Here is a 57671-nt window from a genome sequence, read left to right on the forward strand (position 1 = left end):
GACTCGTTTTATCTGCTCTAATTGGTAGAAGTTCAGATCCCACGTTCCTTTGAGTTTTAACTTGCCAATCCCTTTCTTATCGGTAAAGGTGATTTGTTTCCTAGTTTCAGAAAGTGACCATCCCGAAGTTTTGTACTCAACTGAACGACAGTTTTTCTTAAACCTTGGATAGCCCTTTTTCCCTGGAACAGACTTGCGGCAATTCTCGTAAAATCGAGCAATTGCTGAATAAGCCCATTCCACTGCAACTTGGCAAGCATGAGAGTTTAAAGCTTTAACAAAAGGGAATTCTGCTCTCAATGCTGTATTGTGACGATACAATTCTTTCTGCCCTATTCCCCGATTGTCCATCCAGTATCGGAGGCATTTATTGCGGACAAATTGGGCAGTCCTAATTGCTTCATCAATGGCTTTATATTGATTTGTTTTCCCTTGGGCTTTAAACTCTAAAACAATCATCTGACGTGGAAAACTTATACGGCAATTAGCTTAACACAACTAAAGCCGTCCTGCAAGGACGGGGCTTGCACCCATTTTTCTGGTCAAAGAATGCAGTTGCTCAATCTCTACTTCTGGCAAACTTGTCAGTTGCTCACCTCTGAGATCGATCAATTTCCAAGAATGCAGTTGCCCAATCTCTGCTGGCAAACTTCTCAGTTGATTGTTGTTCAGTTCGAGAGATTGCAAGGAATGCAGTTGCCCAATCTCTGCTGGTAGATTGGTCAATTCGTTATAGGACAAACAGAGCGTTTTTAAGGAATGCAGTTTTCCAATTTCTACTGGCAGGCTTCTCAGTTGGTTGCCGCTCAGATCGAGCCATTCCAAAGAATCGAGTTGTCCAATTTCTGCTGGCAAACTTGTTAGTTCGTAATCGCTCAGATCGAGTACTTTTGCATCTAGGGAATTGAGAATTAGCTCTCGCACTTTTTCAATATCTGACATAGTTTCTTCCTTTGCCTGAGCAGATAGGAAAGGAGACAAAGAGACAAGAGGAAATTGATGTAGGGGCGGGTGAGAGCAGATAACCTTTGTCGCTTACAAACAATCTCTGGACAAAACCCGCCCTTACCTCTGCAAGAATTAGTTTTGTTATTAATTCTACTACTGTAATTACAGAATTATCTGCGCTCGCCAATTCCCACAAACTCTGGAAGGGCGGGTTTTGTGGTTAATTCTTCTGCTGTGATTTCCGAATTATCTGCTCTCACCCGCCCCTACAAATTCAACCAGGATTTATTGATTTACTTGATGTTCATGATTAATCAAGAAATCTGGTAAATCTGTAAATCCTGGTTAAAATTCCCCAGTCTCCAGTCCCCAGTCCCCAGTCCCCTACTTATGCCGAATATGATCGTAAATCCCTACATATTGAGCGCCGGGATGATTCCATGAGTAGTCACATTCCATGCCTTGAATCATCAATTGGCGGAACAATTTTGGAGATTTATACCATAAGTCAATGGCTCGATCGATCGCCGATTCGATCGCCCCATTATCTGTCTGATAAAACACAAAACCGTTGCGTTCTTCTTGGGGTTTATTTTCATCATAATCCCAATCAAAAACTGTGTTTACCAAACCGCCAACGCCGCGAACAATTGGCACAGTGCCATATTTTAACCCAATCATTTGTGTTAATCCGCAGGGTTCGTAATTGCTAGGCACGACAATCATATCCGCACCAGCATAAATTAAATGAGATAATTCCTCGTTAAAACCCAATTCAATGTGACAATCGGGATTAGTATTGAGGTGATTTTTTTCATGCCAAAACCAAGAATTAATTCCCGGTTCGGTAGCTGCTCCCAATAACACGAATTGCGCTTTTTTATGTAAAGCATAATAAATTGCATGATGGACTAAATGCACACCTTTTTGGTCGTCTAATCTGCCGATGTAACAAATAATTGGTTTGTCACTATGATTGAGCCAAAGTCGTTCGCGAAGAGCTTTTTTATTGAGGGTTTTACTTTTCAAATCATCGCTGCTGTAGTGATAGGGAATGTAGCGATCGACCACCGGATTCCACACCTCATAATCAATCCCATTGAGCACCCCACCAAACTTATGTTGATGATCGTACAAAGTTTTACCTAAACCGCAACCAACCTCAGTAAATCTTGCTTCCCAAGCATGATGAGGTGAAACTGTATTCACAAAATTTGAGTAAACAATTCCCCCTTTCATAAAATTGATCGCCGTTGGATGGGTATTATCCATTAAGCGATCTTCAGTAAAATAATAAGGTTCATTATTTAATCCGGTTGCCCAAAGAACATTAGCACCTGCTACTCCTTGATGTTTAAAATTGTGAATTGTGTAGGATACTCGTTGATTTTCCATCCCATGATATTTGTAAATTTCAAATAGCATGACTGGAACTAAACCTGTTTGCCAATCGTGGCAATGAATCACATCGGGACGCTTATTAGTCACTAAGAGAAATTCTAAAGCCGCCTTACTGAAAAAGGCAAAGCGCAAATGATCGTCTAAACAACCGTAATAGCAACCCCGATTAAAGAAATTATCCTCAGAGAGGGGTTCGATAAAGAAGCATAGCCGCCCATGTACCCAACCACAATCGACATTGCAGCGAATAGCGCCATCAAACCAAGGCACCATTAAATCGCGGTAGGCTTCATGGAGTCCCCAAATATGGTCATACCGCATACAATCGTACTTTGGCAGAATTAATTCTACCCCATGCCCCCGAATCTCTAGCTCTCGACTGAGCCCATATACTACATCGCCCAAGCCCCCTGCTTTAATCACAGGAGCGCATTCAGAGGCAATTTGTACAATGTACATCGTTAATCCTCACAGACTACAATCCCCTTCCTTAGAAAAGGATAATCTGTTTTGAGTACAGTTATATTCCGTAGGGTGCGTCAGAACCTTAAAATTATCGTGACTCGCTTAAAATTGTAGTGTCTGACGCACCCTACAAACTACAAACTGCTTATTCGCTAGTGCTGGCATGATTTTCCACTAATAAAAGTTGAGTACGATCGCGTTTTACCTGACAATCTAATTCTTCATTTTCATATTCATTCCCCGAAGGTTTCATTATTTTTTTTTGAGTTATTTCAGTTTCAGGAATGCAACTGTTCAGGGGTAGATCGATCGTAAAAGTTGCGCCTTTCCCTTCGCCTTCGCTTTGTGCTCTAATAGTTCCGCCATGTAATTCTACTAGGTGACGAGCGATCGCTAATCCTAAACCTAATCCGCCGTAAGGTCTACTAATGCTGCTATTTCCTTGCCGGAAGCTATCAAAAACATGAGGTAAAAATTCTGGAGTTATACCAATACCTTGGTCAATTACTTGTAACTGAGCGTATTGATTACCTATTGATGTTTCTGTAGTCTCTCGTAATTTCAACCAGATTTCTATTACTCCTGATTCGGGAGTAAATTTAATGGCATTAGAAAGCAAATTAGTCAAAATTTGTTTTAATCGTTCTGCATCTCCAGTAACTCTAAGTGCATCTGGGTATAAATATGTTTTAATCTCGATTGATTTTTCTTCAGCTTGGGGGCGTGCTGTTTCTACAGTTACTTCAATTAAATTCTGTAAATTAACTGGTTGAATAGATAACCGTAAGTTGCCTTGAATAATTTGCGAAACATCGAGAATATCATTAACTAATCTAGCTTGCGATCGCGCATTGCGTTCAATTGTTTCTAAAGCTTTTGTCCTAGTTTTTTCATCAAATTTTTTCGTAACTAACAACCGCGACCAACCTAAAATTGAGTTTAATGGTGTGCGAAGTTCATGAGAAAGAATTGCTAAAAATTCGTCTTTCATCCGGTTAGCTTCTTCCGCTTGCTGTCTAGCAGCGTGTTCGCGGATAAATTGTTCGCGTACTGCTTCCGCTTGTTTGCGTTCTGTAATGTCTTCAATTGTGCCTACATGACCTAACAATGTGCCATTATCGGAAAGCATGGGGGCAGTGCGAATATGTACCCAACGCAGGGATTTATCGTGTTGATAAATGCGAAATTCCCCAGAATATGGTTGTCCTTGGTGAATAGAATTAGGCCATTCAATTAATAACATATCCCGGTCTTCTGGTAACGTTAGATTCGCAAATTCTCCGTACCAACTTTCGGCAGTAATAAAACCACAAATTGCTTGAAATCGAGGGTTGCTATAAGTACATCTCCCGAAGGTATCAGTGAGAAATATGCCTACTGGAGAACAAGCACTCAAAGTACGAAATCTTTCTTCGCTTTGTTTAAGTTCGGCATTCATTGCAGCTAATTGTGCTGCTTGGTGTTGGACTTCTAGATTTTTTTTGAATAGGTCAACAAATACGGATACTTTAGAATTTAATATAACTGGATCGAGCGGTTTTAATAAATAATCTACTGCCCCTAAAGAATAACCTTTAAACATTAAGTTATCGCTGGTACTAAAAGCTGTCAGAAAAATGATTGGTGTGTTGCGTGACCTTTGCCTTTGGCGAATCAAAGTTGCAGTTTCAAACCCATCCATTCCGGGCATTTGTACATCTAACAAAATTACTGCAAAATCTTGATTCAGTAAACATCGTAAAGCTTCTGCGCCTGAACCTGCTTTGACTAAATTTTGTCCAAGTCCATCTAATATTGCTTCTAAAGCAATTAGATTTTCGGGGTGATCATCTACTAACAGGACGTTTACTTTGGGTTCAGATTGCATATACTTATTTCAACGTGGTACAGTTGGCATATATTTTTCACGGGAAAAGATGAAATTTGAGCGATCGGTGCTTGATTTCCGATTCAAATTAAAACCTGTGATTTTATTTGGGAATTCAGAAAAGGAACTATTTCAGCCAAAGGTAAAATCTGCGGTTCTTTTACTGCTTTAATTGCTGCTTCTGGCATAACTGGACATTCGGCTGTGTCTGGTTTTTGGACAATTGCTGTTCCTCCATAAGCTTGAATTTTGGCTAATCCTTTAGCACCATCATTGCTAGCTCCTGTTAAAATTATACCGATAACTTGCTCCTCATAAGCATCAGCAGCCGACTCAAATAAAACATCTATTGATGGTCTTGCATAAGTGACGGGGGCATCTTTAGAAAGAGCAAAATACCCTGGTTCTATTAATAAATGATAATCAGCTGGTGCCAAGAAAACTATTCCGGGAGTAATTGGTTGTTTGTCTTCTGCTTCTCTGACTGGTAATACAGTGGTTTCTTGTAAGTAGGTAATTAATTCTCCATTAGAATATCGATGACGATGTTGAGCGATCGCCACTGCCACAGGTAAATCTTTCGGTAATTGTGCTAAAATTACCTGCAAAGCATTAAATCCGCCCAAAGATGCACCTATAACTACTATTTTAAAATCCATTAAGCGATCCTCCGATAGATTTTTTCTTGGCTATCCAACTCTTCATAATAATTCTCGTAAGCGGTCGTTTTCAGTGTTTCGTGTTTCCCCAGTCCTAAAATGCCAAACATTCGTAAGCTTTCATATAGTAACTTATGTACTCGTTCTTGGAGCGTGCGATCGAAGTAAATTAAAACATTCCGACAGAGAATCACATTAAATTCATTAAAAGAAGCATCTGTCACTAAATTATGGGGGGAAAAGATAATGTTTTCTCTCAGGAAAGAGCGAATAATTGCGCCATTATAAGCTGCGGTATAATACTCGGAAAACTCACTTTTACCACCTGCCTGAAGATAGAGTTGAGTGTATTCTTTCATTAAATTCAGCGGCATAATACCCGCTTTAGCTTGACGAAGTACAGATTCATTCATGTCTGTAGCGTAAAAGCGACAACGGTGATATAAACCTTCTTCAAACATCAGTATTGCTAGAGAATAAACCTCCTCACCTGTAGAACAACCAGCGTGCCAAATCCGAATAAAAGGATAAGTTCGTAGTAAAGGAATGGCTTGATTTCTAAAAGCAACATAAAAACTCGGATCGCGGAACATTGAGGTTACATTTACCGACAAACCTAATAGAAACCGTTCCATACAAGCAGGATCGTGTAACACCTTTTCTTGTAATCCTGAGACGGTGTTAAGGTTTTCAGCCTGAATTATGTTCCAGATTCGACGTTTTAAGGATGCCATAGCGTAGTTACGAAAATCAAAACCATAGTAGAGATAAATGCCTTCGAGTAGTAATTTAATTTCGATTTCTTCCAATTCATTTCGGTGTCTAGGGGACATAAAACTGGGGCAAGCGATAAAGTATGAAATTTTCTATCTACTTTTCATACTTTATCTTCATTTTTCCCGGTTTCTATCGATACAACCACACCCGCAATAATGAGATTAATTGATCGTTATCGACAGGTTTAGTAATGTAATCTGAAGCGCCTGCTTCGATACATTTTTCGCGATCGCCTTTCATTGCTTTAGCAGTTAAAGCAATCATTGGCAGATTTTGAAATTGTGGATTTTGCCTGATTGCTTGCATGGTTTCATAACCATCCATTTCTGGCATCATGATATCCATTAGCACTAAATCAATGTCTGGATGATTTTGTAAAACGGAAATGCCATCTCTACCATTTTCAGCATAAAGTACCTGCATTTGATGACTTTCCAACATACTGGTGAGGGCGAAAATATTCCGCACATCATCATCAACAATTAAAACTTTTTTCCCTGATAAAATTGGTTCGTTTTGTTGCAATTGTTCCAACATTAAACGTTTGGGTGCAGGTAAATTAGCTTGAACTCGATGCAGGAATAAAGCGGTTTCATCTAACAACCGTTCTGGCGATCGCACTCCCTTCACAATAATTGTGTCAGAAATGCGGCGTAATTCGGTTTCTTCTTGGGTTGAAAGTTCTTTTCCGGTATAAACAATGATTGGTAAATAACCTAAATTTGGTTCTTGTTTGATTTGTTCAATTAGTTGTAAACCAGTCATATCTGGTAATCCCAAATCTAGCACCACACAATCAAATCGTCCCGATTTAAGTGTAGCTAAAGCAGCTGCACCCGTAGCGACACCAGTGCTAACGACATCACTATTACCGATTAATTCGATAATGCTTTGGCGTTGAACTTCGTCATCTTCTACGATTAGTAAGTTCTTAACCGGACGTTCTACAAATTCCTTAATTTTGGCAAAAGCATTACCCAATGCTTCGCTACTAATTGGTTTTTGTAAATAAGCGATCGCACCTTGTTGTAAACTCCTCTGTTTCCCTTCTTCCACTGACATAATGTGAACGGGAATATGGCGAGTATTTGGGTCATGTTTTAAGCGATCGAGCACCGTCCAACCATCCATAATTGGCAGACGAATATCGAGGATAACCGCAGTTGGTTTAAATTCCCTCGCCATCGCTAAACCTTGATCGCCTCTGGTTGCTACTAATGCTTTAAAACCTTGTTCTTTGACCATATCTCGTAAAATTCGGGCAAATTTTTGGTCATCTTCAACAATTAGCAGAGTGCGATCGCCTGGTAGGATTTCGTCGCGATCGTCCTCAATTTCTCGTGACTGTATACTTACAACTGGAGGTCCAGAAGCACTCACTTTTTCCCCTGTTCCATTATTTTTGGGACTGACAGTAAGTAAGGGAGTAGTTTCTTCCTTATTCTTTCGATCTTCGCCATCTCGTCGATTTTTTACTCCGTCTTGAGATAGGTATGTTTGCGGCAGATAAAGTGTGAAAGTACTACCCTTGCCAACTTCACTGATCAGCTTGATTTCGCCACCCAATAACCGGGCAATTTCTCGACTAATTGATAATCCTAAACCCGTTCCGCCATACTTCCGACTGGTAGTGCCATCTGCTTGTTGAAATGCTTCAAAAATGATTTGTTGTTTTTCTGGGGGAATGCCAATTCCGGTGTCTTTCACGGCGAAAGCAATTACCATGTTGGCATGGTTAAGATTTGACTGTTCGGGACTCCAACCTTGAGTTGCTACTCTTACATTTACGGTAACTTGACCTCTTTCGGTAAACTTAAAGGCGTTAGCTAAGAGGTTTTTCAATATTTGTTGGAGTCGCTTAGAATCGGTGTAAATTGCTCTCGGTAATCCTGAGTCAAATTGCAGGTTAAAGTCGAGTTTTTTATCTACAGCTACTTGGCGGAAATTCCTTTCAACGTGACTTTGTAAATCGACAAATAAAGTTTGGTCTACTTCAACGGACATTGTGCCAGACTCAATTTTGGCTAAGTCGAGAATGTCGTTAATTAATCCCAACAAGTCGTTACCTGCTGAATAAATTGTCCGGGCATATTCAACTTGTTTATCCGAAAGATTCCGTTCGGTGTTGTCTGTTAACAGTCGGGCTAAAATTAACAAACTGTTCAACGGTGTCCGTAATTCGTGAGACATATTTGCTAAGAATTCGGACTTGTAGCGAGAAGTTAAAGCTAATTGTTCGGCTTTTTCTTCTAAGGATATTCTCGCTTGTTCGATTTCGCGGTTCTTCCGTTCCACTTCCCGTTTTTGGACTGCTAACAATTCGGCTTTTTCTTCTAATTCTTCATTAGTTTGTTGCAGTTGTTCTTGCTGGCGTTTGAGTAATTCTTCGGAAGCTTGGAGAGTTTTCGCTTGTTGTTCGAGACGTTGGTTAGTTTCGGTGAGTTCTTTCTGCTGACTGCGTAGTTCTTCCGCCAAAGATTGCGATTGTTTCAGCAATTCTTCTGTCCGCATACTGGCGGCGATCGTATTCAACACTATAGCAATACTTTCCGTCAGTTGGTCGAAGAAAGTTAAGTGAATTTCGCTAAAGCGGCGGAAAGATGCCAGTTCTATTACTGCGGTAACTTGTCCCTCAAACAACACTGGTAAAACTACGGCATTTAACGGAGGTGATTCACCCAAACCGGAACTTATCTTAATATAATCTCCGGGAACTTCCGTGATTAAAATCCGTTCTTTTTCCAGCGCACATTGTCCAACTAAACCTTCGCCTAAATGGAAACGGTTAGCTAAATGTTTGCGTTCCCGATAAGCGTAAGTGCTGAGTAATTTTAAGAATGTGTTGTGGTTGTCGTTATTTTCCATCAAGTAGAATACGCCATGTTGGGCGGAAACTAACGGCGCGAGTTCCGATAAAATCAGTTTGGAAACTGTTTCCAAATCTCGTTGACCTTGCAACATTCTGGTAAATTTGGCGAGATTTGTTTTCAACCAGTCTTGTTCGGTATTCTTTTGGGTAGTTTCGCGCAAGTTGGCGATCATTTGGTTGATGTTATCTTTCAAGGCGGCGACTTCACCTTGCGCTTCCACTGCAATAGAACGAGTCAAGTCACCTTTTGTTACAGCAGTGGCAACTTCTGCGATCGCTCTCACCTGCGTAGTAAGATTAGCTGCAAGTTCGTTCACGTTGTCCGTTAACGCCCGCCACGTTCCCGAAGCGCCAGGTACTTTCGCCTGCCCTCCCAGTTTTCCTTCTATTCCCACTTCTCGCGCAACTGTTGTTACCTGATCTGCAAAAGTCGCCAACGTATCGATCATTTCGTTGATCGTATCCGCCAGAGTTTCAATTTCTCCCTTCGCCTCCAGCATTAACTTGCGTTTCAAGTCGCCATTCGCCACCGCCGTCACGACTTTGGCAATACCCCGAACTTGGGCGGTTAAATTTCCCGCCATCGAGTTGACGCTATCCGTTAAGTCTTTCCAAGTTCCCGCAACTCCTTTAACATCCGCTTGTCCGCCCAAAATTCCGTCCGTTCCCACTTCCCTCGCTACCCGCGTTACCTCCGACGCGAACGAGTTAAGTTGATCTACCATCACGTTGATCGTGTTTTTCAGATCGAGAATTTCCCCTTTCACATCAACGGTAATTTTCTTGGATAAGTCGCCATTCGCCACCGCCTTTGTCACTTCCGCGATGTTCCTCACTTGCGCGGTTAAATTTCCCGCCATCGAGTTTACATTGTCCGTGAGGTCTTTCCAAATTCCCGCCACCCCTCGCACATAAGCTTGAACTCCCAGTTTTCCTTCGCTTCCCACCTCTCTGGCGACTCTTGTTACTTCCGACGCAAAGGCAGAAAGTTGATCCACCATCGTATTAATAGTGTTTTTCAACTCTAAAATTTCGCCTTTCACATCAACGGTAATTTTCTTCGACAAGTCGCCATTCGCCACCGCCGTCGTCACTTCTGCGATGTTCCGAACTTGGGCAGTTAAACTACTTGCCATGAAGTTCACGCTATCCGTCAAGTCTTTCCAAGTTCCCGCAACTCCCCGAACTTCTGCTTGAACTCCCAGTTTTCCTTCCGTTCCCACTTCCCTCGCAACTCTCGTTACTTCCGATGCAAAGGAGTTGAGTTGATCCACCATTGTATTAACGGTGTTTTTCAACTCTAAAATTTCCCCTTTCACATCAACGGTAATTTTCTTGGATAAGTCGCCGTTCGCTACCGCCGTCGTCACCGCTGCGATGTTCCGAACTTGGGCGGTTAAACTTCCCGCCATAAAGTTTACGCTATCGGTTAAGTCTTTCCAAGATCCTGCAACGCCGCGAACATCTGCTTGTACTCCCAGTTTTCCTTCGCTTCCCACTTCCCTGGCAACTTTGGTGACTTCGGAAACAAATCCCGAAAGTTGATCGACCATTGTATTAACGGTGTTTTTCAACTCCAGAATTTCGCCTTTAACTGCTACAGTAATTTTCTTAGAAAGGTCGCCTTTTGCGATCGCAGTCGCCACCTCAGCAATGTTCCTCACTTGCGCGGTTAAATTTCCCGCCATCGAGTTGACGTTATCCGTTAAGTCTTTCCAAGTTCCCGCAACTCCCTTAACTTCCGCTTGAACTCCCAGTTTTCCTTCCGTTCCGACTTCCCTCGCAACTCTCGTTACTTCCGATGCAAAGGAACTTAACTGATCCACCATTGTATTTATGGTGTTCTTCAGTTCCAGAATTTCACCTTTAACATCTACAGTAATTTTCTTAGATAAGTCGCCACCTGCGATCGCAGTCGCCACCTCAGCAATGTTCCTCACTTGCGCGGTTAAATTATCCGCCATCGAGTTCACGTTATCCGTTAAGTCTTTCCAAGTTCCCGCAACTCCCTTAACTTCCGCTTGAACTCCCAGTTTTCCTTCCGTTCCTACTTCCCTAGCAACTCTCGTTACTTCCGATGCAAAGGAGTTAAGTTGATCCACCATCACGTTGATCGTGTTTTTCAACTCCAAAATTTCGCCTTTCACATCTACAGTAATTTTCTTCGACAAGTCGCCATTCGCTACCGCCGTTGTCACTTCCGCAATATTCCGAACTTGGGCGGTTAAACTTCCCGCCATAAAATTCACGCTATCCGTTAAATCTTTCCAAGTTCCCGCAACTCCCGGAACTTGCGCTTGTCCTCCGAGTTTCCCTTCTGCGCCAACTTCCCTCGCTACCCGCGTTACTTCCGAAGCAAAGGAGTTAAGCTGATCCACCATTATATTAATAGTGCTCTTTAACTCGAAAATTTCCCCTTTAACATCAACTGTAATTTTCTTAGAAAGGTCGCCGTTTGCTACCGCCGTTGTCACTTCTGCAATGTTCCGAACTTGGGCGGTTAAATTTCCCGCCATCGAGTTTACCGAGTCTGTTAAGTCTTTCCAAGTTCCCGCAACTCCCTTAACTTCCGCTTGAACTCCCAGTTTTCCTTCCGTTCCCACTTCCCTGGCAACTCTGGTAACTTCACTCGCAAAGGAGTTAAGTTGATCCACCATTACGTTAATCGTGTTTTTTAGTTCTAAAATCTCGCCCTTAACATTTACTGTAATTTTCTTAGAAAGGTCGCCGTTTGCTACTGCGGTGGTAACTTCGGCAATGTTGCGAACTTGGGCGGTTAAATTTCCCGCCATTGAGTTTACCGAGTCCGTCAAATCTTTCCAAGTTCCCGCAACTCCTTTAACTTCCGCTTGAACGCCCAGTTTTCCTTCCGTTCCGACTTCCCTGGCAACTCTGGTAACTTCACCCGCAAAGGAGTTAAGCTGGTCTACCATTGTGTTAACGATTTGGGCAGTTTGGAGAAACTCCCCCCGCAAAGGTCGATTTTCGATTTCTGTAGGAATTGTTTGAGATAAGTCGCCGTTGGCAACTGCCCGAATTACTCTAGCAGTTTCAGCTGTCGGTTGTACTAAATCAGTAATTAAAGTATTGAGAGATTCGATCGAACTTTTCCAAGCACCTTTAACACTCCCGCCCAAAGAGGCGCGTTCGTAAATTTTCCCATCTTTGCCGACGACATTGCTAATGCGATCGAGTTCCGCCGCCATGCGTTCGTTCATATCAATAATATCATTGAGGGTGTCGGCAATTTTCCCCGCCATGCCTGTTTGGTCGATCGGCATTCGCGCCCCGAAGTTGCCCTTTTTGACTTCGGTTAAAGTTCTTAACAGTTGTTTGAGGTCAAGTTCATCGCTATCTATAGTTGCTTGTGCTGTTGCCATAGTCTTTTCTTTAATCTGCGCTTTTATTTATGGTTATTCCTTGAGACTTCCGCCTTCTTGCAGTAGCGAAAGCGCCAAAGTTACATCTGGCACAATTATCCAGCGCAATCCGGGATCAATGCTCTCTATCGCAGGGTAGATGTAGGATAAATTATTGAATTTTTGTTACTAAAGGTGGCAATTATAACTCAAAACGTAACCAGCATACGGTAAGTGAAACCTCAGTTTTTTCCTGTGATTGATACTTTCTGGATGAGTGTCTTTGCTGTTTCTAAAACTTGTGTAACTGTTGTACCTTCTAAACAGAGATAACCTACGGAACAGGTGCTGCGATCGCAAGGATGGCATGGTACTTTGTGTAATAAAGTTTTGTGAATATCCGTATTTAAAGAACCCCAAACTTGCGGATCAGTCCCGCCAAATATAGTAATTGTCGGCGTAGAAAGGGCATAAGCAATATGTGCAGGTCCCGAATCATTAGTAATTAATAGTGCCAGTCGTGCCAAAATAGCACCTAATTCCGGCAGCGAAGTTTTCCCTGCTAAATTCAAGGTTTCTTGACTAATATTTGCAGCAATTAACTCAGCAATTTGTCTTTCTTCTTCGCCACCTAATAATACGATCGTGCCGCCGAATTCCTGTTGTAATGCCTTTCCCACCGCAATAAACTTTTCTGCTGACCATCGTTTAGTAGCTTCCCTCGTGCCTGGATGCAGTCCAATTAAAGGTTTTGTAGCTGTGGTAATTAACATTTCTGCTGCTTTTAAATCCTCTACCCAAAGAGGGAATTCAGTTGTTTCGCCCTGTGGTTCAATACCTAAAAATCTAACCAAAGATAGAATTTTTTGTACCTCGTTTTGTGTTGCAGAGATCGGCAAAGCAGCATCTAATTTTCCTGCCGGATCTCCAGGTCGAACAAACCCGGCAGTTGCCTTAGCTCCTAACATTAAAGTAAATGGATTAGAATAAACTCCAGAACCGTGCATTTGAATTGCCAAATCAAATTGTTCTGCTTGCATTTCTTGGAAAAAATCCACCACTTTTCCAGGGTCAAAAAACTGTTCTGCCATCCCTAAAAAGCCTGGGAAAGGAATGAAGCGATCGATCTGTGGCGATCGATTAACTAACTCTGCCACAAAAGGCATAGCAATTAAACTAATTTCCGCCAAAGGAAAAGCATTTTTAATAGCCCGAAAAGCCGGAGTAGCACAAACAAAATCACCAATTCGAGAAGCCCGAACTAAAGCAATTTTGCGCGGAGTTTCCGGTAAACGAAATAGTAGCCCAGGTAAAAAAGGATCAAACATTGCGATTTTAAATGTTAGGTTGATCTAGATCCCTCTTCAGATCCCCGACTTCTTGAAGAAGTCGGGGATCTGAAGATAATTTTCCCCCTCTTTGGGTTGATGAAAAATGTAACTACAATCACAAAAATGGGAAGAGAAATTAACCAAAAGATTTAAGTTAAAGCAGGGGAAAAAAATGGCTATTAGCGCAAAAACTCGTGCTTTCGGAGTATTTTCTAACCGAGAAGCAGCAGAAATAGGACTTACTGAATTAAAAAAATCCGGCTTTCCAATGGAGAAAGTTTCTATAATTGCTAAGGATTTGGAAAAAGGCGATCGCGTAGGTGGTGCAAAAACCACCCATAGCGTAGGCGAACAAAACGTAAATTCTCCTACAGCCGTTGTTTCCGACCTTGCCACAGGTAGTACATGGGGAACATTATTAGTAGGACTTAGCGGTTTAGCATTGCCTGGTATTGGCCCCGTTTTAGCAGCAGGAAGCTTAGGTGTAGCCTTGCTGACTACCTTGGGAGGCGTGGCAATGGGAACAGTCGCCAGTAATAATTTAGTAACATCTCTAATTGATTTAGGCATACCAGAAGAAGACGCTAGAGTGTATAGCGATCGACTGCTTGCAGGTAATTATTTCGTAATAGTTGATGGTTCGGAAGAAGAGATCGATCGCGCTGAAGGCATCTTGAGTAAGCAGGATATTGAATATTGGGGAATTTATCCTCCCTCTAATGGTTGATCGTTGGTAAATCATTAGATATCCTAAAGAAAATAGCAACCTAAGCAGGAGGAAGAACAAGTCTTTTTCTCCTGTTTTCGTAATCAAAAGTACAGAATTATAGCTAGAACTGAGCCAACCAAAATTTATTTAAGCTAAAATTAAGCCGAAAAAGTTTAAATCTATGGTTAAACTATTTGAGGAGTTAGAAAAAATATTATGGTCGATCAAGGTTTACAAAGAGTAGTTAATCGCCTCGGTGCGAATTTATCTCGTGACTCATTAGTACAGAAAACCACAAATGAATTAAGAGAGTTTCTTCAGGTCGATCGAGTAGTTTTATATTACTTCGTCCGCGAATGGGAAGGGAGAGTCACCTTTGAATCTTTAAGTTCCAGCGATTTTTCCATCTTTGGTAATACTGGACCCGATGAATGTTTTAATGGTGAATATGCTGGATTATATGAAGCCGGAAGAATCCGAGCAATTCCTGACATTGAAACAGAAGAAATTAGTGAATGTCACCGAAATTTCCTTCGTCATCTCAAAGTACGTGCTAATTTAGCCGTACCAGTTTTAAACAATGGAAAGTTATGGGGATTATTAATTGCCCATCATTGTCGAAACACCCGTTTTTGGACAGAATCAGATATTGAAAAAGTGCAAAAAGCAGCCCAAAATTTAGCAATGTCTCCAGCAATTAGAGAAAGTTAAAATCAACAGGGTCAACTAGATAACTGCGCTTGAAATTCCACAATCAGGATTGCTGTTACTTTCGCAACTATACACTTAAAAGAGGTAAATTGAGAGCTTGAAGATTAACAGCATCCACATTTTTAGAACAGTTATCTATTGTGATGGCGACAACTTTACCTTCTTTGTCATAATCTAAGATTAAATCTTCACTGATTGCGTCAGTAGAAACTACGGGTTTGCTGGTTAGCTCGATCGCTAATGTATCAGTATCAGAAAAATATTGAATCTTCATTGTGGTTCTTCTCCTCGTTGTTGTCGTTTGTAAAAGTTGCGATCGAAGAAAGCATTGTGAACAGTTAAATTTAGTGTAGGGTGCGTTAGCGACAGCGTAACGCACCGCTTGTACAAATTACCAAACTAATAATGAAGTGCGTATAAGCTGTGACATTTAAGAAAAGCGATCGCAAACACACAACTTTCTATGGAGATGGTGCGTTACGCTGCGCTAACGCACCCTACGGAATTATAAAGATATTATTCATATCCAACATCATTGGGAATATCTGGTATTATATCTACTCCCCAATCTTCTGAATAAATACCATCAGCAACAAAGCGATGAAAACTGGAATAAGGCCATTCTTTTGCTGCTTTGCATAACCCATGTTTAACAGGATTGTAATGTATATAATCGCAATGGTTAGCAAAATCTAGATCATCTCGGATCAAATGTTCCCAAAACCTACGTTGCCAAAGGTTTCCTTCTTGCCGTTTTTGCCGAGAGGTACTGACTTGGCTATCAATTTCTAGTTCTTTGGCACAATGTTTAGTAACAAAGGTTTTAATCAGTCGCCAACGAGTTGCATAATCACTGTCGCCAGATGGTAGTGTCCAAATACAGTGAATGTGATTGGGTAATAAAACTAAAGCATCTATAATAAAAGGATATTTTTGCCGTACATTATTGATAGCTGTTCGTAATGTTTGACGTGCAATTTCACTACATAACCAGTTACGCCGCTGATAAGTTACTTGGGTGAAAAAGTAAGTACCATTTGCGATCGTAAGTCTTTTATAATTAGGCATTTGGTTGGGTGATTTAGCGATCGATCAATAATATAAAGTAATTTTGGAAATCAGACGTTACCAATTTACTAAATTGACACATTAAATTTGGCATAGTAGTCCTAGCGTAGGGTGCGTTAGCGGTAGCGTAACGCACCGCTTCCGATGGCGATAGTGCAATGGTATATGCGATCAGTAGCGTATGATGCGTATAGCCTGTGACATTTCCGAAAAGCGATCGTTTCACGCTGCGCTTCCTATAGAGATGGTGCGTTACGCTGCGCTTCCTATAGAGATGGTGCGTTACGCTGCGCTTCCTATAGAGATGGTGCGTTACGCTGCGCTTCCTATAGAGATGGTGCGTTACGCTGCGCTTCCTATAGAGATGGTGCGTTACGCTGCGCTAACGCACCCTACGCATAATCTAGCTATCTTTGGTTGCTGCTACTTCACTTATTAATGTTCCAGTTTGCTTGATAACTTGTTTAGCTCCCGGTTGTTGCTCCGGTTTTTTCGTGTACCACCAAGCCCAGGCAATCAAAACAGCTTGGAAGGGAAGTCTAGCCCAATAAAATGCTTGATTATGGGGAATGCCATCGATCGCAATATTATTCAAAGTCATATTGATATTAGCAGGAAACACGGCAATAAACAGCGCAATTAATCCCCAAGCTGCGGCTACACTAACGATCGGAATCAATAACCCAATCCCACCTAAAATTTCAAAAAAACCACTGATATAAACCAATTCAAACGGATAAGGCAATTGAGGAGGTACTATGCGAGCATATTGTTCGGGTCTAACAAAGTGGGTAATGCCTGCCACTATCATCGATATGGCTAGGAAAACGCGCAGGAATTCTTTCTGCCAAGGGGATTTTTTACTAGATTGATTCATCAGTTTTGGGAAATCGTTTACCCAAAACATAGCAATAAAAACTGGGGAGTTTGTTCTACCTGCGGCTAGTTTCTAGTAGAGTAGGGTGCGTTAGCGATAGCGTAACGCACCGCTTCCTACCGAGATGGTGCGTTACGCTGCGCTTTTCTTATATGCCGCAGGCTATACGCACCCTACGTTTCATACAAGAATAGTTTCTGGGGCATATTTTTCAATCATTTCTGGTAAAAGATCTAAGGCGTGTCCGTCAACTGTTCCCTGATGATTAAGTACTGTTGATGGTACTTCTGCGTGATAGGTTCCAGAAGGAATAATCGCACATCCGCCCCATTTTCGCATTAAAATGTTTTGGACTAAAACTTCTTCCCCAGAATGATATCTTGGCAACTTTGTCCAAAAGGAAAAACCGCCAATTTCTAAAAGGTTTTCTCTGTCATAAAGAATGCAAGAAGCAATCCAAGCAACTTTATAAAGCAGAGTTTCTCCTGGTGGTAATCTCTGACTAACATGATATAAATTTGCTGCCCGATGTAAATGCCATCTTTCCCATTGTGGAGAACCGGGATTAACAATTTCTGGATGTACGGAACCTTCCCAAAATTCAATAATTTGTTGTTGAGGACGCACATCTTCACGATAAGATAAACCAGTGGGAAAAGCTCCAACAAAACCGCATTTTTGAGCTTGCAAAGTTTGCCAAAGTCGATCGACTACCCAAGGTTCCATAAATACGTCATCATCGAGATATAAAACACTGTCAGCAGTGGCGCGATCGAGCAAAAAATCGCGTTGTTCGGTAATTCCTTGGGAAGGAAAGCGATAATGATATTCTACAGAACCACCTCTAGTTTCTATTAGGCGCAATAATGTTTTAACTAATGGTGAATTTTCAACAGTTTGGAAACTTTGATCGGCAATAATTACATGAATATCTGTTAATGTTTGGGATGCAATACCGGAGAGGGTAAAAATTAGGGATTCTAAGCGGTTACAAGTTGGAAGCAGAATATCGACAGTTGCCATGATTCAGAGATTGGGAAATTTAAAGGTTAACTCAGATCTTCGATCGGGGGAGGTGGAACCTCCCGGATCTCGTTCCCAGGTTGAACCTGGGAACGAGGAACAGAGGCTCTGCCTCTTGATGCAAGATCTGGCTTTCGGCGATCGTATTTTTGTTGCCGTAAAACTGCTATTTCCGCTGCCCGCCATAAGCCTAATGATGGCCCTTGTAATTGTAGTAATTTGCGGAAACTAGCGGTGTCTAAGTGGAGGGGAGGAGAAGTCATATTAAAATATGTCTAGATGTAATTGAGTAAAAAGCTATGACTGCGAAAGACTTGATTATTCAGGAAGTTGAGAATATGCCGGACTTTCTTTTAGATGAAGTTTTGGATTTTCTGCAATTTATTAAAGCCAAATATGAACAAGAAAAATTAGAAACAACCATTTTAAGTGAATCTTCTCTCCAAAAAGATTGGTTAACACCTGAAGAGGATGCAGCATGGCAAGATTTGTAAAAGAAAAATTTTTATCAAAACGTACCTGAATAAATGGAACAAGAACGACAAATTTCTGGTGGTTCATCTGAGGCTAATTTATCTCGAAATGACTGATAATCTTTGCTGTTCCAAGTGTTATCAACTCCTTGTTCTATTATGTTGCCAAAATTTATGCGATCGGGCGTAGAAACCATACAACAAGGCATCGCATAACCCTGATAACTAATATAAGCACCTCTCCAAGGCCAATCACATCTTTTTTGTCCAGGTGTACCAGGTGAATGCAGGCGTGGTTTTGTCCGAGGTAAACGCAAATTCACTCCCAAATTTTGCGCTAAACTTCGGGCTTCATTAAAATAAAATTCTACTCTTTGGCTATCTTCTTCCAGCAGCGTTTGTGACTGAACAAAATCTCGCATTGGTTGATAATTTGCGGGTAAACTTGACTCGCCAAAATCATGACATAAGTGCTGCACAAAAAATTGTTCTACTGACCATTTATTTGCTAATTTCACTAAATCTGGTAATTCATGTAAGTTCTGTTGCATGATTACCATTACTAGGTGAATATGGGGAGTTTTACTAGCAAGTTTTTGTCGTTTTTCTAAGACTAATTCTAAGTTCTTAACTACCAGTTCAAAATTGGAGCCTACACGAATTTTGTTATAGGTTTCTGGAGTTGCGCCATCAATGGAAACATGGAGGCGATCGAGATTACTAGTAACACATTGTTCAGCACGTTTTTGATTTAAAAGTGTCAAATTAGAGTTAGTTGTAACTCTAATTTCTTTGTTAGCAGCATAAGTTATCATATCGAAAAATTGCGGGTGCATCATCGGTTCTCCTAAACCCTGAAGATGCAATTCTTGTAAGGTAGGAAATTGGTCAATGATGCGAGTAAAAACTTCAAATTTCATGAAAGCTGGAGGCTTATCTTTACGAAATTGAATGGCACACATTTGACAGCGTAAATTACATTGTCCAACGGGTTCAATTTGTAAATAAGTGGGTAGTTGCATGGTTTTCACCTAATTAAACATCTATTGATTTATTGAGGGGTTGACTCTCTTCTGTACCAGATTGACGACGTTGTTCTACTTGCTGAATTTCTTGCTCTAAAAAGTAGTTAAGTAAAGTTCGCAAAAAAACAATTGTAGCTAAGTTTAAAATATCTGGTCTAGTGGGAGCGACAACTGTACGTAAAATGTCAGCAGCTACAGTAAATTCTAGTCCTAAAACTAGGGTACGACCTAACCGCAATCTAATCGATTCTGTGCTGTCAAATTGTTTTTTTGAACGATAAAATAAAGAACTAACATAAGAAAAAACACTGCGAAAAACCCCAAATCCAATAATTGCTGCGGCAGCGATTTCTGCACCAGCAGCTAAGTAACTCACAATCGGATTGACCCAAATTTCAACAGGATTTACTGCTACAGGTTCTTTTGTTGGTTGTTCTATGTCGAGATTGAGTAATAGAACTAAACCTAGAATTAAGGCTAATGGCACTAAAATGTTGAACCATGAATTAGAGGAAGAGTTTCGTTGCATTTTTTTAGAAATGATAGTTTTGCATTAGCAAGTATAAACTATCAAATACCCATTAGTGAAGTTAAAGAAAAAACACGCGAAATTTAAAAGCACCGAAAATGCGCCAAAATATTGAGAGAAATGGTATTAGTAAAGATGTGAAAATCATTTCAGCAATATGTTTTGGATTATGAGATGTTCGCTTTAGTCTTTGCATACAAAAACCTCCAGTCATTATTGACCATATCATCAAAGCTACAACAGCAAAATACAAATGTTCAGTGAAAATTGCTAGCAGAAATACAATAAAAGAGTTAATTATTAAGTAGTAATGCCAAGGGGTGACGGGTGGTAGCTTTTCTTTATATAAATTTGGATGTTTTTTATAGAGTAAAGCGTTAAACATACTTTTATGTTGCTGATTTAAACTAATGCCCCAAGATGCCGATCGCACTGGATGAGTTACGATCGCATCTGGTGCATAAACAAATTCGCCACCTTGTTTTAAAAGGGTAAAAAATAAGTCGCTATCTTCACGCCAAGCTGTAGTAAAACGTTCGTCAAAACCGTTTATGGATGCGATCGCTTCTCGGCGATAAAAACAATTAGCGGTGACAAATTCCGCTTTTTCTAAACCAGCAGTACTTAATTCATAATCAGTTGGTGGGTTTGGTAAAGGCACAATTATTCTTCCTCTAACTCCGACAATTTCATCTTTAAAAGCACTAATTCCGGCTTTTAACCAATTAGAATCGGGTATACAATCATCATCAGTAAAAGCAATAATTTCGCCACTAGCTGCACGCCAACCGACGTTTCGCGCCGCCGCAGGGCCATGTTTTTCTGTTACTGGAATGTAGCGCAATAAAGGTGTATTTTTCGTCTTTCCAGGGACGTAACCAATGCGTTCTAACCAGTATTCAACTAATCTTTTTGTTTCCTCGGTTGCGGCATCGTCAGCGATAATTATTTCGTAGGCAGTGCGATCGAAGTTTTGCTGAGTAAGTGCAGCTAAACAACGATTTAAAAGTTCAGGGCGTTTAAAAGTTGGTACTACTATAGAAACAAGGATCATTTGGTTAAAGACTATGGAAAAAATTGCAATTATTTCTGATATTCACGGAAACTTTTCTGGGCTACAAACAGTTATGACAGACATTGAAAACTCTGGATGTAACCGCATAGTATGTTTAGGTGATTTGGTGGATGGCGGAGATTACAATGATGAAGTTGTCAGATTTTTGCGAGACAATCAAATTGCTTGTGTCCGAGGTAATCACGATGAATTTAATAATTTGGAATTGGCTAAAGATGTACAAGATTTTATCGACTCCCTTCCTGATGAAATAGTAGAATTAGATAAAATTTATACTCATATATCTCCTAGAATCAAGAAAAATACAATTAGCAGCCCTGTTGAAGCATGGAATGTATTTTGTGAAATATCTTATAGAATCGTTTTTGTTGGTCACGTTCATGTTCCTTTGATTTTTGGGGAAAAATGTGAAGAATTTGGTTCATCAACGGTTTATGAATTTAACTATGGGGAACCATTTCACTTAGATCTTAAAGACAGATATGTAATTTCAGTTGGTGCAGTTGGTTATGGGCGAGATCAAATTAAGAAACTACGCTATGTAATTTATAATCAAACAGAAAATTCTGTTGAATTTAGGGCGGTTGATGGAGAATTACTCCCTTTGGGATTTTGGGCATTTTTCTAACAGAAATGAACCGATTATTAAAGCATCTAGGGGTGATGTCCAAAAACATTCGATCGCATCTCGTGGCGAACAAACAATTGGTTCACCTCTAGTATTAAAAGAAGTATTAACTAAAACAGGAACTCCAGTTCGCAATTGAAACGCTTTGATTAAGTCATAATAAAGGGAATTTTGTTGACGGTTAATAGTTTGAATTCTGGCAGTACCATCTACGTGACGAACTGCGGGAATTTTATCAGCTTTTTCTGGCAAAACATCGTAAATAAACAACATAAATGGAGAGGTTTTTGCATTATCAAACCAATTAGCTGCTTCTTCTTCTAAAACCACAGGCGCAACAGGTCGAAAGTCTTCTCTGTCTTTAATCTCATTCAATTTTGCTTGCATTTCTGCATCAATTGGTGAGGCTAAAATCGATCGTCCTCCTAATGCCCTGGGGCCAAATTCCATGCGACCTTGGAACCAACCAATAATTTTATTTTGCGCTAAAATTTCGGCTGTTTCTTCACTAATGTTTGTTAATTTACGATAGGGAAGTTTCGCCCATTGCAGGAATTTTTCGATTTCATCATCGCTGTAACTTGGGCCAAGGAAAACGTGATTCATCTGGTAAGAACGGTGATTATTTTCACCTTTTTTAACATCAATCCAAAGGGCTGCACCTAAAGCAGTTCCCGCATCTCCCGCAGCAGGTTGTACCCAAATGTTTTTGAAGGGACTGCGATCGCGTATTCGCGCATTCATCACACAATTAAGCGCGACACCTCCAGCCATACAAAGATTATCTAATTGAGTGGTTTCATGCAACCAATTAGCAATTTGTAAAACCGTTTCTTCTAATACTAATTGTAAGGAATGAGCGAGATCATAATGATATTGTTCTAAAAGTTCTCCTTTTTGGCGTGGTATTCCAAAGTTTTCTTTTAATTGGGAAGATTTAATAGTATATTGACCATCGGTTTTTAAAGTGATAATTTCTCGAAAATAATCTACATATTCAGGTTTACCAAAAGATGCTAATGCCATTACTTTGTACTCATCGGAAGAGTGGAGAAAACCCAAATATTCGGTAACTTGTTCGTAAAGAATGCCTAGAGAATGAGGCATATTTACTTGCCCTAAAAGTTCCAGTTGATTACCCTTACCAACAGCATAGTTTGTAGTTGCTTTTTCTCCTCTTCCATCGAGAGTTAAAACAGCAGCTTCTTCATAAGGTGAAGGGTAAAAAGCACTAGCTACATGGGCTAAATGATGAGGGACAAAATTCCAGGATAAATTATTTAATGAAATGTCTTTAAACCGAGCTTTTAAATGATGGGGAACACCGCCGATTAAATGCCTGGGTGCATTGACAATATAGGACAAAAATAGTGGTTCCCAAACTGATTCCCATTCGGCGGGTATGGGGTGAGCGCTTGGTTCTAAAGGTAAAGTAATTGTTGCTTCATTACTGTACTTTCCTAACGAAATAAATGGGTCGTAAGAGTAGGCAATATGGTCAACTTCTGTGAGAACTATTCCCGCTTCTTGTAAGCAGTAATTAATTGCATGAAACGGCAATTCATAAGTTGAAAAAGGTATGGGGCGTTTAGCGTGTTTGATATGAGTAAAACGTTCTTCTTCTGCTGCGGCAATTACTTGTCCATCTTTTACTAAACAAGCAGCAGAGTCATGATAAACTGCGTTAATTCCTAATGTGTACATGATTCAATTTTGTTTAAATGAATGGGAGTTTTTAATAAATCTAAAGCTGAAGTAATTACCTGTTCAGTTGGTACTTCATCAACGAAAGAAACTCGATGTTTACAAGCAGTTTCGGTGGTGCAATCTACGCCACAAATCGGGCAATTTAAACGCCAAGAAATCGCCGGACGATGACGAGTGCGAGTAATTTGACCAGCAGTAATTAAATTGCCACACCAATAAATTCCAACTGTTGCTGTACCTACTGCTGCTGCAACGTGCAAAGGGCCAGAATCATTGGAAATTAACAGGTTACATCGAGATAGTAAACCTGTTAAACCATTAAGGGATAAATTACCACAAATATTTTCTGCTTTAGCTTTCATATTGTTAATTACTCCCTCGACAATATCTCGTTCTGATTCTATTCCGGTAACAACAATATCTGCGCCAAAATTGGCTAAAGTATCTCCTACAATTGCAAAATTTTCTATTGACCAACGACGACGACGATCGCCTGCACCTGGATGTAAAGCGACGAGAGGTTTATGAGTTTTGGGAACAATTTTTTCAGCTTCTAATAAATCGGATTTGGTGACAATTAAAGATGGTTCTAATTCAGAAGTTTTGGCACCAACTAAGGCGACAACTTCTAAGTAACGTAAGATTTCTGGCTGATAGTAAATGTATGGTATCCAGCGATCTAAAACAGGTGCGTCTGGGGTACGCAAACCTATGGTCATTTTCGCACCTAATTGCAAAGTAAAGGGGTTAGAATTGCGTCCGCCACCATGTAATTGAATCGCTAAATCGAAGCGTTCTTTTTGCATCGCCTGGAAGAACATTTTTAACTCAGTTGGGTCTTGTTTGATTTCTGATTCATTTCCAATACCTCCTTCGGGAATTACAATTACACGGTCGATCGCACCCGGTCTATTTGCTAAAAATTCTTTGTGCCAACTTCTAGCTAACAGGACAATTTCTGCTTGGGGATAGGTCGATCGCAAAGCATTTAAAGCAGGTAAAGCAAAGATGAAATCTCCTAAAGCATTGGCGCGGAGAACAGCAATTTTATAAATGTTTGGTAAGGGATGATAAATCATTTTTGGTGTTTTAAATTGCTAATAATTCACTAGTCCTGCCAGAAAAATTTTCGGCAATTGTTCAACACCAGTTTTGGTATTTTCATAAAGTTCCCAAGTAGCACATACAATTTCATCAGGAGTCACTAATTTCAAACAATTATTATGTCCTTCTGGGCAGATGCTTTTATAACAAAATTTGCAGGAAACATCGTGAAACAAAACTCGATTGGGAACTGCCCAAGGTGTATGCTGAGGATTAGTCAAAGCGTAAAGGTCAACAACCGGAGTACCTAAAGCAGCTGCAATGTGAACCGGGCCAGTATTATTAGAAATTAATACAGGTGATAGTTGAATTAATGCTGACATTTCTGTTAAATTAAGACAGCCTACAAGGGAATAAGAGGTAACATTAATTGCCTTTTGGATACTTTCAATTAACTGCCTTTCTGGTTCAGTTCCTGTTAACAATACTTGAAAGTTCCTATCTAAAATTAAACTGCGTGCAACTTCGGCAAAACCTTCTGGTGGATACCGTCTTGATGCAGCAGTAGCACCAGGATGAATCACTACCCAAGGTTTTTCTAAGTCAATATCCAGCGATTTTAAAATATTAAAAATTCGGTAACGTGCTTCTTCGGGAACTTGCAATGACATTCGTTGATTATTTGTGCTACAACCAACAGTTGCTACTAAGTCAATTTGTCGTTGAACTTCATGGCGAATACCCTTAGATGGTTCGGGATCTAAAACCCAATTTGTGAGTAATTGATAGGGGTTTTCATGACAATGGGCAAGTCTTAAAGGGATATCTGCTAAATAACATAAAAAAGCCGAAGGTAAAGGATTTTGACTAAAAACTGTGAAGATAACAGCAGCGTCAAATTTACTTTCTCGCAGTCGTTCTACCATTGCAAATTCGGGGCTACTATTCGCCCTTAATGCAGTGGCTTTCATCCAAGGTGCATCGTAAACAATTACATCATTAATTTCGGGGATAAGTGAGGCAATTTCTTTACCGGATGGCGATGTTAAAAGGGTAATTTTTCTGCCGGGAAGCGATTCTTTTAAGGCGCGAATAGCGGGAGTTGTCATTAATACATCACCGATCGCATCGAGTCTAACACAGAGAATATTTTTTGCTTCATTCCAGTTATTTTCGGTAATCATGCTACCTCCAGAGGAGTTTTTTTCATCCTATTTAGATTACTGGATAAATGCTGTTGTAATTCGGCAAAATAACAGGTTGCAGTGCCTTGTTTAGCAACAACAATTGCGGCAGCCATTGATGCTATTTCTGCCGCTACATTTACAGCATTACCTGATGCTAAAGCTAGGGATAATGCACTGATAAAAGTGTCGCCTGCACCTGTAACATTGGCGTGATTTATTGGTTGTGCAAAGGTGCGATAAGGTGAGTTACCTTGTGTAAAAATTAAAGCGCCATCACTATCAAGGGTAACAGCGGCAATTTTGGCACCTGTAATATCTAAAATTTGTTTTCTGTTTTGCAGAATATAGGAAATACGGCTTTGGTTTTCTGGTAATTCAGTTTCTCCTAATAAACGCATGGTTTCTTGATAGTTTGGTTTGACTGCGGTAACGCCAACTTTGCGGTAAGCAGCGAGATTTTTTGAGTCAACTACTAAAGTTTTGGGGAAGTTTTGTTGCAGATTTGCGATCGCCTCAATCACATTAGGTGTTAAAATTCCATATCCATAATCCGAAATAATCACCACATCAGATTGAGGAAATAGTTTATGCAAATCGTTAATTAATCTTTGTTCAATTTCTAAATCAATAGCGTTAGTGCTACCTTGGTCAAACCTTACCAATATTTGCCCAGCCGAAATTACGCGATGCTTTGCTAAAGTACGGCGTAATCTTTGGCGCAAAATATATTCTTGGCTAACACCATGTTCTAATAAAGCCTGTCGCAAAATGTTCCCTTCTAAGTCATCACCAATCACCGAAATAAACCTGACATTAGCCCCAAGAGTACGCACATTCACAGCAGTATTAGCAGCACCGCCCGGAACATTTTGACGATGAGTTAAAGTGACAACTGGTACAGGTGCTTCTTGACATAAACGATCAGAAAATCCTTCTAAGTAACTATCAAGAATCGCTTCACCAATGACGAGTACATTTAGGTTTTTAAAGGCATTAATGAGAGGCATAGCTTGTCATTTTGGGTTTGGGAAAAACAACACTTTTACTGATGATTTTTTTGGCAGCATCATTAATATCGGTAGCAACATAGTCGGGCATTCTCCTTGATGTAAATATCCATTCAGTTTCATTTCCGTTGTTTATTAAGATGCTTTTGCAACCTGCACGATGTCCGGCTTCTACATCATTAAGAATGTCGCCAATAAACCAAGAATTTGCTAAATCAATGTGATTTTCTCTGGCGGCACGGAGAATTAAACCAGGTTCAGGTTTGCGACAGGAACAGCTAATTTTGTATTCTGGGATTTTTCCCTCTGGATGATGGGGACAATAGTAAAAAGCAGTTATTTTTACGCCAATTTCTGCTAATAATTGAGTTAATTTCAATTGCACAGGAAACAGCATTATTTCGTCAAAATAACCTAAAGCAACCCCAGATTGATTGGAAATTACTATTAGTTTGTAACCTGCGGCTTGGAGCGATCGCAATCCCTCCACCGCACCCGAACTTAACTCGATTAAATCGGGATTTACGTTATATGGCACATTGGGAATTAAAGTACCATCTTTATCCAGAAACACAGCTTTATTGCTCATAATTTTTGCCTAAAAATGACAATTGAAAAATGACAAATGACTAATAAACAATGACAATTAAGGCCAAGAAGTTTCTCGCATTGGTAATACCGTAACTTCAGGAATTACTGTTCCTTCTGGTTGCCTTAAAACATACCGAATAGTATCAGCAACATTCTTTGGATCTTGCAAATTGTTGATATCAATATCGGGAAATCTATCTAACAAAAATGGTGTTTGCATTCCCCCTGCAACTATTGCCGTTACCTTAACATTGTGTGGACGTGCTTCGACGTGCAAAGCATGACTAAAACCTAATAATCCCCACTTACTTGCATGGTAAGCAGAAGCATTTGCCCAAGCACGTTTAGAAGCAGTAGAAGCAATATTAACAATGTGTCCTTTGCCTTGTTGTTTCATCTGAGGAAGAATGAATTTAGACATGATGAAAGGGCCATTTAAATTAACAGCAATAATCCTTTCCCAGTCAGTTACATTTAATTCTTCAATTGGCAAAGTAACATCAACGCCAGCATTGTTAATTAAAATGTCTAAATGTCCGTATTGGGAGACAATTTTACTAATAGCTGATTCCACTTGTTCAGCATCGGAAATATCTAAACGTAAAGCTTGAGCTTTACCGCCATCACTTTGAATTTCTAAAGCAACTTTTTCGGCTAATTCTTCTCGGATATCGGCAACAATGGTAATTACTCCATCTGCACCTAACATCCGACAAATTGCTTCACCCAGTCCTCGACCGCCACCAGTAACAATGGCAACTTTTCCATTTAATTCTTGCATGATTTCTCCTCTTTTTTAGTTGGTAATAGGTAGTTGGTAGTGGGTAGTTGGTATTTGGAATTCGCTGCTTTTAATGACTTCTGATATGCTATTTTCTACCAGCATCATTTTCTCTTCTACTAATTCGCAAATTAGATGAATTACCACGATTTGCACTTCTTGGATGTGTTGCGTATCGTTTTCGGGTACAATGATGGAAATATCGGCTAATTGATGTAAATCTCCGCCATCTTTACCCAAAATTGCAATGCAATTTAACCCTTGCTTTTTGGCTGTTTCAAAAGCTTTAATGATGTTGCGAGAATTACCACTGGTACTAATACCAATTAAAACATCTCCTGCACGTCCAAATGCTTCAACTTGTCGGGAAAAAGCATTTTCGTAGCCAACATCGTTCGACCAAGCTGTTAGAACTGCGGTATCTGCGTTAAGTGCTAAAGCGGGAAGTCCGGGGCGAGTTTTAGATTTGAAATGACCGACAAATTCGGCAGCAAAATGTTGTGCTTCGGCTGCACTTCCGCCATTGCCACAAATTAAAACTTTGCCACCTTGGGAAAAACAATTGCTGATTATGTCGGCTACATCAAGGATGGAATTTCGTAAACTGCCCCGTGATTTTTGGATAGCGTTAATTGCATTGTTGAAACCTCGATCGACAATTTCTTGCCAAGATACTTGATGAAATGTTGCAGAGTTTTTGGCGATCGCTTTTTCATAAAGATCGGCAATAGAATCGGTGACTTTTTGCCAGGTAAATAAATCATTAGCACGTTGAATTGCTTGTTGACGTAAAACGTTCATTAGTTTAGGATGTTGGTAAAGATAAGCAATCCTTTCGGCGATCGCACTAGGATTATTTGCAGGTACTAAATAACCCGTTTCTCCATCTCTGACAGTAAATTTAATTCCCCCAACATTAGAACCAATTACCGGAGTACCACAAGCCATTGCTTCTACAGGCGTAATCCCAAATGGTTCATACCAAGGAGTAGTAATAAATAGATCGGCAGCACTGTAATATAATTTGAGTGCTTCTCTACCTCTGCGACCGACAAAAACAACTTTTTCTTCGATATTTTCGGATTTAGCGATCGCTTTTAACCGACCAATTTCCGGTGTAAAATTCGGGTCAGGATCGTCAGATTCCCCGCCAACAATCAGCAACTTACCCGAAAAATCAGAGGTTTTTAAAAGCTGTGCGAAGCCATAAATTACTGCATCAACACCCTTACGAGGAACCATTCTTCCTAGTTGCAAAATCACCTTTTCATTGGGATCGAGTCCTAATGCTACTCTTGCCAAAACTTTACCAATAGGCCAAAATTGACCGGGATCGAAACCACCAGGAATTATCGTAATTTTCGCTGGATCGGCATTATAAAATCGAATTAAATCTTCTTCTTCCTGGGGACATTCAGCAATAATGCGATCGGCTTCATTAATGATTCTTTCTTCAATAGCAAATCTTTGATTAGGAAATTGATCCGCATCACCTTGATAATAGCGGCGCACCTTACCCAAAGCATGAAAAGTAATAACAAAAGGAATTCCCAGAACTTTTTTAATATTAGCAGCAACTAAACCAGACATCCAAAAATTAGCATGAATTAAATCATACATTTGCCCTTCTTGTTGACAGAAATTCACCATAAATGAGGTAAAATCCGCCATAAAAGGTAGTAAATCTTCCTTTCGCAAATATTCAGGAGAACCAGCCGAAACATGAATAATTCTTACTCCATTCACCCACTCAGCTGCTTCTGGTAAAAGTTCGCTATCCCGACGAGTGAAAACATCAACTTCGTAACCAAGAACAGTTAAATTTTTCGCAATTTCTCCCACATAAACATTTTGACCACCACTATCTACACCACCCAACATTGCCAAAGGTGAAGCGTGTTCGCTAATTAATGCGATCCGTTTTTTCATGACTTTCTACCTGCTACTAAAAGAGTAGTAGGGTGCGTCAGACAGAAATTCTGATTGACAACATCAGGGTTTGAGTGTCTGACGCACCCTACAACTTGATTCAACTGACGCACCCTACAACTAAAGGAGTTAGAGGAATAGAAAATGAAGGATTTCCAGTAACTAAAGCAAATGCCTCATCCCAATCATTAATAAATCGCTGAATATGAAATCTTTCTTGCGCGTAGCGTTTAGCATTTTCACTTAAACGATGAGCTTCCGCAGGGTCTTTTAATAATTCCTGCATTCGTTCTATTAAATGATTAATATTCGTATCTACATAGCCAGAAAAACCGTTCTCTACTACCGTTACTAATTCGGTAGTTGCTAAACCAATAATCGGCATTCCGATCGCCATCGCTTCACATACAGCTAACCCTAAGCTGGTGTAGCGAATTGGATTAAAAAAGAAGCGATAATGGGACTCAAATTCTAATAGTTTGTCATGTTTAATTTCACCTAAACCACCCATGTTTTCCGAACCCATACCTACAAGTTCTAAAGGAATTTGGGTGCGAACTTCTTCAAATACATCAACACCTAAACGACGACCTCTACTAGGTAAACCATTAACAACAACTAATCCACAATTTAATTCACCTTGGTAACAAACATTTTCTGGTACTATTACCCCATGTTCAATGACGCGAGTTGGAGTATTATTGCTATCCCACATTAAATCGTTAAAATCAGTTACATGAACTAAAAGTACATTGGAATCATCGACTGGATGGCGCGTATCAGTGGGATTTTGGCGTGGAGGATCGTGTTCTAAATAAATTCGCGGAAGTTGGCGTTGAGTTTCGGAAAGTATTTCGTATTGATCTTCTAAATAGTTTTTTTGGGATTGAAAAAGGATACAATCAAATTCGAGATTTTTTACTTCTTCCGCAGGTACATCATGAACATTATTAGGCCAAGGAAAACCACTTAAACGACCGCCATAACCTTCTGGTTTACCTGGTTTAATTGGCAAGTAAAATTCGTGACTTGATTGCACTAAGTAGTAAAGATAATTACCATGAACGTGCCAAGTTAGAATGCGTAAACGTCTCATAAAAATTAGGGATGAAAAATCAAAATGATTGGGGTTTGTGAAGATTCCTCATTTTTAATTTTTCGTCCCGCTTCTGCATCGGACATTTGCCTAAGAAGTTTGCGATCGCCCACACACCCTTTTGTGCATTTGCACAACTGAAAAAAAAATCACAACTTATGCAAAATCTCTGTTGTGTGCATCACAGAGAAAGCTGGAAATCCTAAAGAAAGTTTTAATATTTGCGGCACAACAGGCTAACAACTAACTATTAACTATTTCACTCAATGCTTCATTAATGATTTCATCACTGACACCCCGACGCTTTAAACTGGCAATCAATGCTGTTACTGTTTCGTTCTCAAATCGCTCTAAATCGTTACGCAATCCCTGACCAATATAAGCGCGAATCAAAGGTTCATATCCTGAAAATCCTAACAATGGTGCAAGTCGTTTGAGGTCTTCCACAACATCTTCAGGAATGCGAATCGTTACGCTAGTTATGGGACGATTTCGTTCTAACCGCTTTTTTAATGTCTCAATTTTCATAGATTTCTCGCTCCTGACGAGTTGCTTTACGCGCTGAAATAATCCGAATCATATTCTCCTCACGTTCGATGTGAACTACATACAGCAGATTCCATCGAGTATCTAACCCAATTACAGCATCTCTCTGTTCATCATTGCGGCTAGCATCAACAACTACGAGAAAGGGATCGAAAAATGCCTCAGCAGCTTGCTGGAAAGTAATTCCGTCATGCTTCTGGGGATTGCGATTTGCCTTTTCGCTGTTCCAAACAAAGGTAATGCCATTGAGTACGAAATATACATCCATGTTTGACAGTTTAGGCAATATATTTATATTGTCAATTCGACCTTCCCTCTACAATAGCAATCTCATCCTCTGTTAATCCATAGAGTTTATAAACAATTTGATCTATTAGTTTATCGCACTGCGTCAGTTGCATTTTGATTGGCTGTAAAGTATCTAAACTTGCCTGATATTCCTTTTCTAAGGTTTGCTGATCTTTTCGCCCAACCGGATCGATTTTGAGTTTCTTTTTGTTTTTTTTCAGGACTTCGATTAACTCATCAAAGCTGAGAGAAGGTTCGTTTTTGTAATAGTCTCCTAAATAATTCTGAATTTTGGATTTGTTGGTGAGGGTGTCTATGGGGCAACCGATAAAGCGTTCTAGCCATTGCAAAAAGCTTTTGATTTCGGCTTGCTTTTGTTTGTTCAGTTCGATCATTTGTTCGGCTAGATAGGTTAATAAATCGTGAATTATATCGGCTTCTTCTGGTTGTTTGCTGAGGTGATGGTTGACTTGGGATAATATTAAATCTGGGTTGTGATTGGTTTGGTATTGGTTGTAGAGTGCGATCGTATTTTCTAAGGCTTGTTGACGGCGATCGGTTGGAGTTGTGAAGTTAATTTTGCGGATAGGAATAGCAGAAAAATCATCTAGCAAAATCTGAGGAAATGTATCATCTTCTCGAATCGCAAATTTTTTACGAAATATGAAACCTATAAAATTACTATTTAGTATAGTTAGTAATGCCTTCAGATTATATACTGATGACGGATTCAGCTTTACTATATATAGCAGGGTATTACTATAAGCCTCTGTTTCGTAAAACCCTCCAAACAATTTAGTTCCAACAACTTTTCTAAACAGTAATCTTGGGTTTTTGAATAATTCCTGATTCCTTGGTTCAGCTAACCATTTACCCCATGTAATCCAATTGTCATGATTCCAATTAATACAATATCTACTGATAGATTGACCTTCAAAAAAGGGATTAAATGTTTCATCCCTTTTTGCTGAAGCTGTAAATGGTCGAGATTCCATTGTTTCCCTGGTTTGTGGTGGATCGCCTTTCCCTTTCTGGTAAGCCTTAAGACCATAACTAATGGTTGTGATGTCACACAGGTTACTACTTACATTGGTAATTCTTTCAAGAATCAAAGCTTCTGCTGGATAAAGATATGGGTTGATTATGTTTTCATAAAAATTCAGCCATTGACTTTGCTCTCTGTAGTAGTGTTTTTCGCTTGTATCATCAATATCGGATAAATGTTCATCTTTTTCATAAGGTATTACTAGAGTCTTGGGGGTTTGCAATTCTTGTATTGAGATTTTTTCTAGGACATAAATAGTTGTATCAACAGTTGCATCAGGAAAAACGGTACTAGGGAGTGCTACTACTATTTTCAAAGCACCTTGTTCTAGAAGAGCTATTCTTAAGTTTTCTGTGAAATTAAGATACATCCAATTATCAGGAACAATAAGCGATACTAATCCTGCTTTACATATTAAAAGTGAAAAACTTCTCTCCATAAAAGAGACATAGCTTTCTGCTCGATACTCAACATATTTATAATTTTCTTTTATATAGGCAGCCTCTAGTTCACTGAAAAATGATCCATAAGGCGGATTTCCCACTACAACATCAAACCCCGCATTTTCATTCCAACTCGCATTTTCCAAATCAATAAACACCTCTGGAAATTCTAAATCCCAATGAAAAAAGTGTTTCTCCTCAGCGACTTTTTGCGCCTCTTCATAAACAGCTTTATCTGCCTTACTCATGTTTTGAGGATTTGCCGTAATTGCATTAGTACCAAATCTTTCTAAAAAATTCTTAGCTTGCTTAACTCCAAAAAACTGAGAAACATAAATATCTAACAACCGTTTAAAAGGTTTTGCTGCTTCATCAAAAGAACGAAATAACTTTTCGCTTTGCTCAACTTCGGCAAAAGTAGCATCACTCAAAACACTGACACCGCGCATGATTTCCGCTGCTTTCAATAACCCTACAAATGGCCCAGTTAGCAAATTTAACTGTCCGCTTTCTTCTTGCGCCATCTTTGCTTCTGCTTCTCTCGCCGTCGTACCAATTAAAGAATTACCACAGCGCAAATGATGATCTAAAAAACTCAAAGGTGCGCCAATTGTAAAGGAATGCAACCACAAACTTACCTTTGCCAACTCTACCGCCATTGGGTTTAAATCCACACCATAAATGCAGCGTTTCATCACCACTCGTTGTAAAAGTTGAGTAGGTTCTAATCTGTCTGGATTAATCGTAATTCCCTGCTGTTCTAAGTTTCCTAAAATGCTTTGGCGCGTTTGCTCTAGCATTTCCAAAACCGGATTATGTTCAGGATATTCGGTTAAAATGGCAATTAATTCATCAGTCAAATAATCCACCGCTTCCACTAAAAAATGACCGCTTCCCATTGCCGGATCGCAAATTTTAATATCGAGTAATGTGCTTTGTGCTTCTCGTTCTAATCGTTGTAAATCCTTTTGCAATCCGTTAATACTTTGCTTTCCTAAGCGTTTATCTTGTAATTGACTTTGCAGTTGGGAAATTTGCGCCATTAGTTCGCTAAACTTGGCTTTTCGCTGTTCTAAAATTGGCTTGATTGTATGGCTGACAATGTATTTTACAATATATTCTGGAGTGTAATAAGATCCGGTAGCTTTTCGTTCTCCTTTATCATTTTCTAAATGTACCGATACCTGGGAGGGCGGGTTTTGTTTAGAAATTGACTGTTTGATTGAAGAGTTATTTGCTAAACCCGCCCCTACGGAATCAATAACTACTCGATATTCTAACAATCCTTCATAAATAGAACCCAGTTGGCGTACACCCAAAAAACTATAATCGATCGGTTGTCCTTCAAATCGCGCCAGTCGATCTAATACAGGTGCTAACACCGCATCAGCTATCTTAAATTGAGACAAAAAATGATTAGCGTGAAACTCTATTTGATCTGATTGCTGATGAAAATCAAAATGAAATAAACCGCCATTATAACGAGGTACTTCTAACCCTGGATCGCCGCGATCGACAATTTGAAACAAATTCAATAAGCGATCGTACATTCCCGTCGAAGTTTGGCTCAAATTCCTCTGACGCTCAATAATTTGAGCCACTTCTTGTGTTAACTTAATTAAGCTATAATTTCGATAATCACTATCAATGGGTAATAAATTTCTCGCTTCCGCATAAAGCAAAAATAACAGCTTATAAAGAAAAGATAATGTTGCTTCATACACCAGTTCTGATGTTACCTGTTTTCCCCGTCGGGTAGCATCCGCCACAAAACCACCTGCTAAATCGGGAAAAAGGCGATCGAACACCAACGCTTTTAACTCATTCCCAACTCGCGTTGCATAAGTAGTGCTACCCTCTCGCACTCGTTCTAAAAAATTGCGTCCTTGGGAATCTTTAACAAATGCTTCTTGGCGAAAGAATAACCAAAAATATTTAAATTGATCTAAATCTTCCGCTTCCAAAAGTTCCACCAAATCCACTTGATAAAACTCCGTCGCTGTGGAAGAAGCTTGTCGATAATATAGTCGCCACTCTCTCCCATTGGTTAAAATTCCCCAATCTACCCCAGTACCCGTGAGATAGTTGGTGATTTGAAAAGATGGGTTTTCATTTTTATAAATATCGCGGTTATCATTTTTGGAAACTTTGCTTAAGGGACGTTCCCAGTATTTAGCTTCTGCGATCGCACTTACCCGCGCATAAAATGCTGTTTCATTACTTTGTAAAGGATAGGCAGTATCGCGATCGTTTTCATTATTAAATAAAGCATAATCCGGTCTTTCTGCCCTACCTTTACCGCGAGTCATCACCTGGGGAATATGACTAAATCCCAAAAGATCTAAAGCAGGTTTAATAAATATATCCTCTGTTTGTGCTTCACTCAGCGTTGGCAACAAAGATTTTTTAGAAATATAAAGACTTTGTAACTTTTGAAAATCCGCAGATACATTTATTTGCCATTCCGAGCATTCCTTCAGCCGATTATTAAGATAATGCTGCGAAAAAAGCGGTTTGTTTGGTTTTTGCCCATCTGCCATGATGAAATTCCCTGATTTTTAGTATTCCCATTGTTAATTCGTTGCTTATGATTTAATTTTAGATTCTAGATTACCATCATTATCAAAGCTATATTCTGATAATAATGATAATCTACAATCTCCTATTAAGTAGGTAGAGCTAAATAAAGTAAAATAAAGGCGGGCAAGATGCCCACCCCACAAGAAAGTTGAAAATCTTGTGGGGTGGGCATCTTGCCCGCCCCATTGATAGATGACTATTTTCACTTTATTTATTTGCACCTACTTATCAAATGCTGATGCTGTTAGGAATTAGGTAAGGTTTGAGGTAGATGTACGGCACTAAACGACTCTTATTGTTGAGGTCTATCTGTCGCTCCACTGCGTTCAAATCCTGCTTAAATTGCTCGACAACAGCCTGGGCTTTAGGGTCTGAAAAATCATTATCATAGTAACCCAATCTGTCATAGCGGTAAGCAGAAAGGATATATAATATTGTTAGTTGGTCAGCCGCTTGCTTCGGTGGTGGAAGAAAAGACATCAAACTTTTTTCGTCGGCAATGGAAAGATCTTCTGTAAGTTGTTGATAGGCAGCGAGAGGCATATTAGGAACGAAAGCCATGTATTCGTATTGGGGGAAGTTCACGGCTGCGTGTTGGGGGCCACAAGTAAAAATAATTGTGGTGACAATATCTATTAATTGATCTACGGTTTCGATGCGATCGCGCATACCCTTGATCTTCCCACCTTGGGGCGATGCCAATTCCTGCGCCCAAGCTTGTAATTCCCGATCGTTGCTAATATCTTGCGGCGTTTTGTAGTAAATTTTCAGATAATTAGAAACGAATTTTTTCAGCGCATTCCACACCAACATCCCATCATCTCGATAGGGATAATGCGGCAATCTTTTCGGATCGTCCATCCCGCGATTTTTGATTTCCGTCGGGAAGGCAGACCCATCAAAACTCCATTCTTCATAAGAATTTTTCACAATTTGCAGCGACTCTTGTAAAGTTCCCCCTAGCAAATCATCAACATAGCCACCTCTGTTAATCAAGCGTTTACGAGCTAAATCATTATTAGCCAGCATAAATTGGAAGTGAGGTCTTAACAGTAAACCCAAGGGATGATTTGACGCTAATTGTCTAGCAGTAGCAACAGCAAATGGTTCCATAACCAAGTGAGTGCGGCACAGATGGCTGCTCATTTCATGGTGATTTCCATCAGCAATTTGAACGCAAATCTTGGCTTTAAACCAAGTTAAAGGGTTATCTAAAGGGGTAATGATATTGGTAGTTTTGCCATTTTCCAGGGTAAGCTGGATGCCTACGGGTACGAGTTGACCGCGATCGCTATAACCAGAACTTCGCCAGCAAAATAATGCCTTTGGCTTCGGCAGATAACTCTTACCCCGTTCGTAAGTGCCTCCTTGCACAAAAGAAAGCTTTGTGTAATCAGCTACATACATATTGCCCTTATCCAGTTCTTGCCGTAAATTCAACGATGACCCAAACTTGGTTTGCAAGCTTTCCAAAGTTTTCGGCGAAATTTCGTTGATACTGCGTAACACCATTGGATTGACTCCGCACAACCTCTGTTCGCAGAACGAATCGTCAGTTTGGTAGGTCTTGAGCGTTTTCGGTTTGGGTAGGACTGGGAAAAAGTCTTCGTAGTCTTGCAGTTCATCCAAGGGGTCCCAGAGCGATCGCAATCGCACTGCCAAGGTATTTGCGGGAAGTTCGGATGAAGCTAATAGCCGTTCGGAGATATATTTGCTAGAAAAGTTTTCTCTCTGGGGCAAATTCTTGAGTAGCGACAGGGGAGATAAATAATTTAAGTCAAATTCATACTCTGCACGATTGCGCTGCAACCAATCAAGGCGTTTTTGGGGTTCGGGGTCATTTTGTGGGAGGTATGTTGTCATAATGCCGAATGAATAAAACTAGTGAGTGGTAACTTTTATTAGTAGGCTTAATATATACTCACTCAGTCTGCGCTTCACTCAGGGTTGGCAAAAAATTTTTTTACATAAATAAATCTTTTTTAACTTTTGATGACAACCCAGAAACCCGGTTTCGCAGAAGTTAAGAGGCAGAGCCTCGTATCCTCGTTCCCTGGTTGAACCAGGGAACGAGGTGAAAGGAGGTAGAACTTCCTAGTTGTGCAAGATCTGAGTTGAAGAAACCCGGTTTCTTTGTACCTCTTTTACCGGAAAAGTTCTGTAACAATCGCCTCTTTGATGCCAAATTTTTGCCATTCTGCTTCAAGATGCTTTTGCCATTGTGCCTTTGCACATTTGTTCAGGACTCTCTCCCAAACATCCTAATAACAAAGCTAGACGAATTTGCATTGCTTCATCAAATTTTCGGGGGTCGAGTCCGGTTAAAGAAGTTATTTTTTCTAAGCGATAACTCAGGGTATTACGATGAATACAAAGTCGCTTCGCTGTGGAGGAAGGACAACAATTTTCTAAGAAAAAAGCATCTAAAGTTTTGATTAATTCAGTCTCTTGCTCTAAAGGACTAAGTAAATGCCTTGCCAAATCAATTTTAGTATTTTCATCAGCAATTCCGATAAAAGCTGCTATTCCCAATTCATCTAAACAATGCACTTTGTTTTTGCCATGAAACCGCCGCCCCAGGGAAAGTGCTGCACAGGCATCTTGATAAGATTTAGCTAATCCTTGAATTCCCGGATGATGGCGACCAATCCCAATACTAATTGCTGTTTTTGTATCGGATTTTAATCTTGACATTAAAGCTGAACCTGCCCTTTTTAAGGCTGTTAGATTTGCCCAAGAAGGATTTAACTCGTCTTCGGAATTTGCCCAAAGTACTAAATCTTGGGTACTGCTGGCTTTTAAAACTGCTACTTCGCCATTACCAATATAAGCGCAAATGGTATCATTGGGAAGATGGAAAAAACTGACAATACTGTTAATAATATGTTGCGCTCTTTGCCAAATCCATTTATCATTAATTTCCTGATTGCTAATAGAAGGTAAAATATAATCGGCGGCATCAATTAAAATTACGGCACGGGGTCGGGTGAAGTCCATTCCTAATATTTGACCTTGGCGTAAAATGTCTGTTTCGTTAATAATTGCGCCGCTAAGTAGGTCGTGAATAAACTTATTTTTTAGCTCATATTGAGCAGGTAATTGACCGACTGCTACTGTTTGATTGACGATCATTTCTACCAGCATTTGTGCTAATCGTGGAGAAATGTTTTCGCCTTCTTCGGTTTTGGCAATGATTACTTCACCTGTATCATTAGCAATTTTAATGGGGATGCGGATTGAAGGATTTACTGTGGTAAATTGGGAATAAAGTGTGTGACTGGGAGTTTGCGCGATCGCATCTCCCCCCCCATCCACCACTAACACCGAAGCACACAAAAGTTCGGCAACTCTCTCACTTAAAATATTCGCAATCCGTTGAAACTGTTTAGTTACTGTCTTCAAGTAATTCACCCCCTTAATTACCCTATTCGTAGGGTGCGTTAGCAATAGCGTAACGCACCATCCCAAAAGATTCTTCCAACTCTATTCGTAGGGTGCGTTAGCAATAGCGTAACGCACCATCCCAAAAGATTCTTCCAACAATTTCACCGCTTCCCTAACAACTTCATCAGGCGAAATATCCAAACATTCCATTTGATAAGGACATTCAAATCCATAACAAGGAGAACATTCTGTAAAACGGCGTAAAAGCTTAGTTGGGGCATTTCTTGGTTGCCATTGACTTTCTAATTCAGTCCCGGAATATAAAACTACCATTGGTTTTAAGAAAGCATCAGCAATGTGCATTGTTCCCGAATTATTAGCTATTACTAAACTACTACGTTTAACAATTGCTGCTAGTTCTGGAATCGAAGTTTTTCCGACTAAAGAAACTATGTTTCGATTGTTCAAAATAGGTTTGAATAAATCAGTTTCTCGATCGCTTCCCACCACCACAACCTTTAACTTACTTTCCGCTGCCAACATTGACGCGACAGTAGCAAAACGCTGGATATCATAGCGACGAGCCGCACAACTAGCACCGGGAGCTAAAATAATAAAAGGCTGATTTGGGGTAAGATCTACATTTAATAGTAAGCGATCGCCATTCTTTTGCATTTCCTCAGTTACAGCTAATTCCAAATGACGACCTTCAGGTATGAAACCAGCAGATTCTAACAGGAATAAATTGCGATCGACTTGATGACAACCATCTGGTAACGGTTTCACCCATTGAGAAAGCACACTACCGCCAAACTCTTTTGATTGACCAATTCTTAACGGAATTCCAGCCAAATAACAAATATATGCTGGCGGATAAGGTGACTGAGAAAAACTCGTAAAAATTAGCGCCGCATCGAAATTTTCCGCCTCAATTTTGGCAATTAAACTTTCTTCCCTAGCGGGAGCTAAAGGCATCACCCAACTAGCATCTTGCCAAACAACTCGCTGGACAATTACCCGATCGACCCCAGGTAATAAAGGCGCAACTTGACTGCCAGCGGGAGATGCCATTAAAGTAATTGACGCATTTGGTAAATGAGAATGCAAAATCCTTAAAGCCGGACTAAGCATTACCACATCACCGATATTATCTAAGCGAATTACCAGAATCCGGCGGGCATTTTGCCATTCAATTGGTAACATTGGCATCTCCTTTGGCGAGACAGGAATTAAATTTTAGATTGGAGATTTTTCAGCGAAATTCCCTCCTCTTCCTTTCCTTCCATAACTAAATCAAAAGCTTGAGCAATTACCATCTCTGGGGAAATTCCTGAAGTATCGTAAATGGCGCGATGGAGAACATCATTTAATGGTGCCCAGCGATCGGGATCTGAGATCGTAAACACCACCACACTAGGAACTTTTAAAGCCGCTGCTAAATGAGAAACTCCAGTATCATTGCAAACCACCAACCGGGCGCGGGTTAACAAAGTTGCCAAAGCACCCAAATTAGTGCGACCTGCTAAATTCAAACTATCAGCTTGCATCTTAGCGGCTACTGATTTAGTTAACTCGATTTCGTGCTGCGAACCTGTGAGTACCACTCGTAAACCTAAACTCGCCAACTCATCTGCCACCTGTGCAAAACCAGCGGGCGACCAACAACGTAGCGGTGTACTCGCACCCGGATGAATGCAAACAAATTCGCCTTCCCGTAATTCTTGCGCTTCGGGAATTTCTCGCAGTGCTTGTCTGTCTTCCTCCAACAAGGGAAACTCCAACTCCTCTCCTTGGGAAGGCACCCCGATATATTCTAAAAGCCTTAAATAACGCCGCACTTCTGATTCATGGGCGAGGTAAGGCAAAAAAGAACTTTCTTCTGGGCAATATTCCCCAGGTGCGAAAAACCCCGCACAGACACGGGCAGCAAACAGTTTAATCAGGGGATTAGTGACTGTACCGCTACCGTGCATTTGCATTGCCAAGTCAAACTTCTGACTTTGGACATATTGCAAAAACAGGGGAATTTGTTCGAGTTGGGGTGTTAACTCCGGTAATCCCGGAAAACCGGGAAATTCCCAGAGTTCATCGAGATAATGACGGAAGCGATCGAACAATGGTTTAATCTGCGACGATCCAATCAGGATAATTTTCGCCTCTGGAAACGCAGCACGTAGCGATCGCCAGGTCGGGACAGCGCAAAGAAAATCACCCAGTCCTACCAAAGCACGTAAAACCACTATCCGCTGGGGACGAAACTGTAAGGTTTTAACAGAATGGAAGAAACGTTCAGGAATCTGATTCACACTTAACAGCTGGTAAAAACATCAATAGGACAAAGTTAACCCAAGAGGCTATTGACCGACAAAGCCAAAATACCCTTGAGTAACAAGCGTGAAATTCTTTACTGTTAAGCAAAATAGCCCCTAAACACCGCCTCTACTTCTACCTCAAGAGTTAACTTTTCTCAACAACCCAAACTAATTTTTGGTTGGAACGTATTGTAAATCACACAACAGAGGAGAGATGGGGAGGTAGGGAGATGGGCAGGGCTAATTCATGTTCGGAGGAGAAAATCATTTAAGTGGAACAGGACTGACACAGAACATCTAAATGTAGGGGTAATTCATGAATTACCCCTACATTTAGATGTTCTGCCTCTGTCAGATTTTTCCCCAAGAGTCCCAAGAGTCCCAAGAGTCCCAAGAGTCCCAAGAGTCCCAAGAGTCCCAAGAGTCCCAAGAGTCCCAAAAGTTCCCCCGGCCCTCTTTCTCTAGGATCTGTACCAGGAAACACAAAAGTTTTAAGCTAATAACTGTGTTAATCGCAAAGTAAATTAAAGTTATCTAGATAACAATTATGGAATTTGTATCAGATCCTCCCGTTTGGATGAAAATCCAAAAAATGAAACAAAGAGTCCGATGGCAAGAACCAATAATTGTGAAACGGGGAATCGATCAAACCCAGTTAGTAATAGATGATGGTCAAGAAGATCGGCCAGAATTCTCTTTTTTAGTAGTGGGAGATAGTGGTTCTGGTGCCCATCGATCGCATCACCCGCAACGCCAAATTGCCGAACAAATGTTACTACATCGAAATGATTGTCGATTTGTGGTTCATACAGGTGATGTAGTTTATTTAGTTGGTTCTAGGGAATACTATCACAAAAATTTTATAGAACCATATCGGGAATTTTTAGTGAATGGGGAAAACCCGAAAAATATTAAATACGATCGAATGCTATTTAATCAGCCGTTTCTGCCCGTACCGGGAAATCACGATTATTATGATTTGCCATTTCTTTATGGATTATTAGCGCAAACTGCATTACCCTTGCGTCGTCTTTTCCGTTCTCAAATCGATTTTGATGCTGGTTGGCATGGTTCATTTCAAGGAGAAGCTTACGCCAAAGCTTTTTTAGATTATTTGTTAAATATTAATAATAAACAACAGTTAGAGGAACACCTCGATCGCTATTACAACGCCAATATCAATAATGGTCGGTGTTTGCGTTATCAACCTAAAGAATTCACTCGATTACCCAACCGTTATTATACTTTCCGTTCAGGAGATATTGATTTCTTTGCTTTGGATTCTAATACTTTCAATACCCCTTTACCTTTATCTGAAGATGCTGAGGGAGACGCAAATCGCCGGATATTAGAAAAACGGCGTGCTGATGCAAGGCGAGAACAGCAAGAAATTTTGCGAACTATGGATTCTCTGAATCCCGATCGCCCAGAAGAAGCTGAACAGTTGGATGATTTACGCACTAAACTAGAGCAATTAGAGGAAATTGAAAATGATGTAGATAAACATTTAAATGCCACCGGAGAAGTTACCGTTGATTGGGAACAATTAAACTGGTTACAACAAAGATTAATTGAATCTTGGCATACAGATTCAGTGCGAGGAAGAGTAATTTATTTGCATCATCCTCCTTATGTGACTGAAGCAACAAAGTGGTATCAATCCCAAACTTTAGCAGTGCGCGATCGCTTGCGTGAGGTGTTAGATGAAGTAGCAAAAGCGGTGGGTAATTTAGCTGGCGATCGACCTTTGGTAGATTTAGTTTTGACAGGTCATGCTCACTGTTTAGAATATCTCCGCACGGGTAATACGGGACATGGTGATTCCCATATTAATTGGATTATTTGTGGCGGAAGTGGTTATAGTTTACGTCGGCAAAGAGAGTCAGGTTTAGAAATAACTGAACAGTTAGGAAAAGATATTCGGACTGTGGCGCGATCGCTACTTTTTGTCGGTCGTAGTGGTCAAGGTTATCATAAACATAGACCTTATTCTTTTTTGCGGGTGGATGTGCGATCGGGAACTCCCCCTAAATTTGTAATTCGTCCCTTTGTTGTTGAGAGGTATCAACAGCAATGGCACGAAAGCGAAGTTAAACCATTCGAGATTTGAACAAATAGCTAAATTAATTAACTGTGCCACTTATAAAATGTAACTGCATCCACTAAAAGGCATAAAAATGTAGCCCTCTCAACTCAATAAGTTATATTAATCGTTCTAAATACTGATAGATCAAATACATTTTCTCTCCCATTTGGTTGATGCGACCCTCCACCTAAATTTGTTGCAATAAATATTTAGGAAACAGTGTAGGAAAACAACAAAATTATGCGCCCATTGAACATAGGATTATCACAAGAACAACGTCAAGGAGTCATCGATTTATTAAATCGTGACCTATCAGATGCTTATTTACTGTTAATCAAAACCAAAAAATATCACTGGGATGTAGTTGGCCCACAATTCCGTTCTCTACATACATTGTGGGAAGAACAATACACAGCTTTGACAGCTAACATTGATGCACTCGCAGAACGAGTTCGTGCTTTAGGTGGCTATCCTATTGGTACAGCTAAAGGCTTTCTGGAAAACGCTTCTCTTAAAGAAGATGCGGGAACTCTACCTAATGCTTATGGCATGGTAGAAAATTTAGTATCAGATCATGAATCAGTTATCCGCAATTTGCGCGATCACGTAGACCAATGTGCGGAAAATTTCCACGATCAAGGAACAGCTGATTTCCTGACAGGATTAATGGAACAACATGAGGAAATGGCATGGATGTTGCGTTCCTTCATCGAAGGTGAACAAATTTCCCCAGATGGCAAACTATCCTCTGATTTAAGAGTTCCTGTAGAAGCAAATAGCAGATAGTTTAAGCGAGATCCCCGACTTCTTCAAGAAGTCGGGGATCTATGGAGTTTAAGCGAGATCCCCGACTTCTTCAAGAAGTCGGGGATCTGTAGATTTCATTCATCTTCTTCTTTTTGCCACTGCGCTAAAGTTTGCCAAGCATTAAACCCGCGATACTGAAGATAATTAACTAGTTTACTCTTAGTTTTTGGGTCAATATTGCCAAAGTCTGTAATATGATATTTCCGCATTATCTTCGCTTTTAAATCAGCTAAATCGTCTGTTTCCTCATTTTCTTCTTGTGCTGACCAAACTTCCTCAAATAAATCGCTAGAAATGCCTTTTTCAAAACACTTACGTTTGATCATAGACTTGCCGTATTTTCCTTGAGATGAAGAAATTAAACTTTCGACCAAACGAGCGTCTGATTGATAACCAAGTTCTTGTAAATGATTAATAGCCTCGACGATTTCCCCTTCTTCAAAGCCTTTTTCTTTGCCTTTTTTTTCTAACTCACGAGTGCTATATTCGCGACGTGCCAAAAGCAGATAAAAGTAATCAATGCAAGTCATATATAACCTTCATTAGTTAAAGAATAGTTATGAAAAGATTATTTGCCTGTTAATATTGTAACACTTTAAATATTTATGCAATGGCTAAAATATAGTAGATATATTTAAAGTAATAATGTTAGGGGTAAACAGTATGTTGCTCAATTTAATTGCAGATTACGGGAATGGCGATCCAGCTTTTGCAGAAGTAATTCAACGTCTGATAGCAGAAATACCGGAAGCGCAGATTCACTGTCTTTCAGTACCGCCTTTTAGTACTTTAGCAACGGGGTTTTGGGTGGCGCAATTGGGTTTAAATAAAGGGCCAAAAAATCGCTTGATTTATCATAACTGTGCTCCGCGACAAGATAATCCAGAAGCTAGGCAAAATAACGAGGGGGAAGGGTTAACTTATGCTTTGTTACCGAATGATGTGAAAGTTGTTGGAGTTTTTGCCGGATACACCCTTTCTTTTATTAAGAATCATGCCCAAGTTTTGCATACAATCAAAGTTTCTAGGGGGGGTTCGCAGTTTCGATCGCGTGACGTATTTCCCGCTGCTGTAGGTGCGATCGCCAAAGGAGATCTCAGCCTTTTAGGAGAACAATTACATCCCGAACAAATCCCCGACGCACCAATCGATCGCGTAGCTTGGATTGATGGCTATGGTAACATCAAAACCACCATTCCGGCACACACAATAAACCTAAAACCAGAACAAAAAGTAGTAATTCGAGTCGGAGATGTCGTCAGCGATGCCATATATTCCGATGGCAGTTTTCGCGTCCCCGAAGGTACTTTAGCATTTTCGCCCGGAAGTTCGGGATGGGAAACATCAACCGGAGAAACTATTCGCTGGATGGAACTATTTTTGCGTGGTGGAAGTGCTTGGGAACGTTTTGGTAGACCTCGCTTAAATCAAACCGTAACTCGTCTTTCTTAAATTAATTGTGGGTTACTGAAACTTTTGTAGAGACGTTGTATACAACGTCTCTACGAAGAATGTTAAATATTTTCAGTACAATTTCTGATAAGACTACTTATTAAGTTAGCAACTGAAGTCTGATTCACTACTTAGAAACAAAAACTTTAGCTTCATGTTCGCCCAAATCAACTATTAGCTGATTATCCTTTGCTTTTACATCATTACCAGCTAACCAATCATACCAATTGTTATGCTCAGGAAATTGATTAATTTTGTATTGGGCTAAATCTTGTTCAGAAAAGTTAGCAACTACAACTACTCGCGATCCTTCTTCATTCCAACGCTGATAAGCTAATACTTTATTCTCTGAATCTTGATGGAATAAATCCACATTCTCACTATGGAGTGCGGGATTTTGTTTTCGCAAGGTAATCAACTTTTTATAATACTCAAACAAATCATGATTGAGTTGATTATCTAACAAATTCCATCTAATAGGACTTGCTTGCTCAGTGGATTTAGATTTGCGTTTACTCTCGCCAAATTCCTCACCCATCCAAATCATTGGGACTCCCACTGCTGTCATTAATAAAACTGCTGCTAATTTCGCTCTTTTAAAAGCAGCTGCCTCAGAAATTCCAGCATTACCAAGTTTACCTAAAAGCCTTTCTTGGTCGTGACTTGCTAAATAATTTACCAACTTATTAGTAGTTGGGTAATTCTGCTGTTTTGGTTCTAAAACTTCTTGCAATTTGTCTAAATCAAAGACATCATTGCAGATAGTTTCTGTGATAAACATCCGAAAACTTTCGTGCCATAAGCCGTCCATTGGCCCCTGAGAAGCAACGACACTTGGTTGTTCGGGAATGCACTCAGCAATGTTGTAAAAAGGTTTATTTCCTGCTGCTTTTTTAGCTTCGTCAGTAATCCAATTAATAAAATTAAAATTCGGTTTTTCAATATCAAGACTAGCAAGTTGAGAAACAGCATCAAAGCGAATACCATCAATGTGATATTCTTGAATCCAAAACCGCACGACATCGCCAATAAATTTCCAAGCAGGACGAATATCTAACTTTTCATCGTAGTATTCATAATTAAATTCTGGCCCCCAATAATCAGTTTCTTTTTTGTGTTCTTTTTTTGTGGCATAGTACCAGTAGGTGCGATCGATCTTCAGCAAAGGACATTCTGACGCAGAATGATTATAAATCCCATCAAGTATGACGCGAATTCCCCTAGCATGACACTCATCAACTAACCGTTTAAAATCCTCCGGGAAACCATAACTGTTTTCTAAAGCAAAAAAATTACTTACTAAATAACCCCAATTATATTTTCCCGGATGTTCATTTAATGGCATCAATTCAATAGCATTAATTCCTAACTCTTTCAAGTAATCCAACTTATCAACTACTCGCTTTAATACCTCTCTTTTTTCCGAGTTCGCATTACTGCCAGAAAAATCAGCAACGTGCAATTCATACATTACTAATTCCTGATTGTCAGGGAGTGGTTTATCGTCATTTTGCCAAACATAAGTATCAAGAATTCTATTGCCATCTTTGACTCGCACTACAGCGCCAGAAGTATGAGGATCTATTTCTGTAGCGTAGGGATCTACTACTTCTTCCCATTCATTACTTTGGACACGAAACTTATACTGATAAATACCATCTTCCAACTCTACAGAAGTCCGAAAATAACCATCCTCACTCTTAATCATTGGCGCTTCTTGCCAACTATTAAAAGAACCAATCAAAGACGCTTTCTTATTATTAGGAGCAAATAACTTGAATTCTATTGAATTTGGCATAATTTATATCTATAAACAAAGGAATTTAATATTAATCTAAAAATTAAACATCATACTTCTACCAAAGGAATGAAAGTAACCTTAAATAATCTGTCAACTGGAATACAAATAGTACAAAAAACTCGATGTAATGCAGAAATCCTCCCTAAGATTGATAGCACTCAACAATAAATTAGTGAATATTCAAAAAAGTTGCCAAAGAGACAACTGAAAAAGGCGAAATTACCGATCGACCAAAAACTTTTCGGATGTGGAATTACGACGCTGCGGGAATGTATGCACCCGGCTCGGACCCCATGTATTTGTGTATTCCCTTGTATTTAGGTTGGCATTCTCTTGGCAGTTATTTAGTCTTTTATGAAAATAGTTTTGAAGCTTTATTCACATTCTCCGATGGGTTATGGAAAATCGCGCCTAGATAAATTCCGTATGGTAAGATTTGAAGACGGAATAGAAATCTTTTGGGAACAACAAGGAGAATATGCTTTTCCTTACCAAACCGTGAAGATTCAATTACATGGAATGGAAGCAAAAGCAGCTTGGGTAAACGGTAACTCCGTTGACTGCCAAGAGAATTATTTAATAACTGAACAATTTCCTCAAATGTACGTTGCTGGAGAATTTAAAATAGATTAAATAATTTTTTTGAACATCTGTGTTCATCCGTGTTCATCTGTTGAGTTTGTTTTAGAACATTACTAACATAATTTGGTGAGTTACACTGCGTTAACGCACCCTAGTAATTTTGCTGTGTTTATTCTCGGCGTTCTTGATAATCTTCAGAAGAAGTTGGGTCTAATTCCCAGCGGCGATCGTCCCGTTGTTCTAAGATTTCAGTAGTGCGGAGGAAAGCGCGATCGTCCATTTCCAAACCAACAGCAGCACCCAATTCCTCAACAATACTCTGATCGGGAGTGGCGACAGTTCCACCTACAGCTTCTTCGCCATCAGAATTAGCTAGTTCCCAAGCAGCATCCACGTCACCGCCACTTAATTCGGGACTAGTCGAAGTGTACTGTTTCTCCTCATCCCGCAGTCTGCGCGTGCCAATATTGTATCCTGGCTCTGGCTTAATTCCAGTTCCGTAAGACTCAGTAATTTCTTGCGGTAGATTGGAAATTACCCCTTCGTTATTGTTTAGGTTCTTATCTGTTTTGTCAGCCATAATACACGCTCCTTATATCTTTACTAGGTTAGTTTCTTACAACAAATATTATGTCTGACTTTAGAGCGAAACCGATCTATCTCTTTTGATTGACGAGAACTCAGGGCGAAAATACATAACCTAGTAAGAGATCCGATGAGCGATCGCAACTTTTGTTGAGATAAAAAATATCAGAGGATACCATGCAACGTGATGAATTTTTTAAGCACGTTCAAAGTATTGCCCAGCTTGGTTCTCATGAAGAAGCAGAACGTGCTGTTCGTGCTACTTTAGAAACCCTTAAAGAACGTATTGTCGGCGATGAGGCTAAAGATTTAGCTTCTCAATTACCAGCAGAAATCGGGGAGTATTTACGCGGTAGAGAAGGAGAGAACGGGCAAGCCTTTTCTCTACAAGAATTTTATCAAAAGGTTGCCGAAAAAGAAAGTGTAGATCCAGTTACAGCCGCCACTCATGCGCGTGCTGTTGTCTCAGTTTTAAATATTGCGGTTACACCAGGGGAATTTGCAGATATTCGGGCTAATCTTTCGCCTGATTATTTGGATTTATTACCTTCAGCTAACCCCAGTTCACAAGTAGTTTCTGGAAGTTAAATTGAACAAAATTTACCAAGACTTTGAGGAAATAAAATGGCACATCATAACGGTCACAGCATTAATAAAAGAGTAGCAATTCTCATTGAGACTGGAGTGGAAGATTCCGAGTTTCAAGTACCTTATAAAGCGATAAAAATGGCGGGATTCGATGTAGTTGTTCTCGGTTCTCGGATGAACAGCACTTATGTTGGAAAGAATGGCAAAGTTTCCCAGAAACCTGACGCAACTACTACCGAATCTCGTCCTGAAGAATTCGATGCAGTAATTATTCCTGGGGGAATGGCTCCTGACACAATGCGGACTAACCCAAATACGGTAAGATTTGTGCAGGAAGCAATGAGACAAGGAAAATTAATTGCTGCTGTTTGTCATGGGCCACAAGTATTAATTGAAGGCGATTTGCTCAAAGATAAAAATGCCACTGGCTATCGCGCAATCCGCAAGGATATGATTAACGCTGGTGCTAATTACATTGATGAACCTTTGGTGGTTGATGGCAATTTAATTACTTCTAGAAGACCGGGAGATTTAGCAATTTTTACCACTGCAATTTTAAGCCGTTTAGGTTATGGTGGTCAGGAAGTAGACTTGCCTAATGAAAGTGATATTACTGCTGAATGGTGGAAACTTGCTGATGCTTGGGGTGGTTCTACAAAAGGCGACATTACTAAAGCTTTGAATACATCTCTTGCAGGTGAGCGTTATTCTCATGAAGAGTTTCAAAAGTATGCAGAAAAATGCTCTGATGTGGAATTGCGATCGCTATTACAAGAAATAATCGCTAACAAAGCCAGCCACATTCAAATGATCGAAGCACGCCTAAATGCACTAGGCGAAAAACCCTCTTTACCAGCACAAGCTGCTGATACTTACGCCAAAATAAAAACTGGCTTACAAGGTAGCGACGATTTGTTTATGTTGCGTACTGCTTTAGGCGATATCCAAACAGCAGTTGTGGATACATATCAACTGAGTTCTCAATTAACTGATCCAGTTTCTACAGCTTTGTTCTTAGAAATTGAAGAAGATTTAGCCAAATACGAACGGCGTTTAGCAGACCTTTATAAAGCGCGTTTTGCTGGAGAAATTGCACCAGCAGCTAAACCTTCAACAAGTCCTGCTGTAGGTGTTTAATTTGGGCATGACAGGCAAGATGCCTGTCCTACGGGACGGGAAAATTTAGTTTCTTGTCCCGATTTTTTGGAAAAATCAGGAGGTGAAAAAGTGGAAAGAAGATTAGAAGGGAAAGTGGCAATTATCACGGGTGCAGGTACAGGAATTGGCGAAGCTATTGCTCACAAATTTGCTAAAGAAGGGGCAAAAGTTGTAGTTAATGGATTACCCAGCGATCCAGTTGCAGAAGTTGTAGCTGCAATTAAAAAATATGGTGGTCAAGCTGTAGCTTATACTGGTGATATTTCGGAAGAAAATCATGCTCAAGCTTGCGTTCATGCCGCAATTACTGAGTTTGGAAATCTCCACATTTTGATTAATAATGCTGGCGTTTTCTTAACAACTGCGGAAATGCAAAGTTATCCGGTAGAAGATTTCGATCGCACTATCAGAATGAATCTTCGTTCCGCATTTTTGATGACAAAATACGCTTTACCGCACTTACAAAGAACCAAAGGAAATATCGTTTCCACAGGTTCAGAAGCTGGGTTTAATGGATTAGCTCAAAATGCTCCTTATGGCGGAACAAAAGGCTGGATGCACTCTTTTATGAAAGGAGTTGCTGTTGAACAAGCTCAATATGGAGTGCGAGCAAATTGTGTTTGCCCGGGTGCAATTGATACTGCTTGGACACACAAAGAAACGGGGCCAATGGATTCCAAAATGGAGCAAACTTTAATTAAAGGAACTCCAATGGCGCGACGGGGTACACCGGAAGAAGTTGCCAATGTTTTTGCTTTTTTGGCATCTGATGAAGCCAGTTATGTAACGGGTGCATTGTGGTTAGTTGATGGCGGTGTAACTGTTGCTAAAGGGTCAGTTGGTGAAGATACGCCGAACTATTTGCGGGAAGAACCTCAAGGTGAGTTGCGCTTAGATCATTCGTTAGAAGGATTAAAAAACAAAGAGACTCACGCTATCAAGAAATAAGCTAGCGAGGGGAAAGTATGACACCATTTCGCGATCGCACACAAGCAGGTAAATTATTAGCCGAAAAACTGACAAAATACGCTAATAATTCCGATGTTTTGGTATTAGCATTACCTCGTGGGGGGGTTCCCGTTGCTTTTGAAGTAGCCAAAGCTTTAAATGTACCATTGGACGTATTTATAGTGCGAAAATTGGGAGTTCCTAGCCATACAGAATTAGCGATGGGTGCGATCGCTTCTGGCGGTGTCTGCTTCTTGGATCGAGAAATTATTAGGTCGTTTGATGTTTCCCAAGAGGCGATCGATTTAGTCAAGCAACATGAAGAAAGAGAATTAAAACGGCGGGAAAATATTTACCGAAAAAACCGACCAGAACCCAATTTTCGCGATCGCACAATCATTTTAGTAGACGATGGTTTAGCCACTGGTGCCACAATGCGGGTTGCTGTAATGGCGCTCAAACCTCATCAACCAAAGTCTATTGTGGTTGCAGTTCCTGTTGCTGCTACAGAAAGTTTTTCTGAGTTTGGCGCAGAAGTAGATGAAGTAGTAAGTGTAATTTTACCCGAAAGACTTTGGGCGATCGGACATTGGTACAACAACTTTTCCCAAACCACAGATCAAGAAGTTTGTTCGCTATTGGAACAGGCAACCTGTCAACTTTCAGCAACTTGATTAATTAGGAGTAAAAGAAGCAATGAAAAAGCTTAATTTTCGCAAATTAGTAGTTGTTTCACTCGCCACAATTACGCTATTTTTGGGTCAATTTTTTAATTCTGGTAACTCGCTGTTAGCACAATCAAGTTCTATCACTCCAGAAGGCGACTATTACCAAGTTGCACCAGAATATGCAGGTAAAGGCCCCGTTAATTCAGTCAAAGAAACAGTGAAAAACGCTACGGAAAATATAGTAGAAAAACTGAATTTGAATGAACCGCTACCTCCAGAAACGAAAAAGTTTATCAATCAAGTACAAGACTCCGTTGGTAACACTGCAAAACCAATTACGGGAAATCAAGAGGGATACTTCGAGAACGAAAATACCCAAATTAGACGGTGATTAATTAAGCAAAAGTTGTTAGTCATTTAATTTCAGGAGATTTAGATTAATGAAAGCAGTTTGCTGGCATGGTGCTAATGATGTCCGGGTGGAAAATGTACCCGATCCCAAAATTATTAACCCCCGTGATGCCATTATTAAAATTACTTCAACGGCAATTTGTGGCTCAGATTTACACATTTATGATGGCTTCATTCCCACAATGGAAAAAGGGGATATTTTGGGTCATGAATTCATGGGAGAAGTAGTTGATTTAGGCAGCGAAGTTAAGAATGTGAAAATTGGCGATCGCGTAGTCGTTCCCTTCACCATTTCTTGTGGCAACTGCTTCTTTTGTAACCGCGATTTATGGTCACTTTGCGACAATTCCAACCCGAATGCTTGGATGGCTGAAAAAATGATGGGTCATTCACCATCGGGATTATTTGGTTACTCCCATTTATTCGGCGGATATGCAGGCGGACAAGCAGAATATGCCCGCGTTCCCTTTGCCGATGTTGGATTATTTAAAATCCCTGAAGGACTAACAGACGACCAAGTTTTATTCCTCACAGATATCTTTCCAACTGGTTATATGGCAGCCGAAAATTGCCAAATTCAACCAGGCGATACTGTAGCAGTTTGGGGTTGTGGGCCTGTGGGACAATTTGCGATTAAAAGTGCTTATTTGTTGGGGGCCGATCGGGTAATTGCGATCGACCGAATTCCCGAAAGATTACAAATGGCAAAAGAACAAGGAAAAGCCGAAATCATTAATTACGAAGAAGTCGATGCAGGCGAAGCATTAAAAGAAATGACAGGCGGAAGAGGGCCTGATGCTTGTCTTGATGCCGTAGGAATGGAAGCACATGGAACAGGTCTAGATGCCCTCTACGATAAAGCTAAACAAGCAGTACGTTTAGAAACAGATAGACCTACCGCATTAAGGCAAGTAATAGTCGCTTGTCGTAAAGGTGGAAGAGTATCTTTAGCAGGTGTTTATGGCGGCTTTTTAGACAAAATTCCGATGGGTGCAGCCTTCAACAAAGGCTTATCTTTCAAGATGGGACAAACTCATGTTCATCGCTACTTAAAACCCTTATTGGAACATATCCAAAACGGCAAAATCGACCCATCTTTTGTGATTACCCACAAGATGAATATAGAAGACGCACCCAAAGGCTACGAAATCTTTAAGCACAAAAAAGATAACTGCATCAAAGTTGTTTTAAAACCGTAAATAAGTCATTTAGCAAACAACAAATTAGGAGGTTATATGTTTCTCAAAAGCAAACAAACTGGTACGCTGATTCAAATTAATGATACTGAATCTCTGATTAATCCTAATCAACAAGAGATCAAAGGACAAAATCAAGCCGGACAAGAAGAACAAGATACGACTACTTACAACAAACAAGAATTAGTTTTCCCATCCGGTGAAAGTCTCCCCCGTTGCTGGTTAGATAGCAACTACACAACAGCTTAATTGTAGGGTGCGTTAGTGAAACGTAACGCACCATCCCGATAGTTAATTGTAGGATGCGTTAGTGAAACGTAACGCACCATCCCGATAGTTAATTGTAGTTAATTGTAGGGTGCGTTAGTGAAACGTAACGCACCATCCCGATAGTTAATTGTAGGATGCGTTAGTGAAACGTAACGCACCATCCCGATAGTTAATTGTAGGATGCGTTAGTGAAACGTAACGCACCATCCCGATAGTTAATTGTAGGGTGCGTTAGTGAAACGTAACGCACCATCCCGATAGTTAATTGTAGGGTGCGTTAGTGAAACGTAACGCACCATCCCGACAAAAAGAGCAACTACCAAACAAAGGAAAAACTATGCCCGATACAAGTGTTAAAAAAGTAGATTCTGCCTATTCTCCTAAAGGTGAAATGGGGCAAAAATATCTCGCTTCTGGAAAAAGTCTTTCCATGCGTCTTTGGGAAGATGAACAACCAAGTGATGCTAAACCAGAAGCACAAAGAGATTATGAAACTGTCGGTTATGTTATCAAAGGTTGTGCAGAATTACACATTGAAGGACAAATGATTTTGCTAGAACCTGGTAGTTCTTGGGTAGTTCCTAAAGGCGCAACTCATACTTACAAAATTCTCGAATCATTCACGGCAGTAGAAGCAACTTCTCCTCCGGCACAGGTTCACGGACGCGATGAGTAATGATGACTGAAGTCATCACAACGGACTTTCTTAGATCCCCGACTTCTTGAAGAAGTCGGGGATCTGGATTCAGACTATATAAATAGATATAAATAAAACTTAAGTTTTGTATAACTAGAGGATGAAGAGTAGAAATAATTAAAAAGCTATTTATTAAGTAGAGTTAACATTCAACGAATTGCAAATAAACGTGGTTGAGGAGAACCGAGTTCTTTCCCATTAGAATTGGAAAAAAGAGAATTTGCTTATCAATTTTGGAATCATTCTGATGGTACGCAAAGTGCTGAAGGACGTTGGGCAAAAGGTAAATCAATGGACGGTAGAGGCGAGTTTGAATATATCGCTAATCCCGAAGGTTTAAGTGCAGAACCAGAACCACCAATGCCAGATCCCAAATTACATGGTACTCCCAAAGGTCGGTAATTAAAACGCTTAGATCCCCGACTTCTTGAAGAAGTCGGGGATCTAGTCTTTCTTTCCTTCTGCCTTATCCTAGAATAAAGTGAGCATTACACCTGATCGATAGGCAAAGGGAGTCCCGATGAAGCGCAAGAATCCAAAAGTCCTCGCCTTGATACTGCAAAGCAGTGTCGTCCTTTCTACTTTACTGTTTTCCCTTGGTCTTGCTAGCGCCCAAACTACTGCACCTACAAGCCCAGCAATTAGCAATTTGGAACGACAAGAACTCAGACGTTTGAGAGATGAAAGGCGCATTCAACAACAAGTTCAAGCCCAGGCAAATCTTGCTTTCAGTCGGACGACTACGTTATTTAATATTTTGTTGGCTATTTTAGGGTTACTTTTGACTGCTTCTTTGGTGGCAATTTTCCTGTTGCGGCGATCGGTTTTGCGAGAGGTGGGAGTTGTTGTTAAAGAACATCTTAGTGGGTTGAAAGATTTAGAATTGAAACTCGCTAGTGCTAGTCAAGAAGTGCAAAATATTCTGTTAGTTGCAGCAGATTTACAAAAGAAGTTGAACGAACAAGTTGATGATTTTCAAGCAGAAATTGACGATCGCTACGAGGATGTATCACAAATTTCTGGGGAGTTGTCGCAGTCGAAAAAACAGGCTTTAAAGGAATTGGAAACGCAACTTAAAGATGCTCAATTAGCTTTGGTAGAAGTTAGTAATGAGTTTAAGGTGCATTTGGTGGAATTGCGATCGGACGCACAACACCAAAGAAATTCAGCTGTTGAAAGTTTGGAAAGATTAGCTGGGGAATTAACTCCGCATTTAGAAAGAGTGAAAGCGGATACCGAGGAACAAGGTAAAGCGATAATTCATAATTTAGAAAAATCTAAAGCAGATTTTGGTTCGCAGTTGAATATCTTGCTGGCAGATGTGCAGAAACAACGGGATTTATTGACGCAGAATTTACAAAATTTGAGTGCTGAATTTGTGCCGTTGGTTTCGCAATTGCAAACAGAGGTTAAAGCCCAAAAAGATACGACTATTCAACATTTGAAAGAGGCGGAAACAGATTTTGATATTAAGTTAACTGCGCTGCATTCGGATACGGAAAGACAACGCGATCGCATTCTCCAAACCCTACAACAATTAGAAGCAGAATTTTCTCCTCAACTTTTGGCAATTCAATCTGATACGGAACAAAAAGCCAAGGAACTGCATAATGCAACTATGCAGAAAATGGAAAAATTAAGTGTTGAAATGACCAAGGAATTGGATGGTTCTAAATCTCAGATTCTTGGCAAAATGAGTGAAAGTTTGCAAAGGTTACAGGCTTTAGAAAAAGACTTTACTACACAGGTGGAGGGTTGGCGATCGGGAATTTCCGCCAGCAAGGAACAAACTTTGCAAAGTCTGCAAGGTTTAGATACAGAAGTGAAAAATCAGTTAACTAAGTTACAGTCAGGAATTGCCAGCAAACAAGCAGAAACTCAACAGGTTTTAGCCCAGTTAAACGGCGAAATAAAAAACCAAATCGCTCAGTTACAAGCGGAAATTCAAAAACAACAAAATGCTAGCCAAGCTAATTTACAAAAATTAGAAGCAGCAGTTAAAAATCAATTAGCGCAACTGCAAACGGAAGTTCAAAAGCAACAAGAAGCTAGCCAAAATCATCTGGAAGAATTAGCCAGGGAAGCGGCGAATTTTGTATCTCAATTACAAGCGGAAATTCAAGCGAGAAAAGAGCAGGTAATTCACAGTTTGGGAGAATCACAACATTCTGTGTCGCACAAATTGAGCGAAATTGAATCAGATGCCATAACACAAAAAGCACATATTTTGCAAAGATTGGCTGATACTTCTTCAGATGCGATCGCCCAAACACTAATCCCCGAAACTCATCACCAATTACAAACTTTAAACGAACAAATCCAAAAATTGAAAGCTAATCATCCTGACTTGTTCTTATCACCCGATGATTACTTGAATCAAGGTAATGTGTTGTTTGCAGAAGGTGAATATCACGAAGCTATTGCTAAATACGATCGCGCCATTGAATACAAAACTGATAACACTCAAGCTTGGTATCAGAAAGGTTTAGCTTATTGGGAGTTGAAGAAGTACGAACAAGCGATCGCTTCCTTTGATAAAGTGTTGGAAATTAATCCTGAAGATACCGAAAGTTTGTATCATCGCGGTTTAGCATTGAAGGAATTGAAACGCTTTGAACCTGCATTAGCTATCTTTAATAAAGTAACCCAACTGCAAGAAAATCATTACAAAGCTTGGTTACAAAAAGG

51 protein-coding genes and 3 pseudogenes (1 of these 54 running past the window's edge) are annotated in these 57671 nt (G+C 40.0%); 19 read left to right on the plus strand and 35 right to left on the minus strand.

Annotated elements, in window-relative coordinates; genetic code table 11:
- The 8 genes and pseudogenes from ACE1CC_RS21035 to ACE1CC_RS21070 all read right to left on the minus strand — a co-directional run.
- A pseudogene (locus ACE1CC_RS21035) lies at positions 1-459 on the minus strand (RNA-guided endonuclease TnpB family protein); the annotation flags it as partial.
- A 39-nt stretch (positions 460-498) separates the two neighbouring features.
- Entirely contained in the window at positions 499-942 is a 444-nt protein-coding gene (locus ACE1CC_RS21040) for a leucine-rich repeat domain-containing protein (RefSeq protein WP_413272392.1), read from the minus strand.
- Between the two features lie 390 nt (positions 943-1332).
- Entirely contained in the window at positions 1333-2808 is a 1476-nt protein-coding gene (glgA, locus tag ACE1CC_RS21045) for a glycogen synthase GlgA (protein ID WP_413272393.1), read from the minus strand.
- A 151-nt stretch (positions 2809-2959) separates the two neighbouring features.
- Positions 2960-4681, minus strand: coding sequence for a hybrid sensor histidine kinase/response regulator (locus ACE1CC_RS21050; protein ID WP_413272394.1), 1722 nt, complete (start codon positions 4679-4681; stop codon positions 2960-2962).
- A gap of 83 nt (positions 4682-4764) precedes the next feature.
- Positions 4765-5340 (minus strand): chemotaxis protein CheB, encoded by a 576-nt coding sequence (locus ACE1CC_RS21055; RefSeq protein ID WP_413272395.1) that lies wholly within the window; start codon positions 5338-5340, stop codon positions 4765-4767.
- Positions 5340-6173, minus strand: coding sequence for a CheR family methyltransferase (locus ACE1CC_RS21060; RefSeq protein ID WP_413272396.1), 834 nt, complete (start codon positions 6171-6173; stop codon positions 5340-5342). Before ACE1CC_RS21060 ends, ACE1CC_RS21055 begins: the two co-directional genes overlap by 1 nt.
- 73 nt (positions 6174-6246) lie before the next feature.
- Positions 6247-12366 carry a HAMP domain-containing protein gene (locus tag ACE1CC_RS21065; RefSeq protein ID WP_413272397.1) on the minus strand — a complete coding sequence of 2040 codons (6120 nt, stop codon included), beginning with the start codon at positions 12364-12366 and terminating at the stop codon, positions 6247-6249.
- A gap of 221 nt (positions 12367-12587) precedes the next feature.
- Positions 12588-13673 (minus strand): glycosyltransferase family 9 protein, encoded by a 1086-nt coding sequence (locus ACE1CC_RS21070; protein WP_413272398.1) that lies wholly within the window; start codon positions 13671-13673, stop codon positions 12588-12590.
- Between the two features lie 175 nt (positions 13674-13848).
- Between ACE1CC_RS21070 and ACE1CC_RS21075 the strand changes: the two genes are divergently transcribed.
- Positions 13849-14403 carry a general stress protein gene (locus tag ACE1CC_RS21075; protein ID WP_413272399.1) on the plus strand — a complete coding sequence of 185 codons (555 nt, stop codon included), beginning with the start codon at positions 13849-13851 and terminating at the stop codon, positions 14401-14403.
- A gap of 198 nt (positions 14404-14601) precedes the next feature.
- A complete protein-coding gene (locus ACE1CC_RS21080; protein ID WP_413272400.1) occupies positions 14602-15096 on the plus strand; it encodes a GAF domain-containing protein in 495 nt (164 codons plus the stop codon).
- A gap of 67 nt (positions 15097-15163) precedes the next feature.
- Here the strand turns inward: ACE1CC_RS21080 and ACE1CC_RS21085 are convergent, their stop codons facing one another.
- From ACE1CC_RS21085 to ACE1CC_RS21110, 6 genes are all read right to left on the minus strand, one after another.
- A complete protein-coding gene (locus ACE1CC_RS21085) occupies positions 15164-15370 on the minus strand; it encodes a DUF2283 domain-containing protein (RefSeq protein WP_413272401.1) in 207 nt (68 codons plus the stop codon).
- Positions 15371-15612: 242 nt separating this feature from the next.
- Positions 15613-16164 (minus strand): REP-associated tyrosine transposase, encoded by a 552-nt coding sequence (locus ACE1CC_RS21090; RefSeq protein ID WP_413272402.1) that lies wholly within the window; start codon positions 16162-16164, stop codon positions 15613-15615.
- A 13-nt stretch (positions 16165-16177) separates the two neighbouring features.
- The gene (locus tag ACE1CC_RS21095) at positions 16178-16390 is read right to left on the minus strand and encodes a hypothetical protein (protein WP_413272403.1); all 213 of its coding nucleotides are present in this window, start codon (positions 16388-16390) and stop codon (positions 16178-16180) included.
- Positions 16391-16567: 177 nt separating this feature from the next.
- The gene (locus tag ACE1CC_RS21100) at positions 16568-17041 is read right to left on the minus strand and encodes a DoxX family protein (protein ID WP_413272404.1); all 474 of its coding nucleotides are present in this window, start codon (positions 17039-17041) and stop codon (positions 16568-16570) included.
- A gap of 180 nt (positions 17042-17221) precedes the next feature.
- Complete coding sequence (locus ACE1CC_RS21105) at positions 17222-18064, minus strand: glycosyltransferase family 2 protein (protein WP_413272405.1); 843 nt, start codon at positions 18062-18064, stop codon at positions 17222-17224.
- A 26-nt stretch (positions 18065-18090) separates the two neighbouring features.
- On the minus strand, positions 18091-18327 hold the full coding sequence (locus tag ACE1CC_RS21110) for a hypothetical protein (protein ID WP_413272406.1): 237 nt from the start codon (positions 18325-18327) through the stop codon (positions 18091-18093).
- Between the two features lie 36 nt (positions 18328-18363).
- Between ACE1CC_RS21110 and ACE1CC_RS21115 the strand changes: the two genes are divergently transcribed.
- On the plus strand, positions 18364-18558 hold the full coding sequence (locus ACE1CC_RS21115; RefSeq protein WP_413272407.1) for a hypothetical protein: 195 nt from the start codon (positions 18364-18366) through the stop codon (positions 18556-18558).
- A gap of 14 nt (positions 18559-18572) precedes the next feature.
- Here the strand turns inward: ACE1CC_RS21115 and ACE1CC_RS21120 are convergent, their stop codons facing one another.
- From ACE1CC_RS21120 to ACE1CC_RS21130, 3 genes are all read right to left on the minus strand, one after another.
- Positions 18573-19559, minus strand: coding sequence for a radical SAM protein (locus ACE1CC_RS21120; RefSeq protein ID WP_413272408.1), 987 nt, complete (start codon positions 19557-19559; stop codon positions 18573-18575).
- Positions 19560-19572: 13 nt separating this feature from the next.
- Positions 19573-20091, minus strand: coding sequence for a DUF1622 domain-containing protein (locus ACE1CC_RS21125; RefSeq protein WP_413272409.1), 519 nt, complete (start codon positions 20089-20091; stop codon positions 19573-19575).
- A 61-nt stretch (positions 20092-20152) separates the two neighbouring features.
- Entirely contained in the window at positions 20153-21145 is a 993-nt protein-coding gene (locus ACE1CC_RS21130) for a glycosyltransferase family 2 protein (protein ID WP_413272410.1), read from the minus strand.
- Positions 21146-21158: 13 nt separating this feature from the next.
- On the opposite strand from ACE1CC_RS21130, the gene ACE1CC_RS21135 reads away from it, so the two are divergent.
- Positions 21159-21794, plus strand: coding sequence for a metallophosphoesterase family protein (locus ACE1CC_RS21135; protein WP_413272411.1), 636 nt, complete (start codon positions 21159-21161; stop codon positions 21792-21794).
- On the opposite strand, the gene ACE1CC_RS21140 is transcribed toward ACE1CC_RS21135, so the two are convergent.
- From ACE1CC_RS21140 to ACE1CC_RS21210, 15 genes are all read right to left on the minus strand, one after another.
- A complete protein-coding gene (locus ACE1CC_RS21140) occupies positions 21762-23498 on the minus strand; it encodes a carbamoyltransferase family protein (RefSeq protein WP_413272412.1) in 1737 nt (578 codons plus the stop codon). The genes ACE1CC_RS21135 and ACE1CC_RS21140 overlap by 33 nt on opposite strands.
- A complete protein-coding gene (locus tag ACE1CC_RS21145) occupies positions 23486-24580 on the minus strand; it encodes a glycosyltransferase family 9 protein (RefSeq protein WP_413272413.1) in 1095 nt (364 codons plus the stop codon). Before ACE1CC_RS21145 ends, ACE1CC_RS21140 begins: the two co-directional genes overlap by 13 nt.
- Positions 24581-24598: 18 nt before the next feature.
- Positions 24599-25729, minus strand: a complete 1131-nt coding sequence (gene waaF / locus ACE1CC_RS21150) for a lipopolysaccharide heptosyltransferase II (RefSeq protein ID WP_413272414.1) — start codon at positions 25727-25729, stop codon at positions 24599-24601.
- On the minus strand, positions 25726-26739 hold the full coding sequence (locus tag ACE1CC_RS21155) for a bifunctional heptose 7-phosphate kinase/heptose 1-phosphate adenyltransferase (RefSeq protein ID WP_413272415.1): 1014 nt from the start codon (positions 26737-26739) through the stop codon (positions 25726-25728). The genes waaF and ACE1CC_RS21155 overlap by 4 nt, the downstream gene beginning before the upstream one ends.
- Positions 26726-27328 (minus strand): D-glycero-alpha-D-manno-heptose-1,7-bisphosphate 7-phosphatase, encoded by a 603-nt coding sequence (locus ACE1CC_RS21160; protein ID WP_413272416.1) that lies wholly within the window; start codon positions 27326-27328, stop codon positions 26726-26728. Before ACE1CC_RS21160 ends, ACE1CC_RS21155 begins: the two co-directional genes overlap by 14 nt.
- Positions 27329-27385: 57 nt before the next feature.
- On the minus strand, positions 27386-28111 hold the full coding sequence (locus ACE1CC_RS21165) for an SDR family oxidoreductase (RefSeq protein WP_413272417.1): 726 nt from the start codon (positions 28109-28111) through the stop codon (positions 27386-27388).
- Between the two features lie 15 nt (positions 28112-28126).
- Complete coding sequence (gmhA, locus tag ACE1CC_RS21170; RefSeq protein ID WP_413272418.1) at positions 28127-30040, minus strand: D-sedoheptulose 7-phosphate isomerase; 1914 nt, start codon at positions 30038-30040, stop codon at positions 28127-28129.
- Positions 30041-30140: 100 nt separating this feature from the next.
- The gene (locus ACE1CC_RS21175) at positions 30141-31136 is read right to left on the minus strand and encodes a glycosyltransferase (RefSeq protein WP_413272419.1); all 996 of its coding nucleotides are present in this window, start codon (positions 31134-31136) and stop codon (positions 30141-30143) included.
- Positions 31137-31379: 243 nt separating this feature from the next.
- Positions 31380-31664, minus strand: coding sequence for a hypothetical protein (locus ACE1CC_RS21180; protein ID WP_413272420.1), 285 nt, complete (start codon positions 31662-31664; stop codon positions 31380-31382).
- Positions 31654-31950, minus strand: a complete 297-nt coding sequence (locus ACE1CC_RS21185; RefSeq protein ID WP_413272421.1) for a BrnT family toxin — start codon at positions 31948-31950, stop codon at positions 31654-31656. Before ACE1CC_RS21185 ends, ACE1CC_RS21180 begins: the two co-directional genes overlap by 11 nt.
- Positions 31951-31981: 31 nt before the next feature.
- Entirely contained in the window at positions 31982-35998 is a 4017-nt protein-coding gene (locus tag ACE1CC_RS21190; RefSeq protein WP_413272422.1) for an Eco57I restriction-modification methylase domain-containing protein, read from the minus strand.
- A gap of 268 nt (positions 35999-36266) precedes the next feature.
- The gene (locus ACE1CC_RS21195; protein WP_413272423.1) at positions 36267-37901 is read right to left on the minus strand and encodes a lipoxygenase family protein; all 1635 of its coding nucleotides are present in this window, start codon (positions 37899-37901) and stop codon (positions 36267-36269) included.
- 339 nt (positions 37902-38240) lie between these two features.
- Positions 38241-39449 carry a PucR family transcriptional regulator gene (locus ACE1CC_RS21200; RefSeq protein WP_413272424.1) on the minus strand — a complete coding sequence of 403 codons (1209 nt, stop codon included), beginning with the start codon at positions 39447-39449 and terminating at the stop codon, positions 38241-38243.
- A gap of 72 nt (positions 39450-39521) precedes the next feature.
- The gene (locus tag ACE1CC_RS21205; protein ID WP_413272425.1) at positions 39522-40625 is read right to left on the minus strand and encodes a glycosyltransferase family 9 protein; all 1104 of its coding nucleotides are present in this window, start codon (positions 40623-40625) and stop codon (positions 39522-39524) included.
- A gap of 26 nt (positions 40626-40651) precedes the next feature.
- The gene (locus tag ACE1CC_RS21210; protein WP_413272426.1) at positions 40652-41728 is read right to left on the minus strand and encodes a glycosyltransferase family 9 protein; all 1077 of its coding nucleotides are present in this window, start codon (positions 41726-41728) and stop codon (positions 40652-40654) included.
- Between the two features lie 553 nt (positions 41729-42281).
- Here ACE1CC_RS21210 and ACE1CC_RS21215 point away from each other — a divergent pair.
- Together ACE1CC_RS21215 and ACE1CC_RS21220 are read left to right on the plus strand one after the other, a co-directional pair.
- On the plus strand, positions 42282-43844 hold the full coding sequence (locus ACE1CC_RS21215; RefSeq protein ID WP_413272427.1) for a metallophosphoesterase: 1563 nt from the start codon (positions 42282-42284) through the stop codon (positions 43842-43844).
- A gap of 216 nt (positions 43845-44060) precedes the next feature.
- Complete coding sequence (locus tag ACE1CC_RS21220; protein WP_413272428.1) at positions 44061-44606, plus strand: Dps family protein; 546 nt, start codon at positions 44061-44063, stop codon at positions 44604-44606.
- 95 nt (positions 44607-44701) lie between these two features.
- Here ACE1CC_RS21220 and ACE1CC_RS21225 read toward each other — a convergent pair whose 3' ends face one another.
- The gene (locus tag ACE1CC_RS21225; RefSeq protein ID WP_413272429.1) at positions 44702-45157 is read right to left on the minus strand and encodes a regulatory protein RecX; all 456 of its coding nucleotides are present in this window, start codon (positions 45155-45157) and stop codon (positions 44702-44704) included.
- Between the two features lie 133 nt (positions 45158-45290).
- Here ACE1CC_RS21225 and ACE1CC_RS21230 point away from each other — a divergent pair, with 133 nt between their 5' ends.
- Entirely contained in the window at positions 45291-46079 is a 789-nt protein-coding gene (locus ACE1CC_RS21230) for an SAM hydrolase/SAM-dependent halogenase family protein (RefSeq protein WP_413272430.1), read from the plus strand.
- Between the two features lie 127 nt (positions 46080-46206).
- On the opposite strand, the gene ACE1CC_RS21235 is transcribed toward ACE1CC_RS21230, so the two are convergent.
- A complete protein-coding gene (locus ACE1CC_RS21235) occupies positions 46207-47877 on the minus strand; it encodes an alpha-amylase family glycosyl hydrolase (RefSeq protein WP_413272431.1) in 1671 nt (556 codons plus the stop codon).
- A gap of 236 nt (positions 47878-48113) precedes the next feature.
- On the opposite strand from ACE1CC_RS21235, the pseudogene ACE1CC_RS21240 reads away from it, so the two are divergent.
- Both ACE1CC_RS21240 and ACE1CC_RS21245 read left to right on the plus strand, forming a co-directional pair.
- Positions 48114-48272: pseudogene (locus ACE1CC_RS21240) on the plus strand (hypothetical protein); the annotation flags it as partial.
- A 34-nt stretch (positions 48273-48306) separates the two neighbouring features.
- On the plus strand, positions 48307-48513 hold the full coding sequence (locus tag ACE1CC_RS21245; protein WP_413272432.1) for a hypothetical protein: 207 nt from the start codon (positions 48307-48309) through the stop codon (positions 48511-48513).
- A gap of 118 nt (positions 48514-48631) precedes the next feature.
- On the opposite strand, the gene ACE1CC_RS21250 is transcribed toward ACE1CC_RS21245, so the two are convergent.
- Positions 48632-49042 (minus strand): DUF6335 family protein, encoded by a 411-nt coding sequence (locus ACE1CC_RS21250; RefSeq protein WP_413272433.1) that lies wholly within the window; start codon positions 49040-49042, stop codon positions 48632-48634.
- 182 nt (positions 49043-49224) lie between these two features.
- Here ACE1CC_RS21250 and ACE1CC_RS21255 point away from each other — a divergent pair, with 182 nt between their 5' ends.
- From ACE1CC_RS21255 to ACE1CC_RS21300, 10 genes and pseudogenes are all read left to right on the plus strand, one after another.
- Positions 49225-49635, plus strand: coding sequence for a DUF2267 domain-containing protein (locus tag ACE1CC_RS21255; RefSeq protein ID WP_413272434.1), 411 nt, complete (start codon positions 49225-49227; stop codon positions 49633-49635).
- A gap of 36 nt (positions 49636-49671) precedes the next feature.
- Positions 49672-50772, plus strand: a complete 1101-nt coding sequence (locus ACE1CC_RS21260; RefSeq protein ID WP_413272435.1) for a DJ-1/PfpI/YhbO family deglycase/protease — start codon at positions 49672-49674, stop codon at positions 50770-50772.
- Positions 50773-50862: 90 nt separating this feature from the next.
- The gene (locus ACE1CC_RS21265; RefSeq protein ID WP_413272436.1) at positions 50863-51741 is read left to right on the plus strand and encodes an SDR family NAD(P)-dependent oxidoreductase; all 879 of its coding nucleotides are present in this window, start codon (positions 50863-50865) and stop codon (positions 51739-51741) included.
- Positions 51742-51758: 17 nt separating this feature from the next.
- Positions 51759-52415 (plus strand): phosphoribosyltransferase, encoded by a 657-nt coding sequence (locus ACE1CC_RS21270; protein WP_413272437.1) that lies wholly within the window; start codon positions 51759-51761, stop codon positions 52413-52415.
- A gap of 22 nt (positions 52416-52437) precedes the next feature.
- Positions 52438-52800 (plus strand): hypothetical protein, encoded by a 363-nt coding sequence (locus ACE1CC_RS21275; RefSeq protein ID WP_413272438.1) that lies wholly within the window; start codon positions 52438-52440, stop codon positions 52798-52800.
- Positions 52801-52849: 49 nt separating this feature from the next.
- Positions 52850-54019 (plus strand): zinc-dependent alcohol dehydrogenase, encoded by a 1170-nt coding sequence (locus ACE1CC_RS21280; protein ID WP_413272439.1) that lies wholly within the window; start codon positions 52850-52852, stop codon positions 54017-54019.
- A 36-nt stretch (positions 54020-54055) separates the two neighbouring features.
- Positions 54056-54265, plus strand: a complete 210-nt coding sequence (locus ACE1CC_RS21285; protein ID WP_413272440.1) for an acetyltransferase — start codon at positions 54056-54058, stop codon at positions 54263-54265.
- A 358-nt stretch (positions 54266-54623) separates the two neighbouring features.
- Positions 54624-54962 carry a cupin domain-containing protein gene (locus tag ACE1CC_RS21290; RefSeq protein WP_413272441.1) on the plus strand — a complete coding sequence of 113 codons (339 nt, stop codon included), beginning with the start codon at positions 54624-54626 and terminating at the stop codon, positions 54960-54962.
- Positions 54963-55166: 204 nt separating this feature from the next.
- Positions 55167-55385 (plus strand): annotated as a pseudogene (locus ACE1CC_RS21295) (manganese catalase family protein); the annotation flags it as partial.
- Positions 55386-55503: 118 nt separating this feature from the next.
- Positions 55504-57671: the 5' portion of a tetratricopeptide repeat protein gene (locus ACE1CC_RS21300; RefSeq protein ID WP_413272442.1), read on the plus strand. 565 nt of this gene lie beyond the right edge of the window; 2168 of the gene's 2733 nt are visible here — the first part of the coding sequence; the start codon lies at positions 55504-55506; its stop codon lies beyond the right edge, outside the window.

It is taken from the genome of Floridaenema aerugineum BLCC-F46, assembly GCF_041929345.1.
GTDB lineage: Bacteria > Cyanobacteriota > Cyanobacteriia > Cyanobacteriales > Aerosakkonemataceae > Floridanema > Floridanema aerugineum.

Excerpts from the sequence above, each read along its gene's own strand:
- ACE1CC_RS21110 (WP_413272406.1), bottom strand. The coding sequence starts at position 18,327 with ATGACTTCTCCTCCCCTCCACTTAGACACCGCTAGTTTCCGCAAATTA.
- ACE1CC_RS21290 (WP_413272441.1), top strand. The coding sequence starts at position 54,624 with ATGCCCGATACAAGTGTTAAAAAAGTAGATTCTGCCTATTCTCCTAAA.
- ACE1CC_RS21280 (WP_413272439.1), top strand. The coding sequence starts at position 52,850 with ATGAAAGCAGTTTGCTGGCATGGTGCTAATGATGTCCGGGTGGAAAAT.
- ACE1CC_RS21205 (WP_413272425.1), bottom strand. The coding sequence starts at position 40,625 with ATGTTACCAATTGAATGGCAAAATGCCCGCCGGATTCTGGTAATTCGC.
- glgA (WP_413272393.1), bottom strand. The coding sequence starts at position 2,808 with ATGTACATTGTACAAATTGCCTCTGAATGCGCTCCTGTGATTAAAGCA.
- ACE1CC_RS21145 (WP_413272413.1), bottom strand. The coding sequence starts at position 24,580 with ATGATTTATCATCCCTTACCAAACATTTATAAAATTGCTGTTCTCCGC.
- ACE1CC_RS21135 (WP_413272411.1), top strand. The coding sequence starts at position 21,159 with ATGGAAAAAATTGCAATTATTTCTGATATTCACGGAAACTTTTCTGGG.
- ACE1CC_RS21220 (WP_413272428.1), top strand. The coding sequence starts at position 44,061 with ATGCGCCCATTGAACATAGGATTATCACAAGAACAACGTCAAGGAGTC.
- ACE1CC_RS21050 (WP_413272394.1), bottom strand. The coding sequence starts at position 4,681 with ATGCAATCTGAACCCAAAGTAAACGTCCTGTTAGTAGATGATCACCCC.
- ACE1CC_RS21115 (WP_413272407.1), top strand. The coding sequence starts at position 18,364 with ATGACTGCGAAAGACTTGATTATTCAGGAAGTTGAGAATATGCCGGAC.
- ACE1CC_RS21070 (WP_413272398.1), bottom strand. The coding sequence starts at position 13,673 with ATGTTTGATCCTTTTTTACCTGGGCTACTATTTCGTTTACCGGAAACT.
- ACE1CC_RS21090 (WP_413272402.1), bottom strand. The coding sequence starts at position 16,164 with ATGCCTAATTATAAAAGACTTACGATCGCAAATGGTACTTACTTTTTC.
- ACE1CC_RS21160 (WP_413272416.1), bottom strand. The coding sequence starts at position 27,328 with ATGAGCAATAAAGCTGTGTTTCTGGATAAAGATGGTACTTTAATTCCC.
- ACE1CC_RS21195 (WP_413272423.1), bottom strand. The coding sequence starts at position 37,901 with ATGACAACATACCTCCCACAAAATGACCCCGAACCCCAAAAACGCCTT.
- ACE1CC_RS21275 (WP_413272438.1), top strand. The coding sequence starts at position 52,438 with ATGAAAAAGCTTAATTTTCGCAAATTAGTAGTTGTTTCACTCGCCACA.
- ACE1CC_RS21155 (WP_413272415.1), bottom strand. The coding sequence starts at position 26,739 with ATGCCTCTCATTAATGCCTTTAAAAACCTAAATGTACTCGTCATTGGT.
- ACE1CC_RS21055 (WP_413272395.1), bottom strand. The coding sequence starts at position 5,340 with ATGGATTTTAAAATAGTAGTTATAGGTGCATCTTTGGGCGGATTTAAT.
- ACE1CC_RS21060 (WP_413272396.1), bottom strand. The coding sequence starts at position 6,173 with ATGTCCCCTAGACACCGAAATGAATTGGAAGAAATCGAAATTAAATTA.
- ACE1CC_RS21185 (WP_413272421.1), bottom strand. The coding sequence starts at position 31,950 with ATGGATGTATATTTCGTACTCAATGGCATTACCTTTGTTTGGAACAGC.
- ACE1CC_RS21250 (WP_413272433.1), bottom strand. The coding sequence starts at position 49,042 with ATGGCTGACAAAACAGATAAGAACCTAAACAATAACGAAGGGGTAATT.
- ACE1CC_RS21255 (WP_413272434.1), top strand. The coding sequence starts at position 49,225 with ATGCAACGTGATGAATTTTTTAAGCACGTTCAAAGTATTGCCCAGCTT.
- ACE1CC_RS21075 (WP_413272399.1), top strand. The coding sequence starts at position 13,849 with ATGGCTATTAGCGCAAAAACTCGTGCTTTCGGAGTATTTTCTAACCGA.
- ACE1CC_RS21085 (WP_413272401.1), bottom strand. The coding sequence starts at position 15,370 with ATGAAGATTCAATATTTTTCTGATACTGATACATTAGCGATCGAGCTA.
- ACE1CC_RS21065 (WP_413272397.1), bottom strand. The coding sequence starts at position 12,366 with ATGGCAACAGCACAAGCAACTATAGATAGCGATGAACTTGACCTCAAA.
- ACE1CC_RS21180 (WP_413272420.1), bottom strand. The coding sequence starts at position 31,664 with ATGAAAATTGAGACATTAAAAAAGCGGTTAGAACGAAATCGTCCCATA.
- ACE1CC_RS21140 (WP_413272412.1), bottom strand. The coding sequence starts at position 23,498 with ATGTACACATTAGGAATTAACGCAGTTTATCATGACTCTGCTGCTTGT.
- ACE1CC_RS21100 (WP_413272404.1), bottom strand. The coding sequence starts at position 17,041 with ATGAATCAATCTAGTAAAAAATCCCCTTGGCAGAAAGAATTCCTGCGC.
- ACE1CC_RS21040 (WP_413272392.1), bottom strand. The coding sequence starts at position 942 with ATGTCAGATATTGAAAAAGTGCGAGAGCTAATTCTCAATTCCCTAGAT.
- ACE1CC_RS21120 (WP_413272408.1), bottom strand. The coding sequence starts at position 19,559 with ATGCAACTACCCACTTATTTACAAATTGAACCCGTTGGACAATGTAAT.
- ACE1CC_RS21230 (WP_413272430.1), top strand. The coding sequence starts at position 45,291 with ATGTTGCTCAATTTAATTGCAGATTACGGGAATGGCGATCCAGCTTTT.
- ACE1CC_RS21225 (WP_413272429.1), bottom strand. The coding sequence starts at position 45,157 with ATGACTTGCATTGATTACTTTTATCTGCTTTTGGCACGTCGCGAATAT.
- waaF (WP_413272414.1), bottom strand. The coding sequence starts at position 25,729 with ATGATTACCGAAAATAACTGGAATGAAGCAAAAAATATTCTCTGTGTT.
- ACE1CC_RS21190 (WP_413272422.1), bottom strand. The coding sequence starts at position 35,998 with ATGGCAGATGGGCAAAAACCAAACAAACCGCTTTTTTCGCAGCATTAT.
- ACE1CC_RS21165 (WP_413272417.1), bottom strand. The coding sequence starts at position 28,111 with ATGCAAGAATTAAATGGAAAAGTTGCCATTGTTACTGGTGGCGGTCGA.
- ACE1CC_RS21285 (WP_413272440.1), top strand. The coding sequence starts at position 54,056 with ATGTTTCTCAAAAGCAAACAAACTGGTACGCTGATTCAAATTAATGAT.
- ACE1CC_RS21175 (WP_413272419.1), bottom strand. The coding sequence starts at position 31,136 with ATGAGACGTTTACGCATTCTAACTTGGCACGTTCATGGTAATTATCTT.
- ACE1CC_RS21235 (WP_413272431.1), bottom strand. The coding sequence starts at position 47,877 with ATGCCAAATTCAATAGAATTCAAGTTATTTGCTCCTAATAATAAGAAA.
- ACE1CC_RS21270 (WP_413272437.1), top strand. The coding sequence starts at position 51,759 with ATGACACCATTTCGCGATCGCACACAAGCAGGTAAATTATTAGCCGAA.
- ACE1CC_RS21245 (WP_413272432.1), top strand. The coding sequence starts at position 48,307 with ATGGTAAGATTTGAAGACGGAATAGAAATCTTTTGGGAACAACAAGGA.
- ACE1CC_RS21215 (WP_413272427.1), top strand. The coding sequence starts at position 42,282 with ATGGAATTTGTATCAGATCCTCCCGTTTGGATGAAAATCCAAAAAATG.
- ACE1CC_RS21130 (WP_413272410.1), bottom strand. The coding sequence starts at position 21,145 with ATGATCCTTGTTTCTATAGTAGTACCAACTTTTAAACGCCCTGAACTT.
- ACE1CC_RS21105 (WP_413272405.1), bottom strand. The coding sequence starts at position 18,064 with ATGGCAACTGTCGATATTCTGCTTCCAACTTGTAACCGCTTAGAATCC.
- ACE1CC_RS21080 (WP_413272400.1), top strand. The coding sequence starts at position 14,602 with ATGGTCGATCAAGGTTTACAAAGAGTAGTTAATCGCCTCGGTGCGAAT.
- ACE1CC_RS21125 (WP_413272409.1), bottom strand. The coding sequence starts at position 20,091 with ATGCAACGAAACTCTTCCTCTAATTCATGGTTCAACATTTTAGTGCCA.
- ACE1CC_RS21260 (WP_413272435.1), top strand. The coding sequence starts at position 49,672 with ATGGCACATCATAACGGTCACAGCATTAATAAAAGAGTAGCAATTCTC.
- gmhA (WP_413272418.1), bottom strand. The coding sequence starts at position 30,040 with ATGAAAAAACGGATCGCATTAATTAGCGAACACGCTTCACCTTTGGCA.